Genomic DNA, 57,671 nt, shown 5'->3' with positions numbered 1-57,671 from the left:
CTGAAGATCGAGAACAAGGGGTCCCAGGCCACCGAGGTCGAGATCGTCTTCCCCGACGACCGGATCGTCTCGGAGAAGGAGAACATCGGCCCCGGCACCAAGTACACGCTGACCGCCGAGGTGAAGGCCGGTTCGTACGAGATCGCCTGCCGCCCGGGGATGAAGGGTCACGGCGTCCGACAGAAGCTGACCGTGACCGGCGGCAAGGTCGCCAAGCGCGACCCGCGCCTGGACAAGGCGGTCGCCTCCTACCGCGAGTGGGCGCAGGCCGAGGCCGACACGACGATCCCGAAGGTGAAGACCTTCACCGACGCGGTCAAGGCCGGCGACCTGGAGGCCGCCAAGAAGGCGTACGCCCCCTCGCGTGTGGGCTGGGAGAGCACCGAGCCGATCGCCGAGTCGTTCGGCGACATCGACCCCAAGACGGACACCCGCGCCGACGGCCTGGAGAAGGGCCAGAAGTGGACCGGCTGGCACGCGCTGGAGAAGGCCCTGTGGGCGGACAAGAAGATCGGCGATGAGCAGAAGGCCCTCGCCGACCAGCTCGTCACCGACCTGACCGACTGGCAGAAGCGCGTCGGCAAGGCCGAGATCACCCCGACCTCCATGGCCAACGGCGCCAAGGAGCTGCTCGACGAGGTCGCCAGCGGCAAGGTCACCGGCGAGGAGGACCGCTACTCGCACACCGACCTCAGCGACTTCAAGGGCAACGTCGACGGCGCGCAGAAGGCGTACGAGCTGCTCAAGCCGGTCGCCTCGGAGAACGACGCGGCGCTGACCGCGGAGCTCGACAAGCAGTTCGCCGCGCTGAACAAGCTGCTCGACAAGTACCGCACGGACAAGACGTCGGACGGCTTCGTCGCGTACGACACGGTCGGCAAGGCCGACCGCAAGGAGCTCTCGGACGCCGTCAACGCGCTCGCCGAGCCCCTGTCCAAGCTCGCCGCCGCCGTCGTGAAGTAGGAGCGACGCCATGACGGACACCCCGAACAGCACGAACAGCACGGACACCCCGGACAGCACGAACGGCGCCGCCGAGCCCGCCCGCGCCGGCTCCGCGCCGAGCCGGCGTTCCCTCATCGGCTGGGGCGGTGCCGGGCTCGCGCTCGGTGCCGCCGCGGCCGGCGGCGGTGTCGCGATGACCCGCGTCGGCAACGACGTCGATCCGGCCGGCGCCGACACCGGTGCCGCCGTCCCCTTCCACGGCCCGCATCAGGCCGGCATCGCGACCGCGGTGCAGGACCGGCTGCACTTCGCCGCGTTCGACGTGAAGACGGACGACCGCGACGAGTTCGTCCAGCTCCTCAAGGACTGGACGCGGGCCGCCGCCCGGATGACCGCCGGACACACGGTCGGCGAGGGCGCCTACGGCGGTCTGGCCGAGGCGCCGCCGGACGACACCGGTGAGGCGCTGGGGCTCAAGCCGTCCCGGCTGACGCTGACCATCGGCTTCGGTCCGTCGCTGTTCGGGAAGTTCGACCTGGCGGACCGGCGGCCGGAGGCGCTCGTCGAACTGCCGGCGTTCTCGGGCGACAACCTGGACAAGGCCCGCAGCGACGGCGACCTGTGCATCCAGGCCTGCGCCGACGACCCGCAGGTGGCGGTGCACGCCATCCGCAACCTCGCCCGCATCGGCTTCGGCAAGGTCGCCATCCGCTGGTCGCAGCTCGGCTTCGGCAAGACGTCGTCCACCACCCCGGACGCGCAGACCCCGCGCAACCTGATGGGCTTCAAGGACGGCACCCGCAACATCGCGGGCACCGAGACCGCGCGGCTGCGGAAGTTCGTGTGGGCCGACGAGAAGGACAACGGCCCGGACTCCACCTGGATGAACGGTGGTTCCTACCTCGTCGCCCGGCGCATCCGGATGAACATCGAGACCTGGGACCGGACCCCGCTCCAGGAGCAGGAGGACATCTTCGGCCGCGACAAGGGCGAGGGCGCCCCCGTCGGCAAGGCCAAGGAGCACGACAAGCCGTTCCTGAAGGCGATGAAGCCCGACGCGCACGTCCGGCTCGCGCATCCCGACTCCAACGACGGCGTCACGATCCTGCGCCGCGGCTACTCCTTCACGGACGGCACGGACGGTCTCGGCCGCCTCGAAGCGGGCCTGTTCTTCCTCGCCTACCAGCGGGACGTGCGGGAGGGCTTCATCCCCCTTCAGCGCAACCTGTCGCGCTCCGACGCGCTCAACGAGTACATCCAGCACGTGAGTTCGGCGGTCTTCGCCGTTCCGCCCGGCGTCCGGGACAAGGACGACTGGTGGGGCCGGGCGCTGTTCTCCAAGGAGGCGTAGCCGTGTTCAGCAACTACCTGATCGGACTTCGCGAGGGCCTGGAGGCCAGCCTCGTCGTCTGCATCCTCATCGCCTACCTGGTGAAGACGGAGCGCAGGGACGCCCTGAAGCCGATCTGGGCCGGCATCGGCGTCGCGATCACCGTGGCGCTCGGTTTCGGCTGCGCCCTGGAGTTCGGCTCCCAGGAGATGACGTTCCAGGCCCAGGAGGCGCTCGGCGGTTCGCTGTCGATCGTCGCCGTGGGCCTGGTGACGTGGATGGTCTTCTGGATGCGGCGCACCGCCCGGCATCTGAAGTCCGAACTGCACGGCAGGCTGGACGCGGCGCTCGCCATGGGAACGGGCGCGCTGGTCGCGACCGCGTTCCTGGCGGTCGGCCGGGAGGGCCTGGAGACGGCCCTGTTCGTGTGGGCGTCGGTGCACGCGGCAAGCGACGGCACACCCCGTCCGCTGATCGGTGTGGCGCTGGGCCTGGCCACCGCGGTCCTGCTCGGCTGGCTGTTCTACCGCGGCGCGCTGAGGATCAACCTGGCCAAGTTCTTCACCTGGACCGGCGGCATGCTGGTCGTCGTCGCCGCGGGCGTGCTCGCCTACGGCGTCCACGACCTCCAGGAAGCCGACTTCGTCCCGGGACTGACGAACCTGGCCTTCGACATCAGCGGCACGATCGACCCGTCGAGCTGGTACGGCACCCTGCTGAAGGGCGTCTTCAACTTCCAGCCCGACCCGACCGTCCTTCAGGTCACGGTGTGGGCGCTGTACTTGGCGCCTACGCTCACGATCTTCTTCGCCCCGGTAGGGTTCGCCTCCGGGAAGAAGAAGGTGAAGGCACCTGATGAGCAGGGATCGCACGGGTCGCAGCCCTCGAAGGCCTCGTAGTCTCCGTCCTTTCGGCCGTCTCGCCCTGGCGGCGACGACGGTGACCGCGCTGTGGGCGGCGGCGAGCGGCTGCGTGGTGGTGCACGGCGAGCGAGAGGTCGTGCCGGCCACGACCCGCGCCGAAGCCGCCCGCGCGCTGGAGGACTTCACCGCCGCCTACAACAAGGCGGACGCGACGTACGACCGTTCCAAGGACGCGGACCGGGTGACCGGCCCGCTCGCGGACATCGACGGCGCCAAGCTGAAGGCCGGACGCATCGGCAGACCGGGCGGGAATCCCACGCACTCGGCGCTGACGTTCGACGACGCCGAGTTCTCGATCCCCGCGAAGGCGGGCTGGCCCCGCTGGTTCGTGGCGAACGCGACCGCCAACAAGGGCGTACCGGGCAGCCGCTGGCTGCTCGTCTTCACCCGGGACGACGCCCGCGAGCTGTGGCAGGCCTCGTATCTGACGGTCCTCGGGGCCGGTGACGTACCGGAGTTCGCGAAGGACGAGAGCGGCTGGGCGCAGGCCGTCGCCGCCGACGACCCGGCGCTCGCGGTCGAGCCGCGCAAGCTCGGCCAGTCGTACGCGGCCTACCTCAGGACCGGCGGCGACACCTTCGCCACCGGCGTCCACACCTCGCAGTGGCGGGCCCAGCGCGAGAAGTTCGCCAGCCGGCCCGGGCTCGCCCGGCAGTACATCGACCAGCCGCTGACCTCGGGCGACTACGCGCCGGTGGGGCTGCGCACGGCGGACGGCGGGGCGCTGGTGTTCTTCGCCACGCACCGCTTCGAGAAGGAGACCGCCGCCGCGGGCACCGAGATCCCGGCCCCCGGCGCGGAGGTGCAGGCCCTGACGAAGGGCGAGATCAACCAGTCCCTGACCCTGGAGTTCGTCTCCAACCAGGTCGTCATCGACCCGCCCAAGGGCTCGGGCCCGGGGCAGGTGTCCGTCCTCGGACGGGTCGAGGGGCTGACGGGCGCCAAGGGCGAGTAGCCCGGCGCCGCCCGCTCGGGGCTCAGCCCCCGTGCGGCCAGGCGGCGAGCTGGTCCGCGCCGTTCTCCCCGGCGTAGCGGGCGCATTCGTCGGTCAGGATCTCCAGGAGCGTGAGCGGGTCCGGCAGCGGATGCTCGGGGCCGCGCACCCAGTCGACGCTCAGACCTCCGGGGAGCTGGGCGGGCGGCACGAGGACGTACGAGCCGCGGCAGTGCCAGCGGAAGCCGGGGTGTTCGTCCATCGTCTCGGGGTGGCAGTCCAGCTCGCAGGGCCACCACTCGTCCTCGTCCTCGGGCGTACCGCGGGTGAGGGTGAAGAACAGCATGCGGCCGTCGCCGGTCTCCGCGACGGGTCCGACGTCGATGTCCGAGGCGAGCAGGCGCTCCAGCGCCTCGCGACCGGCGTCCAGCGGCACGTCCAGGACGTCGTGCACCATGCCGGTCGCGGTGATGAAGTTCGCCTTCGGCTGGTGCCGGGCCCAGCGCTCGATCTGCGCACGGTCGGTGGTCGACTGCGTCTGCCAGGCGAAGGAGACGGGATGGCGCGCGGGGGTGGGGCAGCCGACGCGGTCGCAGGAACAGCGGTAGCCGGCGGGGTGGGCGGCCTGCGCGAGCGGCAGTCCCGCGGCGGCGGCGGCGAGCAGCAGGGCCTCACGCGCGTCGGCGGATGTCTCCGCCGGGGCTTTGGGCCGGCGTCCGCGCAGCCACTTCGAGATCCTGCTCCGCGTACCGGAGCGGTGACCGAACTCTGCGCTCATCTATCCCCTCGCCTCGCCGTCGTGCGAATCGTCCTCGCCCCATGGTCCCACCATCCTGCGCTCCGGGTGGCCGGAGCCGACAACCGGGGTAGGTGGGGCGATGCGTTCGCCAGACCCTGATCAGGTGTTATTACGTGATTAGTGCTGATTTCCCGGGCACCGGGCGGCTGGCCGGTCCGTGCGGGGTGTAGTCGACCGACACGCCCGCGTAGTCGCACCGAGACCGACGCCACTCGGACGGGACGGCGGCGCGGGGGCCCGGTGACTCGGGGGCTTGGTGACGCGGGAGGCGGCGGTTCGCGCGCGGTGGGGCGGATCGGGGGAACACCACCCGCACGCCTCCCGCTCCCGGGGCGGGGCGCACCGCACCATGAGCAACAACTGCCCCTGCGGTTGCGTAAGGAGCCTTCCTTGCACCCTCTTCGCCGCGCCACGCCCCGGCGCTACCTCATGTGCCCACCGGTGCACTTCGACGTCACGTACGCGATCAATCCGTGGATGAACCCGGCCAAGCCGGTCGACGTGCCGCTCGCCCTCGCCCAGTGGGAGGACCTCCGGGACCGCTACCGCTCCCTCGGCCACTCGGTCGAGGAACTCGACCCCCGCCCGGGTCTGCCGGACATGGTCTTCGCGGCGAACGGCGCGACGGTCGTGGACGGGCGGGTGCTGGGTGCCCGGTTCGCGTACCCGCAGCGCGAGGCCGAGGCCGCGGCGCATCTGGAGTGGTTCCGCGCCCGCTGGTCCGGGCGGATCCGTGAACCGGAGCACGTCAACGAGGGAGAGGGCGACTTCGTCGTCACGGGGTCGTACCTGCTCGCGGGCCGGGGCTTTCGCGCGAGCCCGCTCTCGCACGGGGAGGCACAGGAGTTCTTCGGCCGCCCGGTGATCGGCCTGGACCTGGTCGACCCGCGCTACTACCACCTGGACACGGCCCTCGCCGTCCTGGACGACGGCACCGACGAGATCATGTACTACCCGCCGGCCTTCTCCCCCGGCAGCCGCGAGGTCCTGCGCCGGCTGTTCCCGGACGCGCTGACCGCCACACCGGAGGACGCCGCCGCGCTGGGCCTCAACGCGGTCTCGGACGGACTGCACGTGCTGCTGCCGCAGGAGGCGGCGGGCCTCTTCGACCCGCTCCGGGACCGCGGATTCGTTCCCGTCGGCGTCGATCTCGGCGAGCTCCTCAAGGGCGGCGGAAGCGTGAAGTGCTGCACCCAGGAACTGCGGGCCGCCTAGGGGGCGTCCCCGGGCGGTGGCCAGGCGTCGCCCCACTCGGCGTCGCGGGCCGCCTTGTACAGCGGTCCGTGGCGCTTGGTCACCGTCTCCCGGCGCAGTGCCTCGTCCGGCTCGCACAGGTCGAGCAGGACCTGCCCCTTGCGGATCTGCGGCTTGCGCACGACGCGCGAGGGCGCCGGGGCGGGCTCGAAGCGGGTCGCGGCGACGTAGCTGAACTTCTCGTCCTCGTACGCCAGGGAGCCGCCCTTGACCTGGCGGTGCAGGGAGGAACGGGCGACCCGCGCGGAGAAGTGGCACCAGTCCTGGCCCGGGACGATGGGGCAGGCCGCGCTGTGCGGGCAGGGGGCGGCGACGTGGAAGCCGGCGCCGATCAGGCGCTCGCGCGCGGCGAGGACCCGGGTGTAGCCACCGGGGGTGCCGGGTTCGATGATCACGACGGCCCGGGCGGCGCTCGCGGCCGCGTCCACCACGGAGGCGCGGTCGCCCTCGGTGAGTTCGCCGAGGACGTACGAGACCGTGACGAGATCAGTGCTCTCGATGGTGAGCGCCGCTCCGATACGAGAGCGCTGCCATGCGGCGTCTTCCAGTTCCGGGTTGGCGGCGGCGATCTCCTGGCCGAGCGCGAGGGCCGGCTCGGCCCAGTCGAGCACGGTCACCGGACGGACGCCGTCCCAGGTCTCGTTCACCGCCCAGGTGGCCGCGCCGGTGCCGCCGCCGACGTCCACATGACTCTCCGGCACCCAGCCGGGCACCGCGTCCGCGAACGCCTCCAGCGCCGCGCACACCGCCTCGAACGTCGCGGGCATCCGGTACGCGGCGTACGCGGCCACGTCCGAGCGGTCCCGCAGGATGGGCGTGTGGGTCGGGGTCGTCCCCCGGTAGTTCGCGATCAGCCGCTCGACCGCCTGCGCGGCGGCCTTCGGCGGCAGACCGTCGAGCAGTCCGGCGAGGGCGCCGCGCAGGGTGTCGGCGGGGGATACGGGGGCGTTCACGGCCCGATTCTCTCAGGTGCCCCGCACCGCCCGCCGCAGCCGTGTCGCGGCCGCCGCCCGGGGCGCGTTGTCCGCCGGGCGGCGCCGGGGGTGCACCGTGTTGGCGAGCAGGACCAGGAACGTGTCCGTCGCCGGGTCCAGGACCAGGGAGGTGCCGGTGAACCCGGTGTGGCCGGCCGCGCCGCGGCCCGCGAGGGTGCCCATGAACCAGGGCTGGTCGAGGGCGAATCCGAGGCCGGGCGGGGTGAGGAGGAGTTCGACGAAGTCGGGGCCGAGGATGCGGGCGGGGCCGTACGAACCGCCCGCGAGCAGGGTGCGGCAGAAGACGGCCAGATCGCGCGCCGTGGAGAACAGGCCGGCGTGCCCGGCCACCCCGCCGAGCGCCCACGCGTTCTCGTCGTGCACGACACCCCGCAGCATGCCCCGGTCCGCCTTGGCCCACGGCCGCCGCTGGTCCTCCGTGGCCGCCGCGCCGGGACAGGGTCCGAAACCGGTGGCGTTCATCCCGAGCGGACGGGTGATGCCGTCCCGGACGAGGACGTCGAGCCCCCGGCCGGTGACGCGTTCCAGGACGAACTGGAGGAGGAGCAGGTTGATGTCGGAGTACCGGTACTCGCCCGGCCTCGACGAGGGGGCCTCGGCCCGCAGCAGCGCCAGCCGGGCCGTGTCGTCCGGGCAGTCGTACAGCGGGAGCTCGGGGCGCAGCCCGGAGGTGTGGGTGAGCAGCTGCCGTACGGTGAGGCCGTGCTCGCGGGCCGCGCGGAACTCCGGCAGGTACGCGCCGACGCGCGCCTCGATGCCCAGCGTGCCGCGCTCCAGCTGCTGCACGGCGGCGACCGCCGTGAACAGCTTGGTGAGGGAGGCCAGGTCGAAGGGCGTGTGCACGGTCATCGGCACCCGCGCGTGCGGCGGCAGCTCGACCCCGGTGTCCTTGTCCTCGTCGTGGGCCGCGTAGCGCACCGCCCAGCCCGCCGCCTCCTCGACGGCGATGACCGGGCCCCGTCCCGCGACCACCACGACGCCCGCCGCCCAGGGGTCGTCCCCACGGGTGAGGGCACGGACCTCGTGGACGAGCCGACGCAGTTCACCGGCGTCGAGTCCGGCGCGTTCCGGCGTGCCGTTCCGCAGTCTTGGTGCGCTCAGTTCTCCGCCCCTGTTCCGTTCGCAGTGCGTCCCGTCCGCCGGGGACGGCACAGTCCCACGAAGCAGCCGACGGCCACCAGCGCGGCCACCAGCTGGACAACGGCCATCGGGACGGCGGTGTGCTCCCCGGCGACGCCGACGAGCGGTGAGGCGACCGCGCCGACGAGGAAGGAGGAGGTGCCGAGCAGTGCGGAGGCGGAACCGGCCGTGTGCCGTACGCGCATGAGGGCGAGCGCCTGGGTGTTGGGCAGGGCGAGGCCCATGGCGGACATCAGCACGAACAGCGCGGCGGCGACCGGGGCGAGCCCGACGTGCCCGAAGGCGCCCGAGGACATGAGCAGCAGCGCGGTCGCGGCGAGGACGACGAGGGCGAGGCCGGTGGCGAGGACCTTTTCCAGGGCGACCCGGCCGACGAGCACTTTGCCGTTGATCTGCCCGGCGATCACGAGGCCGACGGAGTTCACGCCGAAGAGCAGGCTGAAGGTCTGCGGGGAGGCGCCGTACAGGTCCTGGATCACGAACGGGGAGGCCGAGATGTAGGCGAAGAGGGCCGCGAAGGTGAAGCCGCCGGTGAGCATGTACCCGGTGAAGGCGCGGTCGGCGAGCAGCCGGCGCATGGCGCGCAGTGCCTCGCCGACGCCGCCGCCGTGCCGGTCCGCGGGTTCGAGGGTCTCTGGCAGTTTCGCCCAGACCAGGGCCGTCAGCGCGATGCCGACGGCGGTGAGGACCACGAACACGCCCCGCCAGTCCGTGAAGCGCAGGATCTGTCCGCCGATGAGCGGCGCGACGACCGGGGCGACGCCGGAGATCAGCATGAGGGTGGAGAAGAAGCGGGCCATCGCCACGCCGTCGTAGAGGTCGCGGACGACCGCGCGGGCGATCACTATCCCGGCCGCGCCGGCGAGCCCCTGGACGAGCCGGAAGGCGACGAGGAGGCCGATGCCGGGCGCGAGGGCGCACAGGGCGGTGGCGAGGACGTAGACGGCGAGGCCGGCGAGCAGCGGGCGCCGGCGGCCCCACCTGTCGCTCATGGGTCCGACGACGAGCTGCCCGAACGCCATGCCCGCGAGGCACGCGGTGAGCGTGAGCTGCACGGTGGCGGCCGGAGCGTGCAGGGAGCCGGTGACCTCCGGCAGCGAGGGGAGGTACATGTCCATCGCGAGCGGGGGTGTGGCGGTGAGCCCGCCGAGGACGAGGGTGACGAGGAGTCCGGTGCGGCGCGGACCGCCGGGTCCCGCGGGCGGTCGCGCCGGTGCGCCGGAGTCGGCTCCGGCGGCCGGCGGTGACGCCTCGGCGACCGCCGGCGCGGTGCCCGCGGTCCCTGCCTCGGGTATATGCCCTCGCGGGCCCTCCTGGTCCCACGCGGTGCGGCCACGCTCGGGCATGTGCCCCCCTCTCCGAAAGATGCGGCCCCTATGCTCTCAGTTCGAGCGGCGAGTTCGGAGTCACGGATCAAGGGGCGGGCATGACGGGCGAGCGTGAACGCGTGCGGTGGGGGATTCTGGCGACCGGCGGGATCGCCGCGGCGTTCACGGCGGATCTGGTGGACATGCCGGACGCCGAGGTGGTGGCCGTCGCCTCGCGGTCCGAGGCCCCGGCGAAGGCGTTCGCGGAACGGTTCGGCATCCCCCGGGCGTACGGGGACTGGGCCTCGCTCGCCGCGGACGAGGACGTCGACGTCGTGTACGTCGCCACACCGCACTCGGCGCACCGGGTGGCCGCGGGGATGTGCCTGGAGGCGGGCCGCCACGTGCTGTGCGAGAAGGCGTTCACGCTGAACGCGCGGGAGGCCGAGGAACTGGTCGCGCTCGCCCGCGGGAGGGACCGCTTCCTGATGGAGGCCATGTGGATGTACTGCAATCCGCTGGTCCGGCGGCTGAAGGCACTGGTCGACGACGGGGTGATCGGTGAAGTGCGCACGGTGCAGGCCGACTTCGGTCTGGCCGGGCCGTTCCCGCCCTCGCACCGGCTGCGCGACCCCGCGCAGGGCGGCGGCGCGCTGCTCGATCTCGGCGTCTATCCGGTGTCGTTCGCGCAGCTGCTGCTCGGAGAGCCCTCGGACATCGTCGCGAGAGCAGTGCTCTCCGACGAGGGCGTCGATCTCCAGACGGGTGCACTGCTCTCCTTCGAGAGCGGTGCTCTGGCTTCGGTGCACTGCTCCATCAACGGTGGCACTCCCGTCGCCGCCTCCGTCACCGGCTCCGCGGGCCGCATCGACATCCCGGGCGGCTTCTTCTTCCCGGAGCACTTCGTCCTGCACCGCGACGGCCGCGAGCCGGAGACCTTCCGCGCCGACTCCGCCTCCGGCCCCCGCAACAGCCTCAAGCACGAGGCCGCCGAGGTGATGCGTGCCCTGCGCGCCGGCGAGACCGAGTCCCCCCTCGTCCCGCTCGACGGCACGCTCGCCGTGATGCGGACGCTCGACACGATCCGCGAGCGCGTCGGCGTCCGCTACCCGGGCGAGACGCAGGCGCAGGCGTAGGAGCGCAGGCGCAGGGGCGGGCGTAAGGGCGGGCGCAGGGGCCGGATCCGCCGGGTCTCACGTACGGCGGGCCCCGGTGGTTCACCAAGAAACGGTCAACGGCTCAACCCTCACATACGGAAGCCGCATCTCCGGACCATATAAGCCGTTGGTGCGCTTATGCTCATCATCTCCCCCATCAGAGCTTCACAGGTGGAGCCCACTGCTTCGGTACGACCACGGTCCACTCCGAGGGGGAGGTGGCAGCCGCTCCGCGGCCCGGGCGGGGGCCTGCCTCGCGCGGGACTGCGAGGCACGCACCGGACCGCGGAGCGGCTGCCCCCGTCATCCGTCCTGACGGCCGCCTTCCGCCTCGGCCGGTTCCCCGGCGGACCGGCGCCGGCGGTTGCGCAGCGCGAACGCGCCGCCCGCGAGGAGTGCCACCGCCGCCCCGGCCCCGCCGATCAGTCCCCACGGCGCGCCGTCCCCCTGCCCGGAGGCGGCCGGAGCCGGAGCGCCCGGCGCGGCCTTCGCCGTCTTGCGCGTGGGCTTCGCGCTCGCCCCGCCCTCGCTGAGCGGATCGACCAGCGTGCCCACCGGCTCGGCCCGCGCGCCCTTGCCGAAACCCCAGTCGAGGAGCTGGGCCGTCTCCTCGTAGACCCCGTTGCCACCGCTCTTGGGGTGCATCACCGTGACGAGCAGGGTCCGTCCGTCGCGGGTCGCCGCGCCGGTGAAGGTGTTGCCGGCATGGCTGGTGTAGCCGTTCTTGACCCCTATCAGGCCCTCGTACGGCTTCATGCCCCACGCGCCCGTCAGCAGGCGGTCGGTGTTCTGGATCTGGAAGGTCTTCTTGCCGCCGGCCGGGAAGTCCGCGGTCCTGGTCGAGCAGTAGCCGCGGAAATCGGCGTCCGCGAGACCGTGCCGGCCGAAGAGCGTCAGGTCGTACGCGGACGACAACTGGCCCTTGTGGTCGAACCCGTCGGGGCTGACCACATGGGTGTCCAGAGCCTGAAGGTCCTTCGCGAGCGCCTGCATCTCGGCGACGGTGGCCTCGATGCCGCCGTTCATGTGGCTGAGCACGTGCACCGCGTCGTTGCCGGAACGCAGGAACACGCCCTGCCACAACTGCTCGACGGTGTACGTGATGCCGGGCTTGACGCCGACGAGGCTGGACCCGGCGGGGACGTCGGCGAGGTCGGCGTCGACCACCTTGTACGTCTCGGCGCGCTCGAACTTCTTCAGCACGGCGTCCGCGAACAGCATCTTCAGGGTGGAGGCGGGCGCGAGACGCCGGTGCGCGTTGTACGAGGCGAGCACCTCGCCGCTGGTGTGGTCGGCGACCAGCCAGGAGCGGGCGGTGAGGTGCTTGGGCAGCCCCGACGCGCCGCTCACCTGTATCCCGGCACGGGCCAGCCTCGCACCGCCGATCGTCGTCGTGGCGTACGCGGTCGTGGCGCTCGCGGCGGTGAGGGGGACGGTGGCCGCGAGGCCCAGAGCGGCACGGCGGGAGAGCCCGGAAGAATCACGCATCCCGGGACCGTACAAAGTCTCTCCGAGCAGCGTGGCAGCGGGGTCACCAAGAGAAGGAACGCCAATTCCCAAGCGAGCGCAAAACCGGGCGCGCGGGAACGGGACCGACCCGCCGGAACCGGCCACCCGCCCACCGGAACGCGCCGCGGCGGGCCCGCCCCTCCGCGCCGCGGAGCCACGCGAAAGAGGTTTCACGGAGCCACGCGAAAGGGGTCTCGCGGAGCCACTCAACAGGGGTTTCCTGGCAAGGAGCCCTTGAAAGGCTGAGAAGGGGCTGTCTGACCCAATATTGATTCCTGGGTCCGGATTCTCAGCCCTCACACATCTCTTACTCAGCCCGGCTCAAAGGTTCCTCCATAGTTTTTGGCCGCGCCCACAGGGGCGCCAAGAACCTTTGAGGAACGGGATGTTTGGCATCTATCTCAAGCGTGAGCTGAGCCGGCGCAAGAAGGCGGCGCTGGTGATCGCCATGGGTCTGGCGCTCGGTATCGCGCTGGTCATCACCGTCAACTCGGTGTCGGCCGGCATGCAGCAGGCCCAGGACAAGGTCCTGAAGTCGCTGTACGGGCTCGGCACGGACATGACGGTCACCAAGGCCCAGGCGGCACCGTCGGGCAGTTCGTCGGGCCGCCCGAAGTTCGACTTCGACGCCAAGTCGGACAGCGGCAAGACACAGAGCTCGGACCGGGTGATGACGCAGGGAGGACAGTCCCTGAAGTCCTCGCTCGTCACCGAGGTCGCCGCGCAGAAGGGTGTGGCGAGCGCGGTGGGCGCGCTGAGCCTGAACGTCACCAAGGTCGACGGCTCCTTCACCCAGGGCAAGGCGAAGTCCACCACCTCGGGCTCCGGCCAGCAGGGCGGACCCGGCGGCCAGAGCGGCGGCGGCACCGGCACACCGCAGGTGCAGGGCGGCGGCGCCTCCTTCGACGTGAACTCCTACTCCGTCGCGGGCGTCGACGTGACCCGGCAGGACCTCGGCCCGCTGGCCACCTCGAAGATCACCACGGGCAGCACGTTCACGGCCGCGCAGACCTCCGCGAAGGTCGCGGTGCTCAGCAAGTCCTACGCCAAGGAGAACAAGTACAAGGTCGGTTCGACCTTCAAGATCTCCGGTACCAAGTACAAGGTCATCGGCATCGCGACGCCCGACAGCAGCGAGTCGGCCACCGACGTCTACGTGCCGCTGAAGCAGGCCCAGACGCTCGGTGACGCCAAGAACAAGGTCACCACGATCTACGTCAAGGCGACCGACTCGAAGCAGATCTCCACGGTCAAGACGACCATCCAGAAGAACATCTCCGGGACGACCGTCACCACCTCCGCCGACCTCGCGGACACCGTCTCCGGCTCGCTGTCCACCGCCTCGAACCTCGCCACGAGCGTCGGCAAGTGGCTGTCCATCGCGGTCCTGGTCGCCGCGTTCCTGGTGGCGGCGCTGCTCACCTCCTCCGCCGTCTCCCGCCGGGTGCGCGAGTTCGGCACCCTGAAGGCGCTCGGCTGGCCCTCCCGCAAGGTCACCCGTCAGGTCGTCGGCGAGTCCATCGTGAACGGTCTGCTCGGCGGCGCCCTCGGTATCGCCCTCGGGCTCGGCGCCGCCTACACGGTCACCGCGATCAGCCCGAAGCTGACGGCGGAGCTCGGCTCCACCGGCGGTGGCGGAATGGGCGGCCCCGGCGGCGGTCCCGGCGGGCCGGCGTCCTCCGCGGCCAAGAACACGGTCGACATCGCCCTGTCCGCGCCGGTCTCGCTGACCACCATCGCGCTCGCCGTGGGCCTGGCCGTCACCGGCGGTCTGATCGCCGGTGCCATGGGCGGCTGGCGCGCCTCCCGGATGCGCCCGGCGGACGCGCTCCGCAGCGTCTCGTAACCCGCCCCCCGGGCCACACCCCTTGAGCCGGGGCGCCGTGTCCACTCCCCCGGGCCGCGGCGCCCCACCCCCTTCATCCTCGGAGAACCTCATGTACAAGCTCACCGGCGTCACCAAGCGCTACACGCGGGGCAAGGAGACGGTCGAGGCCCTGCGCGGCGTCGACCTCACCATCGAGGACGGCGACCAGCTCGTCATCCAGGGCCCCACGGGCGGCGGCAAGTCGACGCTGCTCCAGATGATCGGCGGGCTCGACCGGCCGACCTCCGGCAGCGTCGAGCTGGACGGCGTGGACCTCGCCGCCATCAGCGAGGCCAAGCTGACCCGGCTGCGGGCCGAGAAGATCGGCATCATCTTCCAGTCGTTCAACCTCATCCCGACGCTGACCGCGCAGGAGAACGTCGAGACCGCCCTCGTCCCCCTCGGGGTCAAGCCCGCCGAGCGGCGCGACCGGGCCGCCGAGGCGCTCCGCTCGGTCGGCCTCGGGGAACGGCTCACGCACGTCCCGACCGAGCTGTCCGGCGGTCAGCAGCAGCGGGTGGCCATCGCCCGGGCGCTGGTCAAGAAGCCGAAGGTGCTGCTCGCCGACGAGCCGACCGGCAACCTCGACGAGGGCACCCGCGACGACATCATGGGCCTGCTCGAAGGGCTGTGGCACGAGTACGGGCTGACCTTCGTCATGGTCACCCACGACTCGTCCATCGCCCGCCGCGCACCCCGCCTCGCGACCATCAAGGCGGGGCAGATCAGTCTGACCGAGCAGGGTGCCCGCCGGGCCGTCTCCGAGAGGGCCGGACACCCGGCCCCGCAGCAGCAGTTCACGCCGCAGGGGTACGCGGAGGCGCAGTACGCGCAGGAACCGTACGGGGCCGCCCGGGGCCACTGAGCCCGACGGCGGCCCCGGCCTCCGCGCTCACCCCCACGCCTCGCGCTCCCCGCGCCTCCGGGCCGCTCACCGAACCCCGGTGAACGGCCCGTCGGCGTTCACGCCTGGCCGGTCTCGAAGCGGCTGATCCTGCCGCCGTCGTCGACGGTGAAGCTCCACCTGGTCTTCATCTCGCCCCAGGTGTCGTTGCTGTACCGCACCAGGAGGGAACGGCCCTCGTCGGACTCGTTGTCGACGTCCATGTGGCCGCGCGAGGAGAAGATCTCCCGGTCGCTCCAGTCCCCGAGGTCACGGTCGGAGCCGTCGTCCGACATGGTGGCGTCCGGCGCGAGAAGCGCCTCGAAGGCGTCCCGGTCATGGGCGTTCACCGCGGTGACGAAGGCCCGGACCGCCGGGTCGCTGAGGCGCGTTACCTGAATGGTCATGGGAGTCACCCTCACACCGGCTCCCCGCGCCCGCCACCCGAACGGCGGCGCGCGCCCGCCGGACCCGTTCGATCGGTGCGACGGTGGTCACCCGGGAGAAACCCGTTGCCGCCCTCTGGACTGGGAGTCACCGTGACCTGTATCGACCGGCGTGATCTGGGACTGCTGCTGCTCCGGCTGAGCACGGGCGGGGTCCTGGCCGCGCACGGAGCGCAGAAGCTGTTCGGCTGGTTCGGCGGCGGTGGTATCGAAGGCACCGGGCAGGCCATGGAGGCCATGGGGTACGCGCCGGGGAAGGCGAGCGCCACGGCCGCGGGCCTCGCGGAGGCCGGTGGCGGCACTCTGCTGGCGCTGGGCCTCGCCACCCCCGCGGCCGGCGCGGCGGCGGCCGGAGCGATGGCGGGCGCGGCGGCCGTGCACGTACCGAACGGGTTCTTCGCGCAGAGCGGTGGCTACGAGTACACGGCCTCGCTCGGCCTGGCGGCGGCGGGCCTCGCGGTGACGGGTCCGGGCCGGCTGTCCCTCGACCATCTGATGGGCCACGCGGTGAACCGCGGCTGGATGGTGCCGATCGCGCTGGGTACGACGGCCACGGTCACCGCGGTCGTCGTGGGCGTCCGCAACAAGCGGGTGCGCGCGAAGCGGGAAGGCATGCAGGAAGCCCTGTTCGACGAGTAGGAGTTGATGTCGGCGTCGGCATCATGTCCGATGCGCGCCGATTCCTGATCGGTCTTTGTTCGATCGCGTTTGCCGAATGCTCGCCCTCATGGCTTCGCGGGCAGATTTACCGACCGCGAGCCAAAAGCCTCCCGCGTCACGCTACCGTGGCCTCCGCCGCGGTGTTCTTTGTCGCGGCACGGGGGCTGGGGGGAAAGTGACGACGATTCTGTTTGTCCACGGAACGGGCGTTCGATCGAAGCGCGAAAAGGAAGCACTCGATCGTATCGAAGGCGGTTTTCGCGACGCCCTGCCGGACACGACGGTGGAGACGTGCTCCTGGGGTGACGTCCTGGGCGTCACGTCGATGAGCGAACCCGCGGAGGAAGACGGCGCGGGCGGGTCGACGTCTCCGAACGCCACGCGCCTGACCTGGCCGGACGCGGAGCGGGCCGTGTGGGCCCGGCTCTACGACGACCCCCTGTTCGAGATCCGGCTGGCGGTTCCGGCGGATCCCGGTGACGCGTCCTCCGTCTCCCCGAGGGTTATCGACCTGCTGGTGGCCCGCATACGGAAAATACCCGACGAACCATCGGTCCAGGAATTGGTTCCGGCCGGCGAGGGTCAGGACCATCTGCGTGAGGCCGTGGCCGATGTACTGCGGAACACGGAATTCACGACGGCCCTCCCTTTTCTCGCGGCCAGGAAATCGCACGACCTCGTCGCCCGTTGCCTGACAGCCGTTCATGTCCGGGTCCGCGAGCGGGACGGCGGCACCGTGGTCGTCTCCGCGGCGGAACGCGACCTGCTGTGGCGCCTCTTCGAGAAGTGCCTGGGCTCCGCGCCGCTGGGCCTGGGCGACAGAGCCCGCGCCGCGGCCTGGTCCACGGCGCAGCACATGGCGCGGCCGGTCGTCCGGCGCCATCGCGGCCGGCTTCTCACCCGGGCGACGCCCGCCCTCGGCGACATCCTGCTCTACCAGGCCCGCGGCAAGCCCCTGCGGACCTTCCTGGCGGAGCGGGTCAGGGAGATCGCCGGACCCGTGGCCCTGCTCGGGCACAGCCTCGGCGGAGTCGCGTGCTTCGAGAGCCTGGTGGCCCACGACCTGCCCAACGTACGGCTGCTGGTGACGGTCGGCAGTCAGGTGCCCTACCTCTACGGCCTGGACGCGCTGGCCACCCACCGCCTCGGGGCGCCGCTGCCGGACCACTTCCGGGCCCGGTGGGTCAATGTGGTCGACCAGGAGGATCTCCTGGCCTTCACGGCCGAGGACCACTTCGAAGGCCGGGTCACGGACGTCGGGGTCGACACCCGGGAACCCTTCCCCCGGGCGCACGGCTCGTACTGGACCACCCCGCAGGTCTACGAGGCGGTCCGCGCGGCCGTCGAGGAGTGCTGAGGTGGCGGTACGCGCTCTGGTGGTGTGTCCGGAGACGTACGAGGGCTCATCGCTCCGGGACCTGCCCGGTTCGGCGGTCACCGGCGCCCGCTTCGCCTCCTGGCTGTCGAGCCACGTCGAGGAGCCCTGTTCCGTCACCTTCCTGACCAACGCCGACCGGTTGCCCGACGAACTGGCCGCCGGCGCGGTGTCCCGGGAACGGGCCGAACTCGGCCCGCTGTCGGACCTGTTCCTCCGGCCGGGTTCCCTGGACGAGCTCGGGGAGGAGGACGCCTTCGTCCTCTACTGGCTCGGCCACGGCGCCATCGGCCGGGAGAACGGCCGCCACCGCCTGTACGTGTCCCACAAGGGGTACGTCGAGCTCGAGGACCTGCAGGCCCGTATGTCCGGCCCGGGCAGACCCAGGCGCCTGCTCTTCGTGATCGACGCCTGCCGGGAGGGCGACTCGGGACCCGGCGGTGACACCGGCGGCCAGATGCTGGTCACCGCGGTGGGTGGCGTACCGCACCCGGACTGGAACGGACTCGTGCTCTACGGCGCCCGCCACGGCGAGCAGGCACTCTTCGACGAGCAGGGCGGCGTCTTCACCCGCCGGCTCGTCGAGGCCGTACGGACCCTGCCGCGCGGCGACCGGCTCGACCTCGTCCCCATCGAGCGGACCGCCGTCGAACTCGAGGCGCGCTTCCGGAAGGCCTACGAGCAGGAAGACCCCGACTACGGCCAGATACCCACCCACTACTGGATCTCCCGCCGGGGCCTGATGCTCGTGGACAAGGATTTCCGGCCCGGCGTGGCGGTGACCCCCTTGCAGGCCGAACGGCTGCGCACGCTTCTGAGCGAGGCCCGCCTGACCGCTCAGGAGGAGGGCGAGGTGGGGGACTGGCTGCACACCCACGGCCCCCGCATGCAGGACGACGACCTGCCCCTGCCGGAGCTGGCGGTACGGATGACGCGGCTGCCCCATCGCGCGGACGGCAGCCACTGCATCACCGGGCTCTGTACCGTTCTGGCCCGGATCGGACGCCTGCGGGACGAGATCCACGACTGGTACGGCTCCTGGGCCGCCGACAAGGGGCTGGCTCCCCTGACCGCCGGCAAGGTGCCGGCCACCATGGCCCGGGAACGCGCGCACCACCCGCCGCCCCGGCCGCAGGCCCACCTGGTCATCGACCTGGAGCGGCTGGACGAGATCACCCACGGCAGCGCGGCCGTGTCCGGCCAGGATTCCCTGGAGCCGAGCTACCGCGCCCAGGCGTGGTTCTACACCGGCCCCAGACGCCGCCGGATCAGCGTGCCACAACGGACCTGGCACAAGGACGAGTTCGCCGCCCTCGTCGCGCAGGTCTACGACGAGGCCTATGCCAAGGTGCGCTCCGCGCTGCACAACGCCTGGGTGGAATTCATCGTCGACCGGGACCTGTTCGGCCACCGGTTCGACACGATCCCGAGTTTCACCGTGCCGAGCGGAAGCCCGCCGCTGCTGGGAGACAAGGCCCCGGTGGTGCTGCGCGACCGCTGGCGGCACCGCCGGGGCCCGCAGACGCTGAACTGGGAACGCCTGGGCACACTGCTGGACTCCGTCCCCGCGGCGCGGCTGAACTGGCAGGGCTGCGCCGTGCCGTGCGCACCCGGCGACGAACCGCCCGCGGGCCCGGCCCACGCCACGGACTACGTCTTCACCGCCACCGGAACGACGGACGCGTGTGCCGGGATCGTGCTCTCCCGCCCGTTGGAGGACCGCGCGTCCTCCGACATCGTCGGCACCGCCCTCAACAACGGTGCCGTACTGGCCATCTGGACCGACCGGTCCGCCGTCGACGACTGTGCGCGCGGCGGTGACGGCGGTGCGCTCTGCGACGGCGCGCTGGTGCGGGAGAGCCTGCTCCGGCAGCTCGAGGGCCGCCCCCTGCGCGATGTGCCCGACATCGTCTTCGGCCTGCGCTGCAAAGGGGGCGACGAGGCCGAGGTGTTCCGCGACGTGGTCGTGCTCTTCGACGATCCGCGTCGTTCTCCTTTGGTACGGACCGCGGTGGCCATGCCGTGACCGGGCGACGGCCGGCGAGCAGAAGGGAAGAGCGATGACGGAAGGCCCGAGCGCCTCTGCGGAGGCCCCCGACTGGTGGGTCTACCGCGGACATTGGGGCACACCCCGCGACACGGCGTCCGCGGCGCCCGCCATTCCGGAGCCCCCGCCCTGGCGTTCCTTCGGCCTGTCCACGCTGGTGCCCGCCGCCGACGAGGCACGGCTGCGGCAGCGGGATCCGGACGACATCACGCTTCCCGTGCCGCCGCCCGGAACCGAGGGCGAGCGGTCCTGGGACGACCGGGTCGCGGTCTCCTACCGCGGCGACCGCGAGGTCCACGATCTGGTGAACGCGGCCATCCAGCTGCGCCGTCCCCTGCTGGTCACCGGTCCGCCCGGCACCGGGAAGACCACCCTGGCCTCCTCCGTGGCCCGGGAACTCGGTCTGGGGCCGGTGCTGAGGTGGGGCATCACCAGCCGCTCGACCCTGCGCGAGGGGCTCTACGACTACGACGTGCTGGGCCGCCTGCACGACATGAACCTGCGCAACGGCTCGGCCCTGAACCGCAGGGGAGTCAAGCTCAAGGGCGAGCACGAGAACATCGGGCAGTACATCAGGCTCGGCGCGCTGGGAGACGCCCTCTTGCCCAGGCGCAGGCCCCGGGTCCTGCTGATCGACGAGATCGACAAGAGCGACGTGGACCTGCCCAACGACCTCCTGCACGTCTTCGAGACGGGGGGCTACGAGATCCCCGAGCTGCGCCGGATCGCCGACTCCCCCGTCCGGGTGCTCAGCTGGGACGGGAACGACCGGGCGCCCGTGCACAACGGGCGGGTGCAGTGCGCGCAGTTCCCCATCGTCATCCTCACCAGCAACGGTGACCGGGAGTTCTCGCCGGCCTTCCGCCGCCGCTGTCTGTTCCTGGTCCTGAGGCGCCCCGAGGGGGACCGGCTCCACGAGATCCTCCGGGCCCATGTGCCGGAGATGCGGGACCTGTCCCAGGTCGAGGACGTCCTCAAGCGCTACGACCGGCTGACCACCGACGGCCGTCAGCTCTCGCCCGACCAGCTGATCAACGCCGTACGCCTGAGGCTCACGGCCCAGTTGGGACCGGAGGACATGGAGACCATCGCGAACGCGGTGTTCCACCCGCTCTCCGGGGCGTGACGCGATGGGCCCCGAGTTCGCGAGGGTGCTGCTGGACTGCGATGCCGGAATCGGCCTGGAGGAGATCCTCGACATCGGCTGGCTGGCCGCACGGCTGCCCACGGTGAACCCGGCCCCGGGCGGTGACCGTCCGGACGAGGGAGGGAGTTCCGCGGCCCTCGGCGCCGACGGCCCGGGCGGACGCGAACGGCCGGCTCCCGAAGATCCGGTGGTCACCGGCGGCGGCCCTCTCCCGGTGCCGTGCGTCCCCGCGCTCGACGACATGGGGGTGTGGCCGCGGGCCGCCGAACCCGTGATCGCCGAGATGGGCGGCGTCTCCAGCCGTGTCGTGGCGCCGCTGCCCGCTCAGTGGCTGCCCCGTCGTACGGAGCTGGGCATCGCCCTGCGCCCGCTGCGCCGTACCAGTCCCTCGCCCGTACGGACAGTGGTGGACGAGGAGTTGACCGCGCAGTGGGCGGCGGCGACCGGCATGGTCGTCCCCATGGTCACGGCCGCCGAGGAGCCGCACTACGACCTCGCGCTGGTGTGTGACACCGCGCCCTCCATGAAGCTGTGGGCGCCGCTGATGCGCGAGATGGGCAGGGCCGCCGCCCGGTTCGGTGCCTTCCGGTCGGTCACCGTGCGCCGGCTGGACTCCGACACCGCCCTGACCACGCCGACGTCCGCCGGTGGCGGCCGCGCCGGTCTGCGCACGCTCCTGGCGCCCGGGAGCAGGCGCGTGACGGCGTTCGTCACCGACGGTGTCGGCCGGGGCTGGCACGACGGGCGACTGGCCGCGCAGGTCCATCTGCTGGCGGCGTACGGGCCGGTGGTGATCGTCCATCTCCTCCCCCGCCACCTGTGGGGACGGACGGGTGTCGCCCCGCTGCCGGTCTCCTTCCACCCGCAGGCGGACGGGTCCGGGACCGGATGGTGCGCTCCGGCCCAGCGTTTCAGCCCGGCGGGCTGGTCGCTGCGAGACCTGTGGCCGTCGGGCCGTCCGCCCGGCGGCGGACGGCCGCACGCCGTCCCGGTGGTGCCGCTGGAGCCGGACTCCCTCAACCGATGGGCCACGTTCGTGACCGGGTCCCGTACCCGTTCGGTGTCCGCGCCGGCCTGGGTGGTGACGTCCGGGCCGGCGGACGGGCACGGCGCCCCCGTTCCCGTTCAGGACACCGTGCCGGAACACCCCGTCGACGAGGACGAGTTGCTCGACGACTTCGACGCCACCGCCACCCCGAGGGCCCGGCGGCTGCTGCGCAGTCTGGCCGCGGTGCCCCTGAACCTGTCGACCATGTGGCTCACGCACATGGTCACCAGCCAGTGGCGCAGGGAGCCCTACGACCCGGCTCCGCTGGCCGAGGTCTTCTTCAGCGGTCTGCTGCGGCCCAGGACCGTACAGGACGGCGGCGCATGGCAGGACGCGGATCCGGCCTACGAGTTCGTCGGGGACACGCGGCAGACGCTGCTGGAGGGCATGGACCGGGTCGAGGCGGTGCGGACCTTCCAGACGGTCTCCGCGTACGTGTCCACGACGATGGGCCGCGCCGCGCTCGCCTTTCCCGCGCTGCTGGCCTCGCCGCGCGACGTCCGGTTCGTCGGCCAGATCGATCCGGAGACCCGTCCGTTCGCGGAGATCGCGGCACGGATCCTGCGGGGGCTCGGACCGGCCTACGGCGAAGCCGTACGCCGTATCGAGGCGGCCGTCGCCGGATTCTCCGAGGGCGCCGGCCCGTCCGTCGCGCCGCCCACCGACGACGACGCGGCCCCGGTGTCCTCCGCTCCCCCGGATCCGGCTCCCGCTCCCCCCGGGCCCGCTCCCCGGCCCCCGGCCGTCGCCACCCCGCTCCCGCTGCGGCCGCTCGTCGCGGTGGCTCCCCTCACCGTCGCCGTGAAGGACCCGGTGCCGTCCGAGGAACCGCGGCACCGGGCCGTGAAGCCGTCCGAGGAACCACGGCACCGGGCCGCGCGGCAGCCGAGACGCACGATCGCCGTCCTCGGCGCGGCCAACAGCGGCAAGACCACGTTCCTCGCCGCGGCCTCGCTCGCCGCCACGACGGCACGGCCGCGGCTGGGCCGCTGGAACGTCGTCGCCGAGAGCGAACAGGCCGAGAACTTCCTGGTCCAGCAGACCAACGCCTTGGCGGTGGTGCGCCGTTTCCCCGAGGCGACGATGGGCCCGACGGCGTTCTCGTACGTCTTCCGCGCCGAGGTGACGAACGGACGGCGTGTCGAGCGGGTGGACTTCGCGCTGAACTTCTGCGACGTCGGAGGCGGCGAGTTCCGGCGGGAGAACTACGGCCGGAACCATGTCCTCGACGCGCACCTGGGACGCGCCGGGCATCTGGTGATCCTGCTCGACCCGCTGAGCCACGGCGGTCAGGCCGGCTTGCTGATTCCCCATCTTCAGCGGCTGGCGCAGGAGTTCCACGAGAGCGGCCGGCTGCTGAAGGGGCGGCTGCCGCACCATGTCGCCTTCTGTGTGACGAAGTTCGACGACCCGGCCGTCTTCCAGGACGCACGGCGCGGCAACTGGGTCGGCCAGACCTCGCAGGGCGACCCGTGTGTGCCCGCCGCCGACGCCGAGGACTACATCGCCTGGCTGAGCCGGAGTTCGGCGGATGTGGCCGAGGCCCGGACCCTGGTGCTGGAGAGCTTCCTGGCCCAACGGGTGTCGTGGTACGCGGTCTCGGCGATCGGTTTCCACCGCACCCGCGACGGGTTCCTCAATCTGGACGACTGCTCGAACCAGACGTACGACGAGAACGGCCTGAGGGCGCTGCGGGGCCCGGCCCGGCCACTGAACGTACTGGAGCCCCTGATCGCGCTGGGGCGGGCGTCGGGAGACATCTGACATGAATCCTTCCCTCACCCTGCGGGCGCGGTGGGCCGTGCTGTCGAAACCCCAGGCCGACAGCAGCGACTACCGCGTTCTGGTGTGCAGCGACGGCCCCTCGGCCGTGTGCTGGTTCGAACGCGTCGTCCGGGACACCCTGTTCGGCACGCCACCGCCGTGGTCCACGGCGGGTCGGCCCGGCGAGACCCTGCCGTGGATCTCGTTCGGGGCGTGCGACGCCGGGGCCGCGGGCGCGGGCGGCCGGTGGGTGACGGTCTCCGTGACGGACTGGAACAGTCCCACGCAGGCGACCTGGGACTCCTCCGGCCGGCGCTCCGCCACCACCCGCTGCTTCCTGGTGCCCTACGAGGACGTGGCCCGGCACGGCGTCGGGCTGGTCTCCCTCTGGAACGCGGTGCGGCCGGTTCGGCTGCCTCCGGAGGCGGGGCAGGACGCGGCCCCGGTCCTCCTCACGGCGCAGACCGACCACCTGGAGCGGACCGCGCGGCTGGTGGACGAGCTCGGCTTCCGCTGGGTGGCCGCCACCGCGGCGGCCGCGCTGGAGACGCCGCTGGCCCTGACCGCCCAGGGCGACCGGTTCGCCCTGGTGCGGATCGGCACCATCGACGCGATCGCCTCCCTGCTGCCGTTCGGCTACCGGGCCGCGCTGACCGCGTCGACGTGGGCCCCGGACGCCACGGCGGCCGATCCGTGGATCTGCTACACGAGGGCGTCCTCGGCGCGGCGGCTCACGGTTCACGAGCGCGCCGCGCCCACCCCCGCCGCTCCCCGGGCCCGGGCCCATCTGGCCAGGCTGCACCTGCTGCACGACGAACTCGGCACCCTCGGACTGCTTCGCGCGCTGGCCGAACGGACCGCGCCCACCGCGTTTCCCGGCGTCGTCGGCACGCGGCCGGGGACGCGGCGCTCCGACTCGTACCTCAAGGACTGATCGATGGAAGCACTGCGAAGAGGCGACCCCCGGCGGCTCGGACGGTTCGGGCTGCTCTCCCGGATCGGCGCGGGCGGCTTCGGCGAGGTGTTCCTCGGGCAGGAGGAGTCGGCCACCGGCCGGATCGCGGCGATCAAGCTCATCCGTGCCGACGTAGCCGAGTCGGAGCGGCTCCGGCCGCGGTTCCGCAGCGAGATCGAGGCGGTGAACCGCGCGGGCGGCGAAGGCATACCCGAGCTGCTGGACGCCGACCCGGCGGCCGACCGTCCCTGGCTGGCGACACGGTACATCCCGGGTCCCTCGCTGCAACGGCTGGTCGACGACGCCGGTCCGCTGCCCGAGGACACGGTGCTCGCCCTCGGCCGCCATCTCGCGGGCACCCTCGCCGACCTGCACGGCGCCGGGCTCTACCACCGGGACATGAAGCCGAGCAACGTCCTGGTCACCAGGACCCGGCCCTGGATCATCGACTTCAGCCTCGTCCGGCTGGCCGCCGACCCCAGCCTGACCGTCACCGCGGACGCCATGGGCAGCTTCCAGTACGCCCCGCCGGAACAGGCGGGCGGACTGGGCCGTGCGCAGGGTCCCGCCGACGTGTTCGCCTTCGCCGCGACCCTGCTGTTCGCCGCCACCGGACATCCGCCCTACAGCGGCCGCAACCAGTTCGACATCCGGCTGCGGGCACTCACCGAGCCACCGGACATCTCCGGTGTGCGCGAGGGCGCCCTGCTCGAACTCATCACCGCCTGCCTGCGGTTCACGGACACGGAGCGCCCCTCGATGAACGAGGTGCGGGCCACCCTGTCCGGTGTGGCGGACACCGACCGCATCCCCTATCCGCCCGCCGCGCGGCGGGTGTTCGAACGGCACTGGTCCGCACTGCGCGCCCTCCTCGGGCCGCGGGCCGACCACCTGGAGCGGGAGGAGGCGGGCGGCCGGGAGCGGCCCAGGAGCCGGACGCGGCACGACCCGCCGGGCAGGGCGCCGTCCGCCACGGCCGGCGAGCAGTGGGTGTGGCACTGTCACGACTGGATCCGTGCCGCCCCCTGGCTGCGCGGGAACGTGGTCCTGACCGTCACGTCGTCCGGGATCCTCTACTGGGTGGACTACCGCAGCGGGCAGCTCCTGGACCGTACGGAGCTGGGGGCGCCGGTACGGGGCGCGATGGTCCCGGCGGGCGACGCGGTGGTCCTGGGGACCGCCGACGGAAAGGTGCACCACGTCCGGCCGGCGTCCGGCCGCCTCACCCGCGCGCGGCACGCGTTCGCGGCGACCGTGCACGCGGTGGGCTGGTCGGCGGGCCGGGACGGGGACCCCGGACAGCTCTTCGTCGCGGAGGGGACGGGCGTGCGGATGCTCGACCCCGGGTCGGGGGACGTTCGCTGGGCCGCCGGGGACGTGGGAGCGGTGACGGGACGGCCCCTGCTGACCGGCGCGACGGTGGTGTGCTGCACCGACCGCGGCTCGGTGCGGTGCCTGCGGACGGACGACGGAAGCCCGCTCTGGGACGCCGGCCTGCGTGCCGTCTCCCCGGCCGGTCCGACGGCGCTCGGTGACGCCGTGGTCGTCGCGACCGCGGACGGGCGGGTCGAGGCCCTGCACCGCGACGCGGGCCGCCGCCTGTGGAGCACGTCGGTGGGCGGCACCGTGCACCTGCCGGCCGTCGCCCGCGCCGGGGCCGTCGTGCTGGCCACCACCGAGGGCGCGGTGACCGCCCTGGACGCCGTGGACGGCAGCGCGCGCTGGAGGGTGGCCGCCGGCGACGGTCCGGGTCCACGGGCCCTGGACGTCCTCGCGGACGGCTCGGCGGTGTGCGTGGCCGGCCCGGACGCGATCCGGCTGCTGGACATCGCCGACGGCCGTGAGCGACGGCGCTGGGACGTGCCCACGGTATCGGCGGTGCGCCCGGTCGAGGGCGGTCTGATCGCGGTCGGACTCGACGGCGCGGTGCGCCGGATGGCGCTGGACGGCGCGGACGTCCGGGCGGAGTCCGGCGCAGTCGATCTCCACCGAATTCACTGACATACACGTACTTAATATTGCAAGTTCCGAAGAAATATGTCATTTCATCGGACGATGACCGGTGATCTCACTACGATCGCTGACGGTCCTCAAGCTGCCAGTCCTTCACCGGGAGTTCATCGCCCCGGTGCAGCCGTGGGGACGCCGGTCCGAGGGGGGAGCCGTGCACAGCGTTGCCAGGGCGCGCAAGCGCCCGACACCCGCGTACTGCGGGCAGGGTCAGGCCCTTGGGCGCCGCCCGTGACGGGCGTCCGCCGGGACGGGTCCGAGTTCTTCGAAGCGCGGACCCCGGACGCCGAGGACCTGGACGCCGGGGAACCCGGACGCTGTCCCGTCTGCTGGTCGAGCGGCACTCCCGGACCGTGCGGCACCTGCGGCTGGGAGCCGGAGGCGGCCACCGGCCCCGACGCGCGGAACGAGGAGATCGCCGCCTGCTGGTCCTGGGACATCGCCGCCGCCGTCCTCGCCTCACAGCACATGGCGACGAGCGGCGCGTCGCACGGCAGGCCGCCGGGCGGCACCGTCGACGTCCGGCTCCGGTCACTGATCCGCCGCGCCCCCTCCCGGCGACCGGACCGCGACGTCCGGGCCCCCGGCCCCGACGAGAACCGGGGCGGACCGCACGGCGGTCTCTCCGGTGCCGTGTCCGTCCTCACCGCCCTCGCGGCCGGCGAGTGCGACGCCGTCTGCGTCCTCGGCATCTCCGCGACCGGCCTGGCCGTACGGGAACTGGGGCGGGACGAGAACGGGACCGGCTGGACCCACGGCCTCGTCGAGGACGGGACGGCCTGGTCGGAGGCCGCCGCCTGGCTGCCCACCGCCGCGGTGGAACGCGCCTTCGTTCTGGCCGGAGGCATCGGCACGGCACCCCCGTACGGAATCCGGGGCGTGCGGCGGGCCGCCGATCACGCCTGGGAGCCCGCCATCGACCGGGCCCTGACGGCGGCGCTGGCAGCTCTTCGCGCCGCACGCGCCCAAGGCCGTGCGGTGCCGCTGGTCCTCGTCTGCCAGACAGCCGGCTGGCGCTGGCCCGGCCACGCGGCCAGGTCCCTGGCGGCCCGGGCGCCCGCCGCGGCCCAGGTGCTGCTCGACGCCTCCGACCCGCGCACCCTGGACGAGATCGTCGCCGAGGCCTGTCATCAGGTACCGCTGCGCCGCGGCTACGCCCTGCTCACCCGGCCCGGACCGGCGGACCGGCGGGCCACCGCGGCCCGCGTCCTCTTCCCCGGCGGCACCACGCTGCCCCGGAAAGGCGAACTGCTGGCCTCCGTCGAGCTGTTGGCGGACCCGGGACAGACCCCCGGGGTGTACGCCCTGCCGCTCGTCACCACCCGGGGGGACCGCACCGAGGACTGGCCCGTCCTGCGCACCGGGCGGACCCGGGTGGACCCCGGGTCACGGAGCACCGTCACGGTCGCCCTCGACCGGAACGGCCGACTGCGCTTCACCGAACCGAAGGTGTTCACCGAGGAACGGGACGGACACACGCTGCCGTACCCGGCCGGCCCCGCGTCGCACCACTCCGGCGCCGCCGATCTGCTGCTGCTGCTCGAACTCGGCGGCGAACGCGGCGAGTTCGAGACGCGCACGGACTTTCTGAACGCGTTGCTCCAGCAGGTCGACAGCGCCTGGCGCCGGCACCGGGACGGCGGCGGCCCGGCCGGGGGGCCGCCGGGAAATCTGCGGGTCGGGCTCATCGGCTACGAGGACCACACCTTCCTGCCGGCGCGGGCCCCGACGGCGGTCAACGTGCTCAGACCCTGGGGTCCCGGCTCGGCGGGAGCCGCCGCCGAGGCCGTCCGCCTGTTCGCCCCGCGCCCCGTACGACACGACTACGCGGCCCCGCTGGAGGACGCCCTGCACGCCGCGGCGCACTGGCGCCACTGGCGGGACGGTGCCCGGCAGGTCCTGCTCGTGCTGGCCCGACGGCCACCCCATCCGGTGCGCCAGCAGGCCGACCTCAGCCTGCCCTGCCCCGACGGACGCGACTACGAGAAGTCCCTGGACCGTCTGCGGTCGGAGACCTGCCCCGGCCTGACCCTCGTCGGCGTGCGCCAGCCGGCCGTCGGCAGCTCCGGGCACTGGCGGCCCAAGACCCTCGAACGACTGCAGAAGGCGTGGCGCGGCCTCGGCCGCGACCACCTCTTCGCCCTCGGGACCCACACCCCGGAAGATGTCGCCCTCTGTGTCAGCAGCGCCTTGGGCCGCCCCGCGGAGGCGCCCGCGCTGCTGACCGATCCCGGCGGCCGACGTTCCGCCGTGCCGCACGGCTTCGGCCCCTCGCCGGCACGACTCAGCCTGAAGGACAGTGAGCACGATGACTGAAGACGAGTCGGACAAGACCCGGTTCCCACCGGCTCTCATGCCACCGAACCTCTTCGGGGAACCCGTCGAGGACGACGGGGCGGAACAGCTCTGGCCGGTCGAGGCCTCGCCCGACCCGACCGAGCACAGCGTCCGGGACCCGGCGCCTGCCGGCCCCGGCGATCCCGCCGCCACCCGGCAGCAGGACGGCACCACCCGTATCGGGGTGTGGGGTTCCCCGGCCTCGGGCAAGACCACGTTCCTGGGCGCCCTGCGGCTGGCGGCGCTCGACCCTGACGGACCGTTCGGCCGCTGGCAGGTGGTGCCGTCGGACGACGCCTCGGAGGCCTTCCTGGTGGAGACCTCCCGGCAGCTGGCCATCGACCGGGTCTTCCCTCCGGCGACCCAGCAGGTCCGGTCCTACGCCTGGCGGTTCCGGGGGGACGTCAGCGGCACCCCCTTCGGCAGACGCAGGCTCTGGCGCGCGCGGCCGTCGCACCGCATGGAGTTCGACCTGAGCGTTCTGGACGTGCCCGGCGGCGCGTACGAGGACCTCAGGGGCGGCGCCATCGCCACCCGCAGCATCGAGCACCTGGCCCAGGCCCAGGGCCTCGTCTATCTCTTCGACCCGCTGCGGGAGGCCCAGGACAGCGACTCCTTCGCCTATCTCAACGGAACGCTCACCCGGATCACCCGCATCTGCATGGAGGAGAACCGGCTCGACGGCCCCTATCTGCCGCACCACATCGCCGTCTGCCTGACGAAGTTCGACGACCCGGAGGTCTTCGACCGGGCCCGGCGCGGCGGCTGGACGGACCTCGGCCGCAACGGTGTGCCCGTGGTGTCCGACCCGGCCGGCTTCTTCGACTGGCTGGCCGACGACCTGCACGGCAGCACCATGCGGCTGGTGGGACAGACCCTGCGCGCCAACTTCCATCCGTCGCGCATCCACTACTTCACCACCTCCGCGATCGGATTCGGCACCATGCCGGGCGGCTCGATCGACCTCAAGCGGTTCGGCAACGTCAACGTCGTCGACGGGAACTACCGCATCGTGGGCCCGCTCAGCCCGTACAACGTGATGGACCCGCTCGTGGCCCTGCTGCTCGGCATGCGGGACGGAGTACGCGCGTGAACGACATGTTCGCCGTGAGGGCGTCATGGGCCTGGTACAGCAAACGACCCGGCTCGCTGCACGAGTACGACGTGCTGCACTGCGCCGGAGGAGCCGAACGCCGCGACTTCTTCGCCCCGGGCATCGCCGCCGCGGGCCTCGGCAACCCGCCCTCCGCGAACGCTCTCCACAACCGGCTGCCATGGGTCTCCGTGAGCGGGCTGCTCTTCCCGGAGGGACAGTGGACCGGCATCTCGGTGATGGAGTCCTCGACGCTGCGCGACGGCGCGAACCGCGAGGTCACCCCGACCCGCTACTTCCTGCTGAACTCCTCCCCCGAGCTGGCTCTCCACCGAGTGGAGTACGTGACCCTGTGGGACGCCGTGGAGAACGTACAGCTGCCCCCCGACCACGACGACAGCATCCCGCTGCGGGTCGCCGCGCAGTCCGGTCACGGACTGCTCACCGGGCTGGACACCGTCGCCGGCCATGTGCCCGGCATCTCCGCCGGGTTCGAGGACGACCAACGGCGCTCGGCGGCCGCGCTGTGGGCCGCCGCCGTGGCGGCCCTCCTCCTCGGCGGCGTCCGCGTCGTCATCACCGGCGGCGGCTCGCTCGGCACCAGGACCCGGCTGGCCGTCTTCGACGCCGTCGCCGGCTTCCTGCCGTACGGAGTACGCAGCGAACTGGCCGTGGGCAGTTGCATCGACGGGGGTGAACGTCCGCCCACCCACCTGGCGTTCGGGCCGGCGTACACCCCGGACACCACCCCTGTGCGGCTGGGCACCGTCCCGCGGGTGCCCGAAGGCCGGCCCGACCAGTACCGGCGCCGCCTGGCCCATCTGATCGGGGATCAGGGTTTCCTGGCGGTCGCCAACAGCCTGCTGTCCTACGACGCCCCCGTCCCCCTGACCGACCACGACGGCATCCTGCGCTGCCTGGACCGGCTGGACCCCTTCCAGGTGGCGGTGAACGCGGTGGAGGCGGGCCACGAGTCGGTCCACATGGTCGCCGAGGGCCTCAACAGCCTGACGGGCAAGGCCGGTCCGGACTCCGCCAAGGTGCAACGCCTCGTCCAGCGCGGGATCGACTACGTGGTCGAGGACACCGCCCGGGAGATGGACGACGCGATGCGGCGTCTGTGGGTGGACGAGGGCAACGGGCCGCTGGTGTCCGCGTGCGTGGCGGAGAATCTGCTGAACACGGCCCTGAGCGTCGCCGCCTCGGGCACCGACAGTGCGTCCTGCCGTACGCGGCTGAGCCGCCTGTGGCGGATGGTGAAGGACAGCGCCAGGGAGGCCGAGGTCCTGCGGCTGCTCTCGGACGACGGGGGCCCCGAGGCGGACCAGCGGCTGCCGTACATGGTCGACTGCCTGTGCGTCCTGGGACCGGCCGAGGTGACCGGGAACGGTCCCGCCGTCGCGCGGGCGCTGTGGGAGGCGCGCCGGCTCACCGCCGGGGTGCTCGCCAGGGAAGCGATCGCCCCGGCCGGGCTGCGGCAATGGCTGGAGGCCCTCGCGGTGAACAACCGTGAGGCGCCGACCTGGTTACGGGCATGGGCGGTCCTGCTGCCCGGAACGGAGGAGTGCTCGGTCTTCGGCGACCCGCGACCGACTCCGCTGGAGGCCCTGAACGTACTCTCCGCCACCGTGGGCGCGGGACGGGCGGACCTGACCGCCGAGACCGTCCGGGGTCTGTGGGGTCCGCTGCGCACACTGGCCCTCGGATCGCACCAGACGGAACAGGCCGCAGGGAACGGCCGGGACGGGGGGACGTTCACGCGTTCCTTCCTGAGCCGCGGGGGGACGCAGACCCCGTCCCCGCCGGACGCGGCCGAGGAGATGGGCGCGCGGGCACTCGCGGACCTGCTCGCCGAGGACGTCTGGCAGGACTGCCCGGCATGGGCGGACGTCCTGCGCTGCCTCGTGGGACTGCCGGCCTCCGGTCCGCAGTGGCGCGAGGACACGTGCCTCGCCTACGCCGAGAGCCTGAAACTCCTGCTGTGGGACAAATGGCTGCGCCCCTGTCTGGACCTGCTGCTGGACCAGCTCGCCCGCCCCGTGCTCGCCGAGCCCTGGGGCAAGGAGGGCGAGTCCGTCGTCCTGGCGATCCTTCAGAAGGCGCCGGACCAGAAGGCCGTGGCGGAGCTGTACCAGCGGGTGGCCACACGCGACCGGATCCTGCGGGAGCGATGGGAGGCGGAGGAGGCCGCCCGTGCCGCCGAGGCCCGGCGCAGGGAGGAACAGCAGGCGGCCGCCCTGGCGCCACGGCCGTTCTCTTCGGGGCCCCGCCCCGGCACGGGTCCTCGCGTCGCGGGAGCGCGCGCGGCCGGCGACGACTCCGGACGTGGGCACGTCGTCGGCGTCGGGGCATCGGCCCGGGACGCCCTGGACAGCCGGCGGCACGGCGACCTGGCCCATGAGGCGAACACCCCGATGGAGTTGCTCGGCTTCTCCGTCCGCCAGTCCCTTCCGGCCGGCGAGATCGCCGCGATGTGGGCGCCCTTCGCCCTCCAGCTGGAGACCCAGGACGGCCGCCAGGCCCTCGAACTGGCGGGCCGCTGGTGGGAGAAGGCGATGAACGAGGACCGCGAGGCGCTCTTCGAACACCTGGAGCGCGTGCTCCTCGTCAAATACCGGTACAGCCCCCGCGAGGCCGCGGACGCGCTGCACGACATCCGGCGGCTGATCGTGGCCGGCCAAGCCTCCGGCCACGGCGGCGGTGGATGGCGGGCTCGAACGATCCTCAAGCAGACCAAGAGGGACCTGAGACGGCAGCGCTCCCGCGTGCGTGAACTCCGCAGGGTACGGCTGCTGTCCTTTCTCAACCTGTCCCCGGGAACGCCGCGCAGGCACAAGAAGCCGTGGAGAAAAGGAAGCAGCCAATGAAGAACGACAAGCGGCGCGGAACACCCCGGCGCGCCCTGACAGCCCTCCTGGCCACAGGCCTCCTCGCGCTGGGGCCCTGTTCGTCCGCCCGGGCGGCCGACTCCGTCGACCTGGAATCCTTCCTGGACACGGTCGTCAGCCCCCGGGGAGCGAGCTACGCGGTGCTCGTCGACACCTCGCGGTCCATGGCCGACGACGGTGCCTACGACAAGGTCCGCGCGGTGCTCCCGACCTTCCTGAAGTCGCTCCGTTCCCAGGACCGTGTCTGCCTGATCCCCTTCAGCGACGGTGCCCGGGCCTGCGAGATGGTCTCCCGGGACGAGGCTCTCGCGGAGATCGACGACATCCTGCCCACGAGCCCGGACGGACCCGCCTCCAACTTCGGACGCGCCTTCGAACAGGCTCTGGACGGGCTCCAGCGCACCGACACCGACGTCTGCGGGGTGCTGCTGCTGTCCGACGCCGAGTTGCGAGCGCCCGATGATCCTCGCTACAGCGACTTCGACGCGAGCGGCTGGTCCACCCTGCGCAAACAGGCCTCCGGCCTGCCGGCGGACCGGAGCCTGACGGGCTACGGCATCTCCCTGGCACCCGGGACCGACGTCAAGAACGTACTGGCCAAGGTCTTCCCGGCCTACCGGATGCTGGACACGTCGGGCAGCCGGATCAGCGCGGCCATGACGGAGGCCCAGGACGACACCCGTCTGCGGCAGGCCGCCCTGTCCGTGGCCGGCGACCGGGGCAGGGGGATCCGCGTCTCCTGGCCCGGCGCCCGGAAGGGCGGGCAGGCGCCCGCCGCGTCGGACCTCCGGGTGAGGCTCACGGCGTCCACGAAGGCGCTGCCCGTACGGCTCACCGGCCTCCGGATCTCCGGTCTGCCCGACGGAGTCGCCCTCGCCTCGAAACTGCCCGGCTCGGTCGAACTCGAGCCGGGCGAGTCCCGGGACCTCGACCTCTCGGTGCGGTCGGCCACGACCCACCGCAAGGGCTGGACCAGCGGCCTCGGGCCCGAGACGTGGAATCTCTCCGTGACCGGCAAGGTGAGCACGCCGCTGGCCGCGGCGGCCCGGCGCTACGTCGGCAAGGACGTCCGCCTCGCCGACCGTCCGCTCGGCGATCCCCTGGCCGTCGAGGGGACGGCGCGGACGTCCGTCGATCCGCTGCGGTGGGCCGTGCTGTCGGCCGCTCTCCTGATGGCCCTGGTCCCGTACGGCGTCTGGCTGCTGCGGCGGCACCGTCCGGTCCTGGGAACGGTCTCCGCCGAAGCGGTCGACGCCCGGCAGCCCCTGCAGATCCCTCTGCAGGGACGCCGTGAGGTCACGGCCGACCTCTCCTCCCTGCTGGAGAGCACCGGCACGGTGCGCATCAAGAGCGTGCCGGGCCCGCTCGGCCAGCAGCCTCCCATCCGGCTGCGCTGCCGCACGGCCGACCGGCCGGAACGCGAGATCATCTGTCCTCCCGGCCAGACCGTCCTGCTGTGCGGAATCGAGTTCCACTACGCCACGCTGCCCGCTCAGCGCCTGTGATCCGAGGAGCGGTTCGCAGCCGGTGGGGCGCCAGCCTCCAGCGTCGGAGCCAGGCGTACGAGGCCTCCAGGAGGGCGATCCTGGAGGCCTCGGTGGCACCGATCGGAGATCGGTCCCGGACTCCGGACTCGCCGAGATCGCGGGCGGCCCCCCTCCCCCGGCACGTACAACGGTGCGGCTAGGTTCCGGCGGCTTGTGCCTGGCCGGTCTCCCCGCTCAGCGGTTCACCGACCAGCGCCGCCGCCGCGATCCCGTAGAGCAGATGGTCTTCCGGGAGCCCGCGAGAGGTGAAGGCCGCCCGCAATCTCGTATACAGGGCGTTGAAGGTCAGCGGCTGCTCCGGGTCACACAGCGCACCGATGGTTCCCTTGGGCAGGCCCCACGTTCGCAGCGCCAGGGCCGGCTCGCCCTCGGCGGCGAGGTGCGCGCCGTCGGCGAGCCAGGGCGCGTCGAGTTCGCGGCTCACCTGGTCGAAGAGCTCCACGTACGACTCCCGCGAGTGGCACTGGATCGCGTCCCAGTCCCCGGTGGTCTTCAGGTAGGAAGCGCCGAGCGGAGTGTGGATGGGTGCGGAGCCGAACATCCCGGGGGTGAAGGGGACGGCCCCCGCGCCGGTGGTGGACGCGGCTTCGGTCACCGTCAGGGCCAGGTCGAGGGTTTCCTGGGCGAGTCTGCGCTCGTCGGGGCTCATCTCCCGCAGCAGCGCGGCCGCTCGCCGGCGCGCAGGCGGATGGCTGACACCCCGTCGGACGAAGAGCCCTCGTTCGGTGGCGTGTACGGCCAGCATCCCGATGGCGGCCCCCACCGCTCCGAGAGCGGCTTCGCCTCCCTCGGGCGGCAGCTCGTCGAAAAGCTGTTCGCAGGTACGCCGGACCGCCCGCAGCGCGTGCAGGTCGGCCTCTGTCTCGAGCCGGTGGCTCTCCGAACAGACAGGCACGTACTCGTCCGGCGCGAAGGCACTCACCGCGGACGCGTGCCCCAGCACGTAGTGCGCGAGTTCGTGGGCCAGGACGAACTGTGCGGCCAGGTACTGGAAAAGGGCGGCCGACTCCGCGGCCTCCGGTTCCAGCCGGATCTCCACCTTCCCCGCCAGCCCGAACACCCGTTGCTGGGTGAAGTAGTAGCGCAGCACCCCGGTCAGCACCTGCGGCTCGGGACCGCGCCGACCCGCGAGCCCGAGGGCTTGGGCGTACAGACCGCACAGGCTGAAGGTCGCGTCCGAGACGAGGACGAGTCCCGAGTTGTCGGTGAAGCGTGTCATCCGGGCGGAGAACGTGTCGCGCTTGAGGGCCATCGCCCACACATCGCCCAAGACCGCGCGGCTCGCCCCGAGATCGGCCAGGGCGTCCTTCATCTGCCGGACCAGTTCAGCGACCATCTCACCGACCGGGTCGTCCGGTGCCTGGGGGCCGGTCGCACCGAACTCGGCCATCATCGTGTCGAGTTGCCGCAGCCCGCGGTCGTCCCCCAGCTCCGTGAGCCGCGCGCGCATCTGGGACAACTGGCGTGCCCGGTTGACCCGCAGCTTCTCGTACTGCCGGAAGGCGAGTCTCTCGCCGCTCACGCGGAGGGTTCCGGCGCCGGAGCGTTGCGGCAGAACACACCCAGCCCGACCCGGCCCACCAGCACGGCGATCAGGACAGCGGTCCTGGCGTCTCCCGCGAAGTCGGCGATCAGTTCCTGCACGGTGAAGGCATCGAGGAGCCGGTCCGTCGACGTCGTGCCGAGAAACGGCTGCACCTTCGCGTGATGGCAGATCCGGCGCTGCAACTCGGCATGCTTGTCCGCGAACCACTCCCTGCCGAAGTCCCGCTGGCTCTCCTCGTCCTCCGGCGACAGGCCAAGGCCCTCGCCCAGAAGTTCAGCCCCCAGCAAGGCGTACAGCTCGTCGTCGGTCTTGCCCCAGTAGCTCTCGACCGCAGTCATGGGCCCCGCCTCCCCGCACTCGCGCGACTACTGACCGGCGGCATGCTACTGACACCGGCCGCCGTCCAGGGGCAGGTCGGTGCGATGAGCTCTTTTTCGAAGAGACACCCCGCGAACCGGACGCGGAAGGTGTAGCGGACGCCGAGCGAAGCGGGCTCGGAAAGGGCCTCCGACGCGGATCAGAGGCCCATTTCCAAGGCAGAGCCGCGAGTGGCGGCAGACGAGTCGGGCTGTACGCCGGGTTCTGTCGCCCGGTCGCCTCGCGGCGGCCGGGGAGACGGCCATCCATCTAGGACCGGCGTTGCCGCCGGCCTCGTGCGGTCTACCCGCGAACTCGGGCGGGCAGCCCTCGAACGTTCGCGCAGAACCGCCTTCTCTTCCGAGAGAGCGGCTCCTCTTGACCTTGCTCCGGGTGGGGTTTACCTAGCCGCCTGAGTCGCCTCAGGCGCTGGTGGTCTCTTACACCACCGTTTCACCCTTACCGGGAACCGGAGTTCTCGGCGGTCTACTTTCTGTGGCACTGTCCCGCGGGTCACCCCGGGTGGCCGTTAGCCACCACCCTGCCCTGTGGAGCCCGGACGTTCCTCGGGAAGGTCCACAAGAACCTCCACGCGGCCGTCCGCCCGGCTCGTCTGCCGTGCCGACCATGGTACCGGGCGGGCGGGACGCCGGGGACCGGCGGTCGCCGTGGCGAGGACGGAGCCCGCCAGGATGAGGGCGAAGGCGGCGAGGATCCCGGGAGTCAGTCGTTCGTCCAGGAAGAGGGCGCCCGCGGCGACCGCGACCGCCGGGTTGACGTACGTGATCACCGTCGCCCGGGTCGGGCCCGCCTCCTTGATCAGTTCCAGGAAGGCCACGAAGGCGACGGCCGTGCAGATGACGCCGAGGCCCGCGAGGGCGGCCAGGACCTGTCCGGAAGGTATCGCCTCCGGCCGGGTGAAGAGGGCCGCGGGGGCGTAGACGAGCGCAGCCAACGCCAGGCAGGCGGCCGTCAGATGGAGCGAGGGCACGTCCTTGAGGCGGCGGGCGACGATGAGCGGCGCGGCGGCGTAGCCGACGACCGTCAGCAGCACCTCGACCAGCGAGCGGGCGTCGCCGCCGGTCAGGTGCGGTGCCGTGAGGACCGCGACTCCGGCGAGGCCGAGGGCGAGGCCCGTGACGCGCCGGGCGCCGAGCCGTTCCGTGTCGCCGAGGAAGCGGGCCGCGGCGACGCCGACGATCGGCACACCGGCGATCAGCAGGCCGGCGGTGGAGCTGGACAGATGGCGTTCGGCGTCCGTGAGGGTCCACCAGGGGACCATGATCTCGATGACCGCGAAGGCCAGCATCGGGCGCCAGTGGGCCCGGACGGTCCCGGCGAGGCCGCCCTGGCGGATCGCGAAGGGGAGCAGCAGCGCGGCGCCGACCGCACAGCGGGTGAACACCACCACCGACGGGGACACCTCGCCCACCGCCACTTTGATCATCAGATAGGGGATGCCCCAGATCACTCCCATCAGGGAGAACAGAAACCAGCCGCGTGCAGTCATACGGGCAGTCTCGGGCACCTCCGCGCGGTGCGTCTTGAACGCTGTTGCGCTCCGCGGACGGAACCGGCGCGCGCTACCGGAGCGGGGACAGGGACGGGAACGGGGGCGAGGACAGGGAGAGGGACGAGGACGGGAGCACGCTCGCGCGGTACGCGGCCGGCGTCACGCCGAGCACACGGCGGAACCAGCGGGTCAGATGCGCCTGGTCGGCGAAGCCCACGAGTCCGGCGACCTCGGCGGGGCGCAGTCCGGACTCCAGGAGCCGGCGGGCCCGGTTCACCCGGTGCTGGGCCAGCCAGGCGTACGGCGGTATCCCCGTCGTCGTACGGAAGGCGCGCAGGAGCTGGTAGCGGGACAGGCCGAGGTCCGTGGCGAGGGAGGCGAGGGAGGGCGGGTCCTGGAGTTCGCCGGCCAGGCGGTCCCGTACCGCGTCGGCTATGCGCGCGGCGCCGGGGACCTCGTCGCGGTCCGGACGGGCCGTGGAGTGGCGCCGGGTCAATGCGGCGAGCAGCCACGGGAGGCGGGACTCGGCCTCCAGCGGGTCCGGGCAGACGCTCAGTTCGGTGTGCGCGGCGCGCAGCGCGGCGGCGAGTTCGGGGTCGTCGAGCAGCGGTTCCCGGAAGTGCGGGAGGCCGCCGGCGGCACCCTCGGAGAGCAGGGACGGCTCCGCGTACAGGGCCCGGTAGGCGTAGCCGTCGCAGGCGGCGGGACCGCCGGTGTGCATCTCGCCGGGGGCCAGCACGACGATGGATCCCGGGCCGGTCCGGATGTGACCGCCGCGGTAGCCGATGAGCTCCGAGCCGCCGACGCTGACGCCGATGGTGAACTCGTCGTGGGTGTGCGGGGCGTAGCGGTGCTGGTCGAAGCGTGCCGTCAGCAGGTCCAGGGGCCGGCCGTCCCGGCCGAGGGTGGCCCGGGTCCAGCGGGCCTCTTCCTTCCCGGAGGGCTTCGAGGGGTTCCTCGCCGGTTCCGTGACGGTCCCGGCCGTCGCCTCTTTCCGTCCGGTCATGGCCGTCCCTCCCCCTCGCCGTCGTGGCCGGACGCGTCCGCGTCCGCTCTACGGGGCAACATCCGCGGCCCCCGTTTCCATGCCGGGGGCCGTCGCCGGATCAGGCGGGTTCGAACTGCGCCTTCGCGGTTCCGGGGTCCGCCCGGGTGAGCCGGGCCCGCAGGTGTTCGCCCAGGGGCAGTTCGGTCGTCCCGCCCGAGATCCGGGCGAACACCGCCGGGGACTCCAGCTGCACGGTCCCGACGGTGGGGTCGTGTTCCTGTACGTCCACCACGCAGGCCTCGAAGACCTCGCCGACGCGGTCCTTGAGGAGTGCGGCCTCCACGATGTCGACGCACTCGCGCTCGACGGTGCCGGCCCGCCTGCTGCCCTCGGCCATCTCCTTGGGCAGGGCGTCGAGGGCCGCGAGGACCCACTCGGGAGTCGGCAGACCGGCGGCGGCCGCGAGGCAGATCTCCGAGGCGTAGCGGTCGACGAGCCGGCGGAGCGGGGCCGTGCAGTGGGCGTAGGGCGCGGCGACGGCGGCGTGCGCGGTGACCTCGGGCAGCACCCCGTCCCGGAAGACGGTGTATCCGGCGCCGCGCAGCAGGGTCGTGCACTCCTGAAGGAAGGCGGCGTGGTGCGGCCGGTGCGGGTCGAGGGAGCGGACGAGCTGCGCGTACGAGACGTGGTGCGGCCAGTCGATGCGCAGGGCCAGAGCGGTGCGGCGCAGCCGTCCGACCGCCCCGTCCGGCGCCGGGGGCAGTGTCCGCAGCACTCCCGTGCCGTGGTCGAGCATCAGCTCGGCCGCCGCCATACCGGTGAGCAGGGAGATCTGCGCGTTCCAGCCGTCGGCGGGCAGCGGGGCCCGGTAGACGAGTTCGTACGTCCCGTCCTTCTCGGCGATCTCCTGCTCGGGCACGTTGAGCGAGATGCCGCCCCGCTCGGCCTCCAGGGCCTCGCGCAGGGTGCCGACCTCCTTGAGCAGCGCGAGCGATTCCTCCGCGGTTCCGTCGTCGATCCGGCGCTGCGCGGTCGCGTAGTCCAGTTTGGCGCGGCTGCGGACCAGGGCGCGGCGGACGTCGGTGACCTCGGTGCGGCCGTCCGGACCGAGGTCGATCGTCCACAGGACGGCCGGGCAGGTCTGGCCCGGGAGCAGGCTCGCGACGCCCTCGGAAAGCGCGGGCGGGTGGAGGGGGACCTTGCCGTCGGGGAAGTAGAGCGTCATCACGCGCCGGTGCGCCTCGGCGTCCAGGGCTCCGCCGGGTGCCACGAAGGCGGCGACGTCGGCGATGGCGTACTGGACGCGGTAGCCGCCCCGCTCGCGGCGTGACAGGTGCATCGCCTGGTCGAGGTCCTCTGACGTCGGCGGGTCGATGGTGAACAGGGGGATGTCCGTCGCGTCGTACGCGGGCAGGCGGGCGGGGCGCCCGGCCTCGGCGAGGACGTCGGCCGGGAAGCTCCCGGGGACGCCGAGCTCGGTCCGCAGCGCGCGGAGAGCGGCTCGCAGCGGAGCATGCGGGGCACCGGTGACACGGACGTGACGGCGGGGCATGGGTCGAGCGTAGGCCGGGGCCGACGGTTGAGCACGCGGAGCGGGGCGCCCTCCGGGCGAGGGGAACCGGTTCACGCCCGCCTGCGCCGGGGGCCGTTTCCAGGTGCCGGGCGCAGGGCGGGGGCCGGTGGCCCGGTGGCCAGGCAGGGCCCGTGGCCCAGTGACCCGGCAGGGCCCGTGGCCCAGTGACCCGGCAGGGCCCGTGGCCCAGTGACCCGGCAGGGCCCGTGGCCCAGTGACCCGGTGGCCCGGCAAGGCCCGGTGGCCCCGCAGGCCCGTGGTCCGGTGGCCCCGCAAGGCCCATTGCCCAAAGGCCCCGCAAGGCCCGTGGCCCGGCGGGCCCGGCAGGGCCTGTGGCCCGGCAGGGCCCGTCGCCCGGGGGCCCGTCGCCCGGGGGCCCGTCGCCCGGGCTACGGGCCCGTGGCCCGGGGGGCCCGTAGCCCGGGGGTGTGCCGGGGGCGGGCGGGGTGGTGGGTCGGGTGTGCGTCGTAGGCTGGCGGCGGTCCGTATCCACCGTGAGGAGAACCAACCGTGCTCGTGCTGCTGCCGCCCTCCGAGGGCAAGGCACCCTCCGGCCGGGGATCCGCGCTCAAGCCGGAGTCGTTGTCCCTGCCCGGTCTCGCGGAGGCCCGTCAGGCGGTCCTCGACGAGCTGGTCGAGCTGTGCGTGGCCGACGAGGAGAAGGCCCGCGAGGTGCTCGGGCTGAGCGAGGGCCTGCGGGGCGAGATCGCGAAGAACACGGAACTGAGGACCGCGGGCACGCGCCCGGCCGGGGAGATCTACACGGGGGTCCTGTACGACGCCCTGGACCTGGCCTCGCTGGACACCGCGGCCAAGCGGCGCGCGAGCCGTTCGCTGCTCGTCTTCTCCGGACTGTGGGGCGCGGTGCGGGTGACCGACCGGATCCCCTCGTACCGCTGCTCGATGGGTGTGAGGATGCCGGGCCTCGGAGCACTGGGCGCTCACTGGCGTACGCCGATGGACGCCGCGCTCCCCGAAGCCGCTGGCGACGGGCTGGTGCTGGACCTGCGGTCCTCGGCGTACACCGCGGCGTGGAAGCCCAAGGGCGAGGTGGCGGGGCGGACGGCGACCGTACGGGTGCTGCACGCGCAGCTGGTGAACGGGGTCGAGAAGCGTTCCGTCGTCAGCCACTTCAACAAGGCGACCAAGGGCCGGATCGTCCGCGGCCTGCTCACCGCGAACGCCGCGCCGAAGAACCCGGCGGAGCTGGTGGAGGCGCTGCGGGATCTCGGATACACGGTGGAGGCGGAAGCCCCGGACCGGGCGGGCAGGCCGTGGGCGCTCGACGTGGTGGTGCGGGAGATCCACTGAGCCGACGTCCGGTGACGGACGGGCGCCGAATGGCTGCCCGGCGCGCGGTGGCCGTCCGGTGGCCGTCCGGTAGCCGCCATTTCACGGGCGTTGCAACATGTGCAATGACCTTTGCGCATGATGCGCACCCCGGGCAGGATGAGGGCATGACCTCGTCGTCCTCCCCGTCTCCGCATGCCTCCGTCCTGGATCTCGCGCCCGTCGTCCCCGTCGTCGTGGTCGCGGACGTCTCCGACGCGGTGCCGCTGGCGCGGGCCCTCGTCGCGGGCGGGCTGCCCGCGATCGAGGTGACCCTGCGGACCCCGGCGGCACTCGACGCGATCCGGGCCATCGCGGCCGAGGTGCCGGACGCGGTGGTGGGCGCGGGCACGGTCCTGACGCCGGAGCACGTGGCCGGGGCGGTGGCGGCGGGCGCCCGTTTCCTGGTCAGCCCCGGCTGGACGGACGGACTGCTGGACGCGATGAAGGCCTCCGGGGTGCCGTTCCTGCCGGGGGTGTCCACGACCTCCGAGGTGGTGGCGCTCCTGGAGCGCGGGGTGCGCGAGATGAAGTTCTTCCCCGCGCAGGCGGCGGGCGGTACGGCCTACCTGAAGTCGCTGGCGGGGCCGCTCCCCCAGGCACGCTTCTGCCCGACGGGAGGCATCGGCCCCGAGTGCGCGCCCGACTACCTCGCGCTCCCCAACGTGGGCTGCGTGGGAGGCAGTTGGATGCTCCCGGCCGACGCGGTCGCCGCGCGGGACTGGCACCGGGTGGAGGACCTGGCGCGGGCGGCGTCGGCACTGCGCCGATAGTCACGCCCCGTCCCGTCCCGTCCCCGCTCGGCTCACACAGGCCCGCCCCGGCTCGGCTCGCACGGCCTCGCCCCGGCTCGCCTCGGACGGCCTCGCCCCCGCTCAGCTCACCCGGATGACCACCTTCCCGAAGGCCGCGCCGCTCTCGTAGTACCGGAACGCCTCCCGCACCTCGTCGAAGCCGAGGACCCGGTCCACGACCGGGCGGGTCCCGTGCAGTTCCAGGGCCCTGTTCATGGACTCGAAGTGCGCTCGGCTGCCCACGAAGACCCGGCGGATCGTGGCCAGACTCGCCGCGTACGCCGCGCTGGAGATCGCGATTCCGGACCTGCGCTCGTTCCCTGTGATCAGGAGCACGATCTGGCCGTAGAGCGCGGCGGCACGCACCGACTGCTCGATGGTGTCGGGCCCGTTGGTCTCCACGACGAGGTCGGCGCCGCGACCTCCGGTCAACTCCCTGACGGCGCGCGCCCATTCGGGGTTCTCGGCATAGTCGATGACGTGGTCCGCACCGAGGGCCTTGAGGCGGTCCGCCTTGGCCTCGCTCGATGTCGTCGCGATGACCTCGGCGCCCAGCATCTTGGCGAACCGCACGGCGAAGAGGGACAGCGCCCCGGTGCCGAGGGTGAGCACGGTCTGGCCGGGGGCGAGCGGCTCGCCCCCGGTCAGACAGTGCCAGGCGGTCACCCCGGCACAGGGCAGACAGGCCGCCTCCTCCCAGGTCAGATGGCCGGGAACGCGCACGGCGGCCTCCTGGCCCAGGCAGGCGTACTCGGTCAGCATGCCGTCGAGGGTGGCGCCGGGCTGGTCGAAGCGGTCCGGGGTGATCCGGCCGTCCAGCCAGTTCGGGAAGTACGTGCCGGCCACCCGGTCGCCCACCCCGAACCGGGTCACCTCCGGCCCCACCGCGACGACCTCCCCCGCTCCGTCGCTCAGCGGGATCACGTCCGGCACGGCCTTCAGGGGATAGGTCCCCCTCAGGATCAGCAGGTCACGCTTGTTGAGGGAGGCGGCACGGACGCGGACGAGGATCTCGCGGGGCCCCGGCTCCGGGCGGGCCGACTCACGCGGCACGATCCCGTCGACGGTGCCGGGCGTTTCGAGGTGGTAGGCGCGCATGTCCGCTCCCAAAGTGGGCTCCCGAGTGGTCGCGTCCATGCTGGTGCGCCCCCGTGCCCCGCTCAATTCCCGGCGAGGTATGACGAGTGCCGCCGTGCCGCTGCCGTGGGCGTGACGTACAACTGACCGCATGACGAGCGGTATCTCCACCGAGCCTCCTCCCTTCGCCCGGGAGCTGCTGCGCTGGCGGCACGCCCGCCGGGTGAGCCAGCTGGAGCTCGCCTCCCGTGCGGGGACGACCCAGCGGTACGTCAGTTTCATCGAGCGGGGGCGTTCGGTCCCGGGCAGAGAGATCGTGATCAGGCTCGCCGAGTCGCTGGACCTGACCCTGCGGGAGCGCAACGCGCTGTTGCTGGCGGCCGGTTACGCTCCCGCGTTCCCCGAGTCGACGCTCGACGCGACCGCGCTGAAGCCCGTACGCGAGGCGCTGGACGGCATCCTCGAAGGGCATCTGCCGTATCCGGCGGTGGTGGCGGGGCCGCGCGGTGAACTCGTCGCCGCCAACGCGGCGTTCGACGTCCTGACCGAAGGAGTCGCTCCCGAGCTGCTGCAACCGCCGGTGAACGTCCTGCGGCTGGCGCTGCATCCGCGCGGGATGGCGTCACGGGTGGTGAACCTCGACGCCTGGGGCCGGCACATCGTGGAGAACCTGCGGGCCCGCGCCCTGCGCAGCCCCGACCCCCGTCTCGACGCGCTGGTGGAGGAGTTGGCGGCGCACGTGCCGGCGAGCGAGCCCGGCGCGGACTACCTCGGCTTCGCCGTGCCGCTGCGACTGCGGTGCCCGGAAGGCGAGTTGAGGCTGCTCACCACGCTGACGTCGTTCGCGACCGCGGTGGACGTCACGCTCGCCGAACTCCATCTGGAGGCGTTCCTCCCGGCGGACCCGGAGACCGCCGGGATCCTCCGCGACCGAGCCGCCCGGCGGGGATGAGGCCGACGCCGCCAGGATCGGCGCGGTCGGGGTCGGCGCGGTCGGCGTCAGCGCAGATGCGAGGTGTCGTTGAACAGCCGGACGCTCGCGTTGCCGTCCCCGTAGTACGCGACCGCCGAGAGCGACGCCGCCGACAGTTCCATCCGGAACAGGGACTCCGGCGGGGCGCCGAGGGCCAGTCGTACGAGCGTCTTGATCGGGGTGACGTGCGTGACGAGCAGGACCGTGCGGCCGGCGTAGGCGGTGATCAGCTTGTCGCGGGTGGCCGCCATGCGGTGCGCCGTCGCGGCGAAGCTCTCGCCGCCGCCGGTCGGTTCGGCCTCCGGTGAGGCGAGCCAGGTGTTCAGGTCCTCCGGGTGGCGTTCGCGCACCTCGCCGAAGGTCAGTCCCTCCCAGGCGCCGAAGTCCGTCTCGCGCAGACCGTCCTCGATGACGACGTCGAGGCCGAGCCGGGCGGCGACGGCACCCGCGGTCTCACGGGTCCGCGCCAGCGGGGAGGCCACGATCGCCTGGATGGTGCCGCGCGCCGCCAGCGCCGCGGCCACGCGCTGGGCCTGTTCCCTTCCCACGTCGGACAGCGACGGGTCGCTGCCGCCGCTGCCCGAGAACCGCTTCTGCGGGGTCAGCGGGGTCTCGCCGTGCCGCAGCAGGACGAAGGTGGCGGGGGCGCCCATGTCCGGGGATGCGCTCCAGCCTGCGGCGGGCGTGGTGGTCGGGGTGGCGGCCACGTTTCTCGCGGCCCGCTGGTCGTCGCCCGCCCTCTCGGCTCGGCCGGCGTCTCCCGGCCCCGCGGCCGCCTTGCCGGCTTCGCCGCCGGGGGACGGGGTGCCGCCCGTGGCCGCCGGCCGGGTGCCGCCCGCCGGGGGCTGATCGCGCCGTTCCCCGCACCCCTCGCGGGGCTCTGCCCCCACCGCCGGGATCGCGGCTTCGCCGCCGGGGGACGGGGTGCCGCCCGTGGCCGTCGGCCGACTGCCGGTCGATGTTGGCTGAGCGCGCAGTTCCCCGCGCCCCTTACGGGGCACGTACGGAACCGCCGGTTCGCCGGGGCTCTCGGTGGCGCGGGTTTCTGCCAGGGCCGCGCGGGCCTTTGCCGCGCCTGCCGTCGCGTCGCCGGGCGGGCCCGTCGGCTCGGGTGCCGCGGACCGCGTCGCCCGCGCGTTCAGCTCGGCCGTCGACGCCGAGGGCGACCAGGCCTCGCCGCGCTTGCCGGCGTCCATCGCCTCGTTGGCCAGCCGGTCCGCGTGCTTGTTCCGCTCGCGCGGCATCCACTCGTACGTGACCTGGGAGGCCGGGAGAACCCGGGCCGCCCGCGCCGCCAGGGGCTTCATGTCCGGGTGCTTGATCTTCCAGCGCCCGGACATCTGCTCCACGACGAGCTTGGAGTCCATCCGGACCCTGACCCGCGCGCCCGCGTCGAGGTCACGGGCCGCCTCCAGACCGGCGACCAGGCCCCGGTACTCGGCGACGTTGTTGGTGGCGACGCCGATGTACTCGGCGCGCTCCGCCAGCGTCTCCCCGGTGGCCGCGTCGATGACCACGGAGCCGTAGCCCGCGGGCCCCGGGTTGCCCCGGGAACCTCCGTCGGCCTCGACGATGAACTCCCGCACGAACCGGACTCCCTACAGGCCGGACTCGGACGTACGCACGAGGATGCGGTGGCAGTTCTCGCAGCGCAGCACGGTGTCGGGGGAGGCCGCCTTCACGTCGTTCACCTCGGTGATGTTGAGCTCCAGGCGGCAGCCCTCGCAGCGGCGCTGGTAGAGCCGGGCGGCGCCGACGCCACCCTGCTGGTCTCGCAGCTTGGTGTACAGCTTGAGGAGATCGGCGGGCACCGAGGCCGAGATGACCTCACGCTCCTTGGTGACCGAGGCCGTCTCGCTGTCGAACTGCTCGAAGGCGGCGTCCCGGCGCGCGGTCGCGTCGTCGATCTTCGCCTGGACGGAGGAGACCCGCTCGGTCAGCTCGGCGACCCGCTCCTGGGCGGACTCGCGGCGCTCCATGACCTCCAGGACGACGTCCTCCAGGTCGCCCTGGCGCTTGGCGAGGGAGACGATCTCGCGCTGGAGGTTCTCCAGGTCCTTGGGGGAGGTGACGGCACCCGAGTCGAGGCGCTGCTGGTCGCGGACGGCGCGCTGACGCACCTGGTCGACGTCCTGCTCGGCCTTGGTCTGCTCGCGGGCGCAGTCGCTCTCCTCGGTCTGCGCGGCGACGAACAGGTCGCGCAGCTGGGTGAGGTCCTTGTTCAGCGACTCGATCTCGGCGTGCTCGGGCAGCGACCTGCGCTTGTGCGCGAGCTGCTGAAGACGGGCGTCGAGTGCCTGGACGTCGAGAAGTCGGATCTGGTCGGCGGGCGCGGCGTTCAGTTGGGGGCTCCTGATGTGTCGGTGGGTGAGGCCGCGTGGGCGGTCCAGGGGTCGGTGACCGTCCGGGAGACGTGGACGCGCAGTCCCCATCCCTTCCGGTCGGAGATCTCGTCGAGCTGGGCGGCGGCCAGCTCGCACCAGGGCCACTCGGTGGCCCAGTGCGCCGCGTCGAGCAGCGCGAGAGGACTGTGGGCGCGGGCCTCGGACACCGGGTGGTGCCGCAGGTCCGCGGTGAGGAACGCGTCCACGCCGGCGGCGCGCACGTCGTCGAAGAGGCTGTCCCCGGAGCCGCCGCTGACCGCGACGGTCCGCACCAGCGCGTCGGGGTCGCCCGCGACGCGGATGCCCTGCACGGTGGCGGGCAGCCGCTCGGCGGCCCGGGCGGCGAGTTCGCGCACGGTCAGCGGGTGGTCCAGCTCGCAGACGCGGCCGAGGCCACGGCGTCCCTCGGGGTCGGTCGCGTCCGGCACGAGGGGCCGTACGACCCGCAGGTCCAGCGCCCCGGCCAGCGCGTCGCTGACTCCCGGGTCGGCGCGGTCGGCGTTGGTGTGGGCGACGTGCAGCGCGATGTCGTTCTTGATCAGCGTGTGCACGACCCGGCCCTTGAAGGTGTCGGCCGCCACCGTCGTCGTACCGCGCAGGTAGAGCGGGTGGTGGGTGACGAGCAGGCCGGCCTCCAGCTTCACCGCCTCGTCGACGATGTCCTGGACCGGGTCGACGGCGAACAGGACGCGCGTGACGTCCTGGTCGGGGTCGCCGCAGACGGTGCCGACCGCGTCCCACCCCTCGGCCCGCTCCGGCGGCCAGAGGGCGTCGAGCGCGGCGATGACTTCAGACAGACGGGGCACGGGGAAAAGGCTACCTGGCTTACGTCCCTGTCCGACCGGTCGTGGGCCACGGGCCCGTGCCGGAGCGGGCGGCGGACGCGCGGGGCCCGTGCCGGGGCGGCCGGACGGACGCCGATCCGGCCAGTCCCGGCGCACCTCTCCCCACCATCGTTCAGCACATCCGCCCCGTTCCCTCAGGCGAATCCCGACAGGGCCACCCTTATGTGTGAAGCAACAGCCCGTCGCTCCCCCGCCTGTGCGTACGAAAACTACCTTCGTCGCCGGAGGTGACCGAACGATGACGGCCGGTGCGAGAGAACCCATGGTGCGGAGCGAGCGCGCGGACGGCGGCGAGTACGGTGACGCCGCGGGCCGGTGGGCCGCTCCCCCCGTCTGTGTCATCACCGCCGACGGCACCTACGGAGCACGGCTCGCCCGCGACGGCGAGTCCTGGTACCCGGAGCGCTGGACGCTGGACGGACCCGAGCCGTACGCCGTACCGCTGCCCGGTCCGCAGCCCGAGGAGCCGGGCACCGAGGTGCTGCCGCTGACCGACGGCAGGGTGCTGATCCATCGGGTCGACGACGGGCGCCACGCCTTCTCCCTGCTGTATCCGACCGGGCCGGGCACCGGCGAGCTCCCGCTGGGCGCGGTGGAGTGCCCCGACGCGGGCACCGTGCTGCGGCTGCTGCCGCCCGCACCGGACGGGGAGCGCGCCTACGCCCTCGCGGTGGGTCGGGGGTCGACCGCGGTGTGGCTGGTGGCGGGCGGCGCGTTCGGCCCGGAGCATCTGGCCGAGGTGCCGGGCCACTGCTCGGGAGGGGTGTGGCTGGACGGCACCGGCCGCCTGCTCGCGCTCGACCGCCTCCAGAACGGCCGCACGAAGACCGTGGTCGTCGATCTGGAGCGCGGCGGCGAGGTGTCGCCGCTCCTCCAGATCGCCGAGCACAGCAACGACCGGCTGCTCCTCGCGGACGCGGACAGCGGACTGCTGCTCATCCGGTCCGACGCGCCGTCCCCCGGCCGGGACCGACTCGGCTGGGGCGTGCTCGGCAGCACCCTTCCCGTCCGCTTCCCGGACTGTCTGACCGCGACGGGCTGTTCGGTCAGCCCGTTCGCGATCCAGCCGGGCCAGGTGCTGACCCCGGAGTCCTGCGCGGTCGCCCTGCGCATGGACGGACCCGGCGGCACCTGGGTGGGTGTGTGGCGCCCGGCCGAGCGCCGGATCCACCACAGCCCGGCGCCGGAGGGCTGGTTCGCCGGCACCGGGGTGTGGACCGCGGAGGGGGTGCTCCGCCTGCCGTACGCCACCGGTGGCGTCCCGTGCGGTGTCGCCCGGCTGGGAGCGCCCGAGGGTGCGGGGGAGCCGGACACGGGGGTTCCGGCTCCCCCTGGTCCGCCCGCACCGCGACCGGTCCCCCTCCAGCAGGCGCCCCTGCGGAGCGGCCGGCCGGACGGTTCGCCGCACCCGGCCCGGGAAGCCGTGCCGCCCCGGGCGCTCCCGGTGCACCTGGCCCTGAGCAGCGGCACCGTCCGCGCCCCCGGGGACGAAGCGGTCCGCCCTGTCGAGGGACCCCGGGTGTCGTCCGCCGGTACGGGCCCCGCGCCCGAGGGCCGGGAGCCGCTGTCGACGGTGACGAGCCTCACCCCCAGGACTGCTCCCACCTCTCCCGCCTCCCCCGCCTCCTCCGTCGAAGCGTGGCGGGCGGACCCGGACCCCGGCCACGAGCCCGGCGGGACACTCCCGCCCGTCGTGCGGCCCGCCGACGAGACGCACGAACCGCCCCGGCCGGTCGTGCGACGCGCCGCCCCCGCGTCCGGGGAGCCGGCCGCCCGGCCCCAGCCGAGCCGTTGGACCAGGGTTTTCCTGACGCCCGCGCCCGCGCCGGAGCGCCGGCCCGCGCCCGCCGGAACACCCGCGGCCGAGGCGAACCTCTGGACCAAGGTCGCCGAGACGCCCCCACCCGGCATGGGCCTCAGGACCAGGGCCGACGGGACGCTCCCGGGCGGCATGACCGTCGTCGTCGAGACGGCACAGCCCCTTCCGCCGGTCAGGAGAGTCGGTGCCGGCTCCGGTTCCGGCACCCACGCCATGGCCGCCGCCGGGCCCGCCACCGATCCGGGCCGGGGGCCCGCCGCACGGACCGCCGCGGACACCGGCACCGAGGCTGATGCCACCGCTGGTTCCGGTGCTGGTGCCGTCCCGGGTTCCGGTGCTGCCGTGTCTCCCGGTGACCGTGCGGATGTCGCCCCGCGTACCGGCGCGCGTACCGGTGCCGACGGGACCCCGTCCGCCGAAGGACCCCTCCCGGCCGAGCCGCTCCCGCCCGTCTCGGGTCACCGCGGCCGGACCGCCGAACCGCTCCCGGCCGTCGCGGGCCCCTCCGCCGAAACCGCCGAACCGCTCCCGTCGAACCCCTGGGCGGGCGTTGCCGGTGTCTCCGGGGGCTCCGCCACCGACCCCGGCCTCTGGACCAAGGTCGCCGAGACGCCTCCGCCCGGCATGAGCCTCGGCACCCGGGCCGGTACGACACCCGCGGGCGGCACCGTTCTCGGAGAGGGGACCATCGACGCGCTGCCGGCCGTCGGCGCGTTCAGGGGTCAGGTGGTCCTGCGGCCGGCGGTCGGCCGTCCGGGGTCCGACGCCCAGCCGGCCTCGGGGCTCACCACCGTGTCGGGGACACTCGCCGCCCTGCCGCGGACACCCCCGGAATCCGGGGGTCCGTGTGTACCGGCCCACACGGACGAGGAGAAAAGGGGCAGTATGGGCGAAGAAACGTCACCCTCCGACTCCCACGCGATGACGGCACGTTAGACTCCCCCGGCTGTAAAGAAGGATCTTGCATACGGGGTGAACACTTCAATGAACGACTTCAGCACCATGGAAGCACCGGGTACGGACGTCCACGAGACGTCGTCGGCCCGGTCCGAAGGCCACGGCAGACACCGCGGCCCGGTCTCCGGCCACGACGGCGAGGCGCCCCCTCAAGGCCGCCACCGCAAGCCGTCCGGCCAGTCGGCCACGACGGCCTGACGGTCCGCGGGACCGGCCGGGCGCACAGCGCCCGGCCCACGTGACACGGACGACCGGCACGACCGCCCGGGGGCGCGACGGCCGACGCAGACGACGGCCCGACGGACCTCATGGCAAGCCGAAACCGGATACGGCCCCGCGCACCTCAAGGTGAGCGGGGCCGTATCCGTTCGGGTCGCGCACCGCCGGACGTCCGCTCAGCGGGGAGAACCCTCCCGCTTGAGCCCCAGCACCTCCGTCGCCGCGAACGTCTCTCCGCTCGGGCGCTGCGCGTAGTACGGGGTGAGCAGCGCGTCGAGTTCGTCGTGACTGAACGTGTCCTGTTTGCTGTCGAACTTCGCGGCCACCCGCGGGCGTTCGACGACCGCGACCATTCCGCCGTGCACGACGAGGAGCTGTCCGTTGACGTGCCCGGCGGCGGGCGAGGCCAAGTAGCCGACGAGCGGGGCGACATGTTCGGGGGCGAGCGGGTCCAGGCCTTCGTCGGGCCGTCCTAGTCCGGCGAAGACGTCCTCCGTCATGCGGGTGCGGGCGCGCGGGCAGATGACGTTGGCGGTGACGCCGTACTTGGCCAGCGCGAGCGCCGTCGAGGTGGTCAGACCGACGATCCCGCCTTTCGCCGCCGCGTAGTTGGGCTGTCCGGCGGAGCCGGCCAGGAAGGCTTCCGACGAGGTGTTCACGATCCGTCCGTAGACGGGTCCGTCGGCCGCCTTGGCACGGGACCGCCAGTGCGCGGAGGCGAAGTGGGTGGTGTTGAAATGGCCTTTGAGGTGGACCCTGATGACCGAGTCCCACTCGTCCTCGGTCATCGAGAAGACCATCCGGTCGCGCAGGATGCCCGCGTTGTTGACGAGGATGTCCAGTCTCCCGAACTCCGCGACGGCCGACTCGACCAGTGCGCGGGCCTGTTCGTGATCGGCGACGTCCCCGGTGTGGGCCAGAGCCCGGCCGCCCGCCGCACGGATCTCGGCGGCGACCTCCTCGGCCGGGGTGGCCGAGGCCTCGCCCGACCCGTCCCGTCCGGGCTGTCCGTAGTCGTTGACGACGACGACCGCGCCCAGCCGTCCGAGTTCCAGCGCCTCGGCCCGGCCGAGCCCGCGCCCGGCGCCGGTGACGATCGCGGTGAGCCCTTCGAGTGGCAGTGACATCAGGGTCCTTAGCGGTTGTGGTGGAGGTCCGCGCCGGCGGGAGCCCGGGTCAGATCTCGATGCACGTCCGGAGTGCGGTGCCCGAACGCATCTGGTCGAGCGCCTCGTTGATCCCGGCCAGCGGCACCCGGTGGGTGATCAGCCCTTCGAGGTCGATGCGGCCCGCGCGCCACAGGGCGATGGTGCGCTCGTACGACCGCAGGACGTCCCCGCCGCCGTACATGGAGGGCAGGATGCGCTTCTCGTCGAAGAACAGCTCGAACATGTTGAGCTGGAGGAAGTCGTCCATGGCGCCGGCGCCGACGACGACGAGGGTGCCGCCGCGGCGGGTGTGGTCGTAGGCGGTGCGTGCGGTGGCGGACCTGCCGACGACCTCGAAGACGTAGTCGAAGCCCTCGCCCTCGGTCACCGACTGTTTGGCGTCGGCGAGTTCGTCGGGCGAGACGGCCTTGGTGGCGCCGAAGCCGAGGGCGGCCTCCCGGCGTGAGGCGACCGGGTCGACGGCGACGATCTCCGCGGCCCCCATGAGCCGGGCGCCCTGGATCGCGGAGATGCCGACACCTCCGCAGCCGATCACGGCGACCGACGAACCGGCTTCCACGTCGGCGGTGTTGAGGGCCGCGCCGAGTCCGGTGGTGACGCCGCAGCCGATCAGGGCGGCGATGTCGAAGGGCACGTCGTCGGGGATGGGGACCGCGCAGCCGGCCGCGACGACCACCTCCTCGGCGAAGGTGCCGGTGCCGGCGAAGCCGAAGACGTCACCGCCGGGGCGCTGGAAGTTGGGAGTGCCCGCGTTCATGAATCCGGCCAGGCACAGTTCGGTCTGGCCCCTCTTGCAGGCCGGACAGACGCCGCAGGCGGGAAGCCAGCAGATGACGACACGGTCGCCGGGCTTCACATGGGTGACTCCCTCGCCGACCTCGGTGATCTCGCCGGCGCCCTCGTGCCCGGGCACGAACGGCGCGGGCTGCGGCAGCACGCCGTTCATCGCGGACAGGTCCGAGTGGCACAGTCCCGTGGCCCGCACCCGGACGCGCACCTTGCCGGGCCCGAAGCCCACCGCCTCGACGTCGTCGAGGACCTCGAGTTTGTCCTGGCCTATCTCGTGCAGTACGGCTGCGCGCATGGTGCGGCTCCCCTCAGGACGGTTCGTACGAGTGTCAGACGTGTTCGACGACGGTGTCGGCGAGGACCGGCGCGTCGTCCCGCTCGACCGCGCTCACCGCCACCCGGACCCCGCCCTCGCTCCGCCACATCCGGATGCGCAGGGTCTCGCCGGGGAAGACGACTCCGGCGAAACGGGTGGTGTACGAGCGGACGCGGGTCACATCGCCGCCGAGCACGGTGTCGACGACGGCCTTGAGCGTCATGCCGTATGTGCACAGCCCGTGCAGGATGGGCCGGTCGAACCCGGCGAGCTTGGCGAACTCGGGGTCGGCGTGCAGCGGGTTCCCGTCCCCGGACAGGCGGTAGAGCAGGGCCTGGTCCTCGCGGATCGGGCGTTCCACGGTTCGCTCCGGCGGGCCCACGGGGGCTTCGAGGCGGGTGCCCGGTCCGCGGTCGCCGCCCCAGCCGCCTTCGCCGCGTACGAAGATCTGGGCGTCGTTGGTCCACAACGGGCCCTCGGCGTCCGCCACTTCGGTGCGCATGACGAGGATGGCGGCGGTGCCCTTGTCGTAGACCGCGGCGATGCGTCCGGTGGCGGTGGCCGTGCCCTCGGCGGGGATCGGGCGGTGCACCCGGACGCTCTGGCCGCCGTGCAGGACGCGGGCGAGGTCGACGTCGACGCCGGGCATCGAGAGCCCGCTGATCACTCCCGGTGAGCCGGCGCCCGCGACGGTGGCGAAGCTCGGCAGGACGTGCAGCCTGGATTCGAGGGTGTACCGCAGCTCGTCGGGGTCGGTCGCGGGGACGCCCGCGCCCAGGCCCAGGTGGTAGAGCTGGACGTCCTTGTGGCTCCAGGCGATCTCGCCGGTCCGCGGTTCCGCTGCGACGGCCTTGGCGGCGTCAATGGGCATGGGGCTCCTGACTCGACTGCGCGAAAGACCTCGGTGCGGCCGTCCGCACCGTCGGCCGCACCGAGGTCGACACTGGGCCGCGGAACCCGCTCGTTCTAGAACGCGTTCCAGTCCGGCGCACCCTTGTATAGCCCAGCGTCCAGCACTTGTGAAGACTACTGACGCCATGTCAGATCGAGTGGCCGTACCGGTCTTTCACGGGAGCGCGTCGCGACGGCGGCCGTGACATTTGTCCCGGCCGATCGCCGACAAGTGCCTCTGCCGGGGCACCGCCCCGGACCCCTAGCGTCGTTCTCATGACACGGACGACGGGGACGACGGGGACGACGGCGCGAAAGCCGCGGGGGACGACGGCACCGCCGCCGGCGGGGGCGGCACCGGCGGTGCGCTTCAGGGGTGCGGTCAAGACGTTCGGCGCCGTGCGCGCCGTGGACGGTCTCGACCTCGACGTGGCGAGCGGCGAGACGGTGGCGCTGCTGGGCCGCAACGGCGCGGGCAAGTCGACGGCGATCTCCCTGCTGCTCGGACTGGACGAGCCGGACGAGGGCTCGGTGGCGCTCTTCGGCGGCGGCCCGCAGGAGTCGGTGCGCGCCGGACGGGTCGGCGCGATGCTCCAGGACGCCCGGCCGGTGCCGCGGGTCACCGTCCAGGAGCTGGTGTCCTTCGTGGCGGGCCGCTATCCGGCGCCCCTGCCGGTGGCCGAGGCGCTGCGGCTCGCGGGCGTCACGGAACTGGCCGGGCGGCGCGTCGACCGGCTGTCCGGAGGGCAGGCGCAGCGGGTGCGGTTCGCGGTGGCGCTCGCCGGCGACCCCGCGCTGATCGTGCTGGACGAGCCCACCGCGGCGCTCGACGTGGAGGCACGGCACGCGTTCTGGGAGTCGATGCGGGCCTACGCCCGGCGCGGCCACACCGTGCTGTTCTCCACGCACTACCTGGAGGAGGCCGACGCGCACGCCGACCGGATCGTCGTCGTGGACCGGGGGCGGATCGTCGCGAACGGGACCGGGGAGGAGCTCAGGCGGTCGGCCGGCGGCAATCTGGTCTCCTTCGACCTGGCGGGGCTCGGCCCGGAGGGCCTGGCGCTGCTGCCCGGCGTGGTGGCCGTGGAGGTGCGCGGGGAGCGGGCCCGGCTGCGCACGGACGATTCGGACGCGACGGTGATCGCGCTGGCCGAGCGGGGGGCGATACGCGGCCTGGAGGTCGTCCCCGCGTCCCTGGACGACGCGTTCATGGCCCTCACCGCACCCACCACGCGCGATCGGGAGAAGGCGTGATGTTCGACTATCTGCGGCTCGAAGTGCGCCGGACGCTGCGCGACACCGGCTTCGTGATCGGCGGCGTCGCGATGCCGGTGATGATGTATCTGCTGTTCACCAACCTCGGCGGTGGCGACGACGGCGCGTGGAGGACGGCGTCGATGGTCGGCATGGCCGCGTACGGGGCGGTCGGCTCGGCGCTGAACACCGGCGGCGGGGTCTCCGAGGACAAGGTGACCGGCTGGCTGCGGCAGCTCCGGGTGACCCCGATGACGCCGCGCGAGGTGGTGCTCGGGCGGGCGCTGACCGGGTCGGTGACCGTGCTGCCCGCGATCGTCTCGGTGCTCGCGGCCGGCGGCCTGGTCAACGGCGTACGGCTGGACGCCTGGCAGTGGGCCGCGACGGCCCTGCTGCTGTGGCTCGGCTCGGTCCCCTTCACCCTGCTGGGCCTCGGCAACGGGTACCGGATGACCGCGCAGACGACGGGCGTCGCGAACATGGTGTGCAATCTGGGGCTGGCGGTGGTCGGCGGCCTGTGGTTCCCGCTCGCCCTCTTCCCCGGCTGGCTGCGCTCGGTCTCGGCGTACACGCCCACGAACCGCTTCGCGCAGCTCGGCGTGTCGGTCACCGAGGGCCGGGCGCCGGACCTCACGGCGGTGGCGGTGCTGATCGCCTGGCTGCTGGTGTTCGGTTCGTACGCTGTGGTCTCGTACCGTCGATCCGCACGAACCGCCTGAAGGGGGAGCTGGACATGCCCTTGATGAAGAGCATCGGCTGCCAGGTCCGCGCGTGGCGGGCCGAGCGGAGCCGCTGGAAGGCCGACATGGAGCGGTTCAAGGCCGAGCAGCGGGCCGCGCGCAGGAACGGGGGCGAGATGCCCGAGAACCCGGGCCCGCCGCCGACCGGCTTCGCGCTGCTGCCGTGGCTGCTGCTGGGGCTGGGCTCCTTCTCCAACCTCCTCCAGGGCAGGACGGCGCAGCCCTGGATCGGCGGCCTGGGCCTGCTCGTCTTCAACTCCCTGTACATCTACGTCACGTTCCGCGCGTTCGTGAAAACGACGCGGGAGGCCCGCTCGACCCGGGTGGCGCTCGCCTTGATGGGTGTGGTCACCTGCGCGCTGGCCCTCGGGTACGGCGGAAGCTGGCTGTACTTCTTCCCGCTGCTCGGGCTGGCCACCGGGGCGGTGGTGCGCGGCCCCTGGCTCGGGAAGATCGGGCTCGCCCTGACGGCGGTCGCCGCGGCGGTCTCCGTCGTCCGGGCGGGCTGGGACGCGGTGAACGTCGCCTACGGCACCTTCCTGTCCACGATGGTGACGGCCGCGATCCTGTCCCTCTCCGAGGCGGTACGTGAACTGCGCGCGGCCCGGGAGGAGTTGGCGCGCCGGGCGGTGGAGAAGGAGCGGATGCGTTTCTCGCGCGACCTGCACGACCTGCTCGGGCACACGCTCTCCGTGATCGTGGTGAAGTCGGAGGCCGCGCGTCGGCTCGCTCCCCGCGATCTGGACGCGGCCCTCGTCCAGGTCACGGACATCGAGTCGGTCGGCAGGCAGGCGCTGACGGAGATCCGCGAGGCGGTCACCGGCTATCGCGAGGGCAGTCTCGCCACGGAGCTGGACCGTGCCCGCTCGGCGCTTTCCGCGGCGCGGGTGGAGCCGGTCGTCCGGCAGTCGGGGCCGCCCCTGGTCCCGCAGACCGAGGCCCTGCTCGGCTGGGTGCTGCGCGAGGCCGTCACCAATGTCGTACGCCACAGCGACGCCACGCGCTGCGAGATCACGGTGGACGGCACCGCGGACCTCGTCCGTCTGACCGTCTCGGACAACGGCACCGACGCCTCCCCGGCAAATCCCGAGCCGGGCGTCGGCGGCACCGGCATCAAGGGCCTCACCGAACGCCTCGCGACGGCCGGCGGCTCCCTGCGGGCGGGGCGGACCGCACGCGGCGGCTTCGAGGTGAGGGCGGAACTCCCCGTGGAGGCGGCGGATCTGACGGAGACCCCGGTGTGAGCGGTGCCCTCGACGGGGCGGTGGGCCGGGCCCTCACGGGCCGGCCCGCCGCCGCGCGGCCGGGCGGCTAGGGAGCCCAGGGAGCCGTGACGGCCCAGCTCACGTCGTCCGTCCACGAGGTGGCGCTGTCGAAGGCGTTCGAGCCGCCGTTGCTCGCCACGTAGACGTTGTAGTTGTAGTGCCGGAGGTAGCGCGTCGGGTAGTTGTACGACGCGAACGAGGTCCCGGTACCGCTCTTGCCGGTCCCGGCGCAGAACGTGGCGTCCTGCCGGAACTGCGGGGTGCCGGTCATGGGCTGCCGGTAGAGCTGGTAGTTGTAGTGCCGCAGGAAGTCGCCCGGGTAGTTCCGCGACTCGAAGGAGTAGCAGGAGCCGGCGGCGAGACCCCGGCGGACGATCCAGGTGGCGTCGCTCTTGTCGAGTGCCGGACTGCTCGACGTGACCGCCGAGACGACCGCCGCGTTGGCCTGGTGGCGGATGTAGTCGGCCGTGCAGCACGCGGTGGTCGCGCGCAGCGAGATCTCGGACCCGGCCG

Annotated in this window: 44 protein-coding genes, 1 other RNA gene and 2 pseudogenes (2 of these 47 running past the window's edge); 27 read left to right on the top strand and 20 right to left on the bottom strand. The window is 72.9% G+C overall.

The features are described from left to right. The 4 genes in view from efeO to ACF07B_RS03690 are tightly spaced (at most 10 nt apart) and all read left to right on the top strand, a layout consistent with a single transcriptional unit that may run on beyond the window. Positions 1–963, top strand: the 3' portion of a protein-coding gene (gene efeO / locus ACF07B_RS03705) for an iron uptake system protein EfeO (RefSeq protein ID WP_392177621.1). It extends 174 nt beyond the left edge of the window; the window shows 963 of its 1,137 coding nt (coding positions 175–1,137); its start codon lies beyond the left edge, outside the window; the stop codon is at positions 961–963. Between the two features lie 10 nt (positions 964–973). Beyond that, positions 974–2,296: an iron uptake transporter deferrochelatase/peroxidase subunit gene (efeB, locus tag ACF07B_RS03700; RefSeq protein WP_392177620.1), complete on the top strand. Its 1,323-nt coding sequence runs from the start codon at positions 974–976 to the stop codon at positions 2,294–2,296. Positions 2,297–2,298: 2 nt separating this feature from the next. After that, positions 2,299–3,174: an iron uptake transporter permease EfeU gene (gene efeU / locus ACF07B_RS03695; protein WP_392177619.1), complete on the top strand. Its 876-nt coding sequence runs from the start codon at positions 2,299–2,301 to the stop codon at positions 3,172–3,174. Beyond that, positions 3,131–4,153 (top strand): hypothetical protein, encoded by a 1,023-nt coding sequence (locus tag ACF07B_RS03690; protein ID WP_384233338.1) that lies wholly within the window; start codon positions 3,131–3,133, stop codon positions 4,151–4,153. Before efeU ends, ACF07B_RS03690 begins: the two co-directional genes overlap by 44 nt. Positions 4,154–4,175: 22 nt before the next feature. Here ACF07B_RS03690 and ACF07B_RS03685 read toward each other — a convergent pair whose 3' ends face one another. Then, positions 4,176–4,910 carry a bifunctional DNA primase/polymerase gene (locus tag ACF07B_RS03685; RefSeq protein WP_369485948.1) on the bottom strand — a complete coding sequence of 245 codons (735 nt, stop codon included), beginning with the start codon at positions 4,908–4,910 and terminating at the stop codon, positions 4,176–4,178. Positions 4,911–5,321: 411 nt separating this feature from the next. On the opposite strand from ACF07B_RS03685, the gene ddaH reads away from it, so the two are divergent. Further along, entirely contained in the window at positions 5,322–6,146 is an 825-nt protein-coding gene (gene ddaH / locus ACF07B_RS03680) for a dimethylargininase (RefSeq protein ID WP_392177618.1), read from the top strand. Here ddaH and ACF07B_RS03675 read toward each other — a convergent pair. From ACF07B_RS03675 to ACF07B_RS03665, 3 genes are read right to left on the bottom strand one after another with little or no spacing between them, the layout of a single operon-like run. Then, on the bottom strand, positions 6,143–7,138 hold the full coding sequence (locus ACF07B_RS03675) for a small ribosomal subunit Rsm22 family protein (protein WP_392177617.1): 996 nt from the start codon (positions 7,136–7,138) through the stop codon (positions 6,143–6,145). The genes ddaH and ACF07B_RS03675 overlap by 4 nt on opposite strands. 12 nt (positions 7,139–7,150) lie before the next feature. Then, complete coding sequence (locus ACF07B_RS03670) at positions 7,151–8,332, bottom strand: serine hydrolase domain-containing protein (protein WP_392177616.1); 1,182 nt, start codon at positions 8,330–8,332, stop codon at positions 7,151–7,153. After that, positions 8,278–9,666, bottom strand: coding sequence for a multidrug effflux MFS transporter (locus ACF07B_RS03665; RefSeq protein ID WP_392177615.1), 1,389 nt, complete (start codon positions 9,664–9,666; stop codon positions 8,278–8,280). Before ACF07B_RS03665 ends, ACF07B_RS03670 begins: the two co-directional genes overlap by 55 nt. Before the next feature lie 80 nt (positions 9,667–9,746). On the opposite strand from ACF07B_RS03665, the gene ACF07B_RS03660 reads away from it, so the two are divergent. Then, positions 9,747–10,763 (top strand): Gfo/Idh/MocA family protein, encoded by a 1,017-nt coding sequence (locus ACF07B_RS03660; protein ID WP_392177614.1) that lies wholly within the window; start codon positions 9,747–9,749, stop codon positions 10,761–10,763. 324 nt (positions 10,764–11,087) lie between these two features. Here the strand turns inward: ACF07B_RS03660 and ACF07B_RS03655 are convergent, their stop codons facing one another. Next, positions 11,088–12,272 carry a D-alanyl-D-alanine carboxypeptidase family protein gene (locus ACF07B_RS03655; RefSeq protein WP_392177613.1) on the bottom strand — a complete coding sequence of 395 codons (1,185 nt, stop codon included), beginning with the start codon at positions 12,270–12,272 and terminating at the stop codon, positions 11,088–11,090. A 406-nt stretch (positions 12,273–12,678) separates the two neighbouring features. On the opposite strand from ACF07B_RS03655, the gene ACF07B_RS03650 reads away from it, so the two are divergent. After that, on the top strand, positions 12,679–14,139 hold the full coding sequence (locus ACF07B_RS03650; protein WP_392177612.1) for an ABC transporter permease: 1,461 nt from the start codon (positions 12,679–12,681) through the stop codon (positions 14,137–14,139). Between the two features lie 91 nt (positions 14,140–14,230). Then, a complete protein-coding gene (locus tag ACF07B_RS03645) occupies positions 14,231–15,025 on the top strand; it encodes an ABC transporter ATP-binding protein (RefSeq protein WP_392177611.1) in 795 nt (264 codons plus the stop codon). 98 nt (positions 15,026–15,123) lie between these two features. On the opposite strand, the gene ACF07B_RS03640 is transcribed toward ACF07B_RS03645, so the two are convergent. Continuing rightward, on the bottom strand, positions 15,124–15,450 hold the full coding sequence (locus ACF07B_RS03640) for a nuclear transport factor 2 family protein (RefSeq protein WP_369484542.1): 327 nt from the start codon (positions 15,448–15,450) through the stop codon (positions 15,124–15,126). Positions 15,451–15,582: 132 nt separating this feature from the next. Between ACF07B_RS03640 and ACF07B_RS03635 the strand changes: the two genes are divergently transcribed. The 11 genes from ACF07B_RS03635 (at position 15,583) to ACF07B_RS03585 (ending at position 34,318) form a co-directional block, all read left to right on the top strand. Next, a complete protein-coding gene (locus ACF07B_RS03635; RefSeq protein ID WP_392177610.1) occupies positions 15,583–16,128 on the top strand; it encodes a DoxX family protein in 546 nt (181 codons plus the stop codon). A 346-nt stretch (positions 16,129–16,474) separates the two neighbouring features. Then, entirely contained in the window at positions 16,475–17,506 is a 1,032-nt protein-coding gene (locus tag ACF07B_RS03630; RefSeq protein ID WP_392177609.1) for a hypothetical protein, read from the top strand. Between the two features lies 1 nt (position 17,507). Next, positions 17,508–19,550: a caspase family protein gene (locus ACF07B_RS03625; protein WP_392177608.1), complete on the top strand. Its 2,043-nt coding sequence runs from the start codon at positions 17,508–17,510 to the stop codon at positions 19,548–19,550. Between the two features lie 34 nt (positions 19,551–19,584). Further along, positions 19,585–20,697: an AAA family ATPase gene (locus ACF07B_RS03620; protein WP_392177607.1), complete on the top strand. Its 1,113-nt coding sequence runs from the start codon at positions 19,585–19,587 to the stop codon at positions 20,695–20,697. A 4-nt stretch (positions 20,698–20,701) separates the two neighbouring features. Next, positions 20,702–23,530, top strand: coding sequence for an SAV_2336 N-terminal domain-related protein (locus tag ACF07B_RS03615; RefSeq protein ID WP_392177606.1), 2,829 nt, complete (start codon positions 20,702–20,704; stop codon positions 23,528–23,530). Position 23,531: 1 nt separating this feature from the next. Next, the gene (locus tag ACF07B_RS03610; protein ID WP_392177605.1) at positions 23,532–24,464 is read left to right on the top strand and encodes a hypothetical protein; all 933 of its coding nucleotides are present in this window, start codon (positions 23,532–23,534) and stop codon (positions 24,462–24,464) included. 3 nt (positions 24,465–24,467) lie between these two features. Continuing rightward, positions 24,468–26,486, top strand: a complete 2,019-nt coding sequence (locus ACF07B_RS03605; RefSeq protein ID WP_392177604.1) for a PQQ-binding-like beta-propeller repeat protein — start codon at positions 24,468–24,470, stop codon at positions 26,484–26,486. A gap of 240 nt (positions 26,487–26,726) precedes the next feature. Beyond that, positions 26,727–28,811, top strand: a complete 2,085-nt coding sequence (locus tag ACF07B_RS03600) for a hypothetical protein (RefSeq protein ID WP_392177603.1) — start codon at positions 26,727–26,729, stop codon at positions 28,809–28,811. After that, entirely contained in the window at positions 28,804–29,925 is a 1,122-nt protein-coding gene (locus ACF07B_RS03595; protein WP_369484551.1) for a hypothetical protein, read from the top strand. The genes ACF07B_RS03600 and ACF07B_RS03595 overlap by 8 nt, the downstream gene beginning before the upstream one ends. Then, complete coding sequence (locus tag ACF07B_RS03590; RefSeq protein WP_392177602.1) at positions 29,922–32,792, top strand: hypothetical protein; 2,871 nt, start codon at positions 29,922–29,924, stop codon at positions 32,790–32,792. Before ACF07B_RS03595 ends, ACF07B_RS03590 begins: the two co-directional genes overlap by 4 nt. Continuing rightward, complete coding sequence (locus ACF07B_RS03585) at positions 32,789–34,318, top strand: VWA domain-containing protein (RefSeq protein WP_392177601.1); 1,530 nt, start codon at positions 32,789–32,791, stop codon at positions 34,316–34,318. Before ACF07B_RS03590 ends, ACF07B_RS03585 begins: the two co-directional genes overlap by 4 nt. A 178-nt stretch (positions 34,319–34,496) precedes the next feature. On the opposite strand, the gene ACF07B_RS03580 is transcribed toward ACF07B_RS03585, so the two are convergent. From ACF07B_RS03580 to ACF07B_RS03555, 6 genes and pseudogenes are all read right to left on the bottom strand, one after another. After that, complete coding sequence (locus tag ACF07B_RS03580; RefSeq protein ID WP_369484554.1) at positions 34,497–35,882, bottom strand: hypothetical protein; 1,386 nt, start codon at positions 35,880–35,882, stop codon at positions 34,497–34,499. Beyond that, a complete protein-coding gene (locus ACF07B_RS03575) occupies positions 35,879–36,244 on the bottom strand; it encodes a hypothetical protein (RefSeq protein ID WP_392177600.1) in 366 nt (121 codons plus the stop codon). The genes ACF07B_RS03580 and ACF07B_RS03575 overlap by 4 nt, the downstream gene beginning before the upstream one ends. A 217-nt stretch (positions 36,245–36,461) precedes the next feature. Continuing rightward, positions 36,462–36,875, bottom strand: an RNA gene (gene rnpB, locus ACF07B_RS03570) — RNase P RNA component class A. 70 nt (positions 36,876–36,945) lie between these two features. Next, a pseudogene (locus tag ACF07B_RS03565) lies at positions 36,946–37,710 on the bottom strand (DMT family transporter); the annotation flags it as partial. 136 nt (positions 37,711–37,846) lie between these two features. Beyond that, entirely contained in the window at positions 37,847–38,782 is a 936-nt protein-coding gene (locus ACF07B_RS03560; RefSeq protein WP_392177599.1) for an AraC family ligand binding domain-containing protein, read from the bottom strand. A gap of 100 nt (positions 38,783–38,882) precedes the next feature. Beyond that, positions 38,883–40,316, bottom strand: coding sequence for an RNB domain-containing ribonuclease (locus ACF07B_RS03555; RefSeq protein ID WP_392177598.1), 1,434 nt, complete (start codon positions 40,314–40,316; stop codon positions 38,883–38,885). 531 nt (positions 40,317–40,847) lie between these two features. Here ACF07B_RS03555 and yaaA point away from each other — a divergent pair. Continuing rightward, positions 40,848–41,648, top strand: coding sequence for a peroxide stress protein YaaA (yaaA, locus tag ACF07B_RS03550; protein WP_392177597.1), 801 nt, complete (start codon positions 40,848–40,850; stop codon positions 41,646–41,648). 146 nt (positions 41,649–41,794) lie between these two features. Next, a complete protein-coding gene (gene eda, locus ACF07B_RS03545; RefSeq protein ID WP_392177596.1) occupies positions 41,795–42,439 on the top strand; it encodes a bifunctional 4-hydroxy-2-oxoglutarate aldolase/2-dehydro-3-deoxy-phosphogluconate aldolase in 645 nt (214 codons plus the stop codon). Positions 42,440–42,541: 102 nt separating this feature from the next. Here eda and ACF07B_RS03540 read toward each other — a convergent pair whose 3' ends face one another. Next, a complete protein-coding gene (locus ACF07B_RS03540; protein ID WP_392177595.1) occupies positions 42,542–43,558 on the bottom strand; it encodes an NAD(P)-dependent alcohol dehydrogenase in 1,017 nt (338 codons plus the stop codon). A gap of 130 nt (positions 43,559–43,688) precedes the next feature. On the opposite strand from ACF07B_RS03540, the gene ACF07B_RS03535 reads away from it, so the two are divergent. Continuing rightward, on the top strand, positions 43,689–44,489 hold the full coding sequence (locus ACF07B_RS03535) for a helix-turn-helix domain-containing protein (RefSeq protein ID WP_392177594.1): 801 nt from the start codon (positions 43,689–43,691) through the stop codon (positions 44,487–44,489). Between the two features lie 47 nt (positions 44,490–44,536). Here the strand turns inward: ACF07B_RS03535 and ACF07B_RS03530 are convergent, their stop codons facing one another. The 3 genes from ACF07B_RS03530 to ACF07B_RS03520 are packed head-to-tail and all read right to left on the bottom strand — an operon-like array spanning position 44,537 to position 47,700. Continuing rightward, positions 44,537–46,096 carry a bifunctional RNase H/acid phosphatase gene (locus ACF07B_RS03530; protein WP_392177593.1) on the bottom strand — a complete coding sequence of 520 codons (1,560 nt, stop codon included), beginning with the start codon at positions 46,094–46,096 and terminating at the stop codon, positions 44,537–44,539. A gap of 12 nt (positions 46,097–46,108) precedes the next feature. Continuing rightward, entirely contained in the window at positions 46,109–46,852 is a 744-nt protein-coding gene (locus ACF07B_RS03525; protein WP_384233892.1) for a zinc ribbon domain-containing protein, read from the bottom strand. Continuing rightward, positions 46,849–47,700: a Nif3-like dinuclear metal center hexameric protein gene (locus ACF07B_RS03520; RefSeq protein ID WP_384233856.1), complete on the bottom strand. Its 852-nt coding sequence runs from the start codon at positions 47,698–47,700 to the stop codon at positions 46,849–46,851. Before ACF07B_RS03520 ends, ACF07B_RS03525 begins: the two co-directional genes overlap by 4 nt. A 277-nt stretch (positions 47,701–47,977) precedes the next feature. Between ACF07B_RS03520 and ACF07B_RS03515 the strand changes: the two are divergent. Continuing rightward, positions 47,978–49,117 (top strand): annotated as a pseudogene (locus tag ACF07B_RS03515) (hypothetical protein); the annotation flags it as partial. A gap of 1,413 nt (positions 49,118–50,530) precedes the next feature. After that, positions 50,531–50,713, top strand: a complete 183-nt coding sequence (locus ACF07B_RS03510; protein WP_392177592.1) for a hypothetical protein — start codon at positions 50,531–50,533, stop codon at positions 50,711–50,713. 197 nt (positions 50,714–50,910) lie between these two features. On the opposite strand, the gene ACF07B_RS03505 is transcribed toward ACF07B_RS03510, so the two are convergent. From ACF07B_RS03505 to ACF07B_RS03495, 3 genes are read right to left on the bottom strand one after another with little or no spacing between them, the layout of a single operon-like run. Next, positions 50,911–51,861 (bottom strand): 3-oxoacyl-ACP reductase, encoded by a 951-nt coding sequence (locus ACF07B_RS03505; RefSeq protein ID WP_392177591.1) that lies wholly within the window; start codon positions 51,859–51,861, stop codon positions 50,911–50,913. A gap of 49 nt (positions 51,862–51,910) precedes the next feature. After that, positions 51,911–52,987: a Zn-dependent alcohol dehydrogenase gene (locus tag ACF07B_RS03500; RefSeq protein WP_392177590.1), complete on the bottom strand. Its 1,077-nt coding sequence runs from the start codon at positions 52,985–52,987 to the stop codon at positions 51,911–51,913. A 34-nt stretch (positions 52,988–53,021) separates the two neighbouring features. Beyond that, entirely contained in the window at positions 53,022–53,879 is an 858-nt protein-coding gene (locus ACF07B_RS03495; protein ID WP_369486095.1) for a MaoC/PaaZ C-terminal domain-containing protein, read from the bottom strand. A 383-nt stretch (positions 53,880–54,262) separates the two neighbouring features. Between ACF07B_RS03495 and ACF07B_RS03490 the strand changes: the two genes are divergently transcribed. From ACF07B_RS03490 to ACF07B_RS03480, 3 genes are read left to right on the top strand one after another with little or no spacing between them, the layout of a single operon-like run. Beyond that, positions 54,263–55,153, top strand: a complete 891-nt coding sequence (locus ACF07B_RS03490) for an ATP-binding cassette domain-containing protein (RefSeq protein ID WP_392177954.1) — start codon at positions 54,263–54,265, stop codon at positions 55,151–55,153. After that, a complete protein-coding gene (locus tag ACF07B_RS03485) occupies positions 55,153–55,872 on the top strand; it encodes an ABC transporter permease (protein WP_369486094.1) in 720 nt (239 codons plus the stop codon). Before ACF07B_RS03490 ends, ACF07B_RS03485 begins: the two co-directional genes overlap by 1 nt. Positions 55,873–55,886: 14 nt before the next feature. After that, the gene (locus ACF07B_RS03480; protein ID WP_392177589.1) at positions 55,887–57,137 is read left to right on the top strand and encodes a sensor histidine kinase; all 1,251 of its coding nucleotides are present in this window, start codon (positions 55,887–55,889) and stop codon (positions 57,135–57,137) included. Between the two features lie 67 nt (positions 57,138–57,204). Here the strand turns inward: ACF07B_RS03480 and ACF07B_RS03475 are convergent, their stop codons facing one another. Beyond that, positions 57,205–57,671 carry the end of an alpha-L-arabinofuranosidase B gene (locus tag ACF07B_RS03475; protein WP_392177953.1) on the bottom strand. The gene runs 1,087 nt beyond the window's last position, so the window shows 467 of its 1,554 coding nt (coding positions 1,088–1,554); its start codon lies beyond the right edge, outside the window; its stop codon occupies positions 57,205–57,207.

This window comes from Streptomyces sp. NPDC015532, from assembly GCF_043078065.1.
GTDB lineage: Bacteria > Actinomycetota > Actinomycetes > Streptomycetales > Streptomycetaceae > Streptomyces.
This window is presented reverse-complemented; position numbering and strand designations above follow the sequence as displayed.

What these genes read in the sequence shown, in the direction of transcription:
- ACF07B_RS03615 (WP_392177606.1), top strand. Translation starts at nt 20,702, where the DNA reads ATGGGCCCCGAGTTCGCGAGGGTGCTGCTGGACTGCGATGCCGGAATC.
- ACF07B_RS03640 (WP_369484542.1), bottom strand. Translation starts at nt 15,450, where the DNA reads ATGACCATTCAGGTAACGCGCCTCAGCGACCCGGCGGTCCGGGCCTTC.
- ACF07B_RS03495 (WP_369486095.1), bottom strand. Translation starts at nt 53,879, where the DNA reads ATGCCCATTGACGCCGCCAAGGCCGTCGCAGCGGAACCGCGGACCGGC.
- ACF07B_RS03585 (WP_392177601.1), top strand. Translation starts at nt 32,789, where the DNA reads ATGAAGAACGACAAGCGGCGCGGAACACCCCGGCGCGCCCTGACAGCC.
- ACF07B_RS03500 (WP_392177590.1), bottom strand. Translation starts at nt 52,987, where the DNA reads ATGCGCGCAGCCGTACTGCACGAGATAGGCCAGGACAAACTCGAGGTC.
- ACF07B_RS03605 (WP_392177604.1), top strand. Translation starts at nt 24,468, where the DNA reads ATGGAAGCACTGCGAAGAGGCGACCCCCGGCGGCTCGGACGGTTCGGG.
- ACF07B_RS03685 (WP_369485948.1), bottom strand. Translation starts at nt 4,910, where the DNA reads ATGAGCGCAGAGTTCGGTCACCGCTCCGGTACGCGGAGCAGGATCTCG.
- ACF07B_RS03610 (WP_392177605.1), top strand. Translation starts at nt 23,532, where the DNA reads ATGAATCCTTCCCTCACCCTGCGGGCGCGGTGGGCCGTGCTGTCGAAA.
- eda (WP_392177596.1), top strand. Translation starts at nt 41,795, where the DNA reads ATGACCTCGTCGTCCTCCCCGTCTCCGCATGCCTCCGTCCTGGATCTC.
- ACF07B_RS03505 (WP_392177591.1), bottom strand. Translation starts at nt 51,861, where the DNA reads ATGTCACTGCCACTCGAAGGGCTCACCGCGATCGTCACCGGCGCCGGG.
- ACF07B_RS03645 (WP_392177611.1), top strand. Translation starts at nt 14,231, where the DNA reads ATGTACAAGCTCACCGGCGTCACCAAGCGCTACACGCGGGGCAAGGAG.
- ACF07B_RS03540 (WP_392177595.1), bottom strand. Translation starts at nt 43,558, where the DNA reads ATGCGCGCCTACCACCTCGAAACGCCCGGCACCGTCGACGGGATCGTG.
- ACF07B_RS03575 (WP_392177600.1), bottom strand. Translation starts at nt 36,244, where the DNA reads ATGACTGCGGTCGAGAGCTACTGGGGCAAGACCGACGACGAGCTGTAC.
- ACF07B_RS03555 (WP_392177598.1), bottom strand. Translation starts at nt 40,316, where the DNA reads ATGCCCCGCCGTCACGTCCGTGTCACCGGTGCCCCGCATGCTCCGCTG.
- ACF07B_RS03535 (WP_392177594.1), top strand. Translation starts at nt 43,689, where the DNA reads ATGACGAGCGGTATCTCCACCGAGCCTCCTCCCTTCGCCCGGGAGCTG.
- ACF07B_RS03595 (WP_369484551.1), top strand. Translation starts at nt 28,804, where the DNA reads ATGACTGAAGACGAGTCGGACAAGACCCGGTTCCCACCGGCTCTCATG.
- ACF07B_RS03665 (WP_392177615.1), bottom strand. Translation starts at nt 9,666, where the DNA reads ATGCCCGAGCGTGGCCGCACCGCGTGGGACCAGGAGGGCCCGCGAGGG.
- ACF07B_RS03690 (WP_384233338.1), top strand. Translation starts at nt 3,131, where the DNA reads ATGAGCAGGGATCGCACGGGTCGCAGCCCTCGAAGGCCTCGTAGTCTC.
- ACF07B_RS03655 (WP_392177613.1), bottom strand. Translation starts at nt 12,272, where the DNA reads ATGCGTGATTCTTCCGGGCTCTCCCGCCGTGCCGCTCTGGGCCTCGCG.
- ACF07B_RS03660 (WP_392177614.1), top strand. Translation starts at nt 9,747, where the DNA reads ATGACGGGCGAGCGTGAACGCGTGCGGTGGGGGATTCTGGCGACCGGC.
- ACF07B_RS03480 (WP_392177589.1), top strand. Translation starts at nt 55,887, where the DNA reads ATGCCCTTGATGAAGAGCATCGGCTGCCAGGTCCGCGCGTGGCGGGCC.
- ACF07B_RS03650 (WP_392177612.1), top strand. Translation starts at nt 12,679, where the DNA reads ATGTTTGGCATCTATCTCAAGCGTGAGCTGAGCCGGCGCAAGAAGGCG.
- ACF07B_RS03560 (WP_392177599.1), bottom strand. Translation starts at nt 38,782, where the DNA reads ATGACCGGACGGAAAGAGGCGACGGCCGGGACCGTCACGGAACCGGCG.
- ACF07B_RS03485 (WP_369486094.1), top strand. Translation starts at nt 55,153, where the DNA reads ATGTTCGACTATCTGCGGCTCGAAGTGCGCCGGACGCTGCGCGACACC.
- efeB (WP_392177620.1), top strand. Translation starts at nt 974, where the DNA reads ATGACGGACACCCCGAACAGCACGAACAGCACGGACACCCCGGACAGC.
- ACF07B_RS03630 (WP_392177609.1), top strand. Translation starts at nt 16,475, where the DNA reads ATGAGCGAACCCGCGGAGGAAGACGGCGCGGGCGGGTCGACGTCTCCG.
- ACF07B_RS03620 (WP_392177607.1), top strand. Translation starts at nt 19,585, where the DNA reads ATGACGGAAGGCCCGAGCGCCTCTGCGGAGGCCCCCGACTGGTGGGTC.